40 protein-coding genes, 15 tRNA genes and 3 rRNA genes (2 of these 58 cut by a window edge) are annotated in these 57671 nt (G+C 45.9%); 40 read left to right on the forward strand and 18 right to left on the reverse strand.

What is annotated here, in order from left to right:
* Positions 1-1396 carry the 3' portion of an alpha-mannosidase gene (locus MHB56_RS18500; RefSeq protein WP_076130107.1) on the forward strand. It extends 1352 nt beyond the left edge of the window, so the window shows 1396 of its 2748 coding nt (coding positions 1353-2748); its start codon lies beyond the left edge, outside the window; the stop codon is at positions 1394-1396.
* Positions 1397-1440: 44 nt separating this feature from the next.
* On the opposite strand, the gene MHB56_RS18505 is transcribed toward MHB56_RS18500, so the two are convergent.
* On the reverse strand, positions 1441-1728 hold the full coding sequence (locus MHB56_RS18505) for a hypothetical protein (RefSeq protein ID WP_076130108.1): 288 nt from the start codon (positions 1726-1728) through the stop codon (positions 1441-1443).
* Between the two features lie 473 nt (positions 1729-2201).
* On the opposite strand from MHB56_RS18505, the gene MHB56_RS18510 reads away from it, so the two are divergent.
* The 19 genes from MHB56_RS18510 (at position 2202) to MHB56_RS18600 (ending at position 9231) form a co-directional block, all read left to right on the forward strand.
* Positions 2202-3759: ribosomal RNA gene (locus MHB56_RS18510) — 16S ribosomal RNA — on the forward strand.
* Positions 3760-4022: 263 nt separating this feature from the next.
* A 23S ribosomal RNA gene (locus MHB56_RS18515) occupies positions 4023-6949 on the forward strand.
* Between the two features lie 145 nt (positions 6950-7094).
* Positions 7095-7211 (forward strand): 5S ribosomal RNA (rrf, locus tag MHB56_RS18520).
* Together the 16S, 23S and 5S rRNA genes with 15 tRNA genes alongside form the textbook arrangement of a ribosomal RNA operon.
* A gap of 57 nt (positions 7212-7268) precedes the next feature.
* A tRNA-Ile gene (locus tag MHB56_RS18525) sits at positions 7269-7345 on the forward strand.
* A gap of 3 nt (positions 7346-7348) precedes the next feature.
* A tRNA-Asn gene (locus MHB56_RS18530) sits at positions 7349-7424 on the forward strand.
* 5 nt (positions 7425-7429) lie between these two features.
* Positions 7430-7522, forward strand: a tRNA-Ser gene (locus MHB56_RS18535).
* A gap of 15 nt (positions 7523-7537) precedes the next feature.
* Positions 7538-7609 (forward strand) — tRNA-Glu (locus tag MHB56_RS18540).
* 6 nt (positions 7610-7615) lie between these two features.
* A tRNA-Val gene (locus tag MHB56_RS18545) sits at positions 7616-7691 on the forward strand.
* Positions 7692-7705: 14 nt separating this feature from the next.
* Positions 7706-7782, forward strand: a tRNA-Met gene (locus tag MHB56_RS18550).
* Positions 7783-7853: 71 nt separating this feature from the next.
* Positions 7854-7930, forward strand: a tRNA-Met gene (locus tag MHB56_RS18555).
* 25 nt (positions 7931-7955) lie between these two features.
* Positions 7956-8033, forward strand: a tRNA-Asp gene (locus tag MHB56_RS18560).
* Between the two features lie 16 nt (positions 8034-8049).
* A tRNA-Gln gene (locus MHB56_RS18565) sits at positions 8050-8124 on the forward strand.
* A 7-nt stretch (positions 8125-8131) separates the two neighbouring features.
* Positions 8132-8207: transfer RNA gene (locus MHB56_RS18570), tRNA-Lys, on the forward strand.
* Between the two features lie 15 nt (positions 8208-8222).
* Positions 8223-8307 (forward strand) — tRNA-Leu (locus MHB56_RS18575).
* Between the two features lie 7 nt (positions 8308-8314).
* Positions 8315-8389 (forward strand) — tRNA-Gly (locus MHB56_RS18580).
* 10 nt (positions 8390-8399) lie between these two features.
* A tRNA-Arg gene (locus MHB56_RS18585) sits at positions 8400-8476 on the forward strand.
* A 32-nt stretch (positions 8477-8508) separates the two neighbouring features.
* Positions 8509-8582: transfer RNA gene (locus MHB56_RS18590), tRNA-Pro, on the forward strand.
* A 12-nt stretch (positions 8583-8594) separates the two neighbouring features.
* A tRNA-Gly gene (locus tag MHB56_RS18595) sits at positions 8595-8665 on the forward strand.
* Positions 8666-8766: 101 nt separating this feature from the next.
* A complete protein-coding gene (locus tag MHB56_RS18600; protein WP_076130677.1) occupies positions 8767-9231 on the forward strand; it encodes a YdeI/OmpD-associated family protein in 465 nt (154 codons plus the stop codon).
* Between the two features lie 69 nt (positions 9232-9300).
* On the opposite strand, the gene MHB56_RS18605 is transcribed toward MHB56_RS18600, so the two are convergent.
* Positions 9301-9756, reverse strand: coding sequence for a GreA/GreB family elongation factor (locus MHB56_RS18605; protein ID WP_076130676.1), 456 nt, complete (start codon positions 9754-9756; stop codon positions 9301-9303).
* 396 nt (positions 9757-10152) lie between these two features.
* Here MHB56_RS18605 and MHB56_RS18610 point away from each other — a divergent pair, with 396 nt between their 5' ends.
* A complete protein-coding gene (locus tag MHB56_RS18610; RefSeq protein ID WP_036686883.1) occupies positions 10153-10347 on the forward strand; it encodes a sporulation protein Cse60 in 195 nt (64 codons plus the stop codon).
* A gap of 151 nt (positions 10348-10498) precedes the next feature.
* Here MHB56_RS18610 and katA read toward each other — a convergent pair whose 3' ends face one another.
* Both katA and glgP read right to left on the reverse strand, forming a co-directional pair.
* Positions 10499-11956: a catalase KatA gene (gene katA, locus MHB56_RS18615; RefSeq protein WP_076187446.1), complete on the reverse strand. Its 1458-nt coding sequence runs from the start codon at positions 11954-11956 to the stop codon at positions 10499-10501.
* A 262-nt stretch (positions 11957-12218) separates the two neighbouring features.
* A complete protein-coding gene (gene glgP / locus MHB56_RS18620) occupies positions 12219-13835 on the reverse strand; it encodes an alpha-glucan family phosphorylase (protein ID WP_076130674.1) in 1617 nt (538 codons plus the stop codon).
* A 256-nt stretch (positions 13836-14091) separates the two neighbouring features.
* Here glgP and rbsK point away from each other — a divergent pair, with 256 nt between their 5' ends.
* Positions 14092-15021: a ribokinase gene (gene rbsK / locus MHB56_RS18625; protein ID WP_218640434.1), complete on the forward strand. Its 930-nt coding sequence runs from the start codon at positions 14092-14094 to the stop codon at positions 15019-15021.
* 61 nt (positions 15022-15082) lie between these two features.
* Positions 15083-15847, forward strand: coding sequence for a type I 3-dehydroquinate dehydratase (gene aroD, locus MHB56_RS18630; protein WP_076130672.1), 765 nt, complete (start codon positions 15083-15085; stop codon positions 15845-15847).
* 84 nt (positions 15848-15931) lie between these two features.
* On the opposite strand, the gene MHB56_RS18635 is transcribed toward aroD, so the two are convergent.
* The 4 genes from MHB56_RS18635 to bglX form a co-directional block, all read right to left on the reverse strand.
* Complete coding sequence (locus MHB56_RS18635) at positions 15932-16684, reverse strand: MerR family transcriptional regulator (RefSeq protein ID WP_076187440.1); 753 nt, start codon at positions 16682-16684, stop codon at positions 15932-15934.
* 173 nt (positions 16685-16857) lie between these two features.
* On the reverse strand, positions 16858-17610 hold the full coding sequence (locus MHB56_RS18640; RefSeq protein ID WP_036686897.1) for a 3'-5' exonuclease: 753 nt from the start codon (positions 17608-17610) through the stop codon (positions 16858-16860).
* Between the two features lie 186 nt (positions 17611-17796).
* Positions 17797-18765, reverse strand: coding sequence for a metallophosphoesterase family protein (locus MHB56_RS18645; protein WP_341143855.1), 969 nt, complete (start codon positions 18763-18765; stop codon positions 17797-17799).
* A 116-nt stretch (positions 18766-18881) separates the two neighbouring features.
* Positions 18882-21041, reverse strand: a complete 2160-nt coding sequence (gene bglX, locus MHB56_RS18650) for a beta-glucosidase BglX (RefSeq protein WP_341143856.1) — start codon at positions 21039-21041, stop codon at positions 18882-18884.
* 643 nt (positions 21042-21684) lie between these two features.
* On the opposite strand from bglX, the gene MHB56_RS18655 reads away from it, so the two are divergent.
* The 5 genes from MHB56_RS18655 (at position 21685) to MHB56_RS18675 (ending at position 27227) form a co-directional block, all read left to right on the forward strand.
* Complete coding sequence (locus MHB56_RS18655; RefSeq protein WP_305953532.1) at positions 21685-22629, forward strand: ABC transporter permease; 945 nt, start codon at positions 21685-21687, stop codon at positions 22627-22629.
* Positions 22630-22657: 28 nt separating this feature from the next.
* Complete coding sequence (locus MHB56_RS18660) at positions 22658-23554, forward strand: carbohydrate ABC transporter permease (protein WP_341143857.1); 897 nt, start codon at positions 22658-22660, stop codon at positions 23552-23554.
* 80 nt (positions 23555-23634) lie between these two features.
* Complete coding sequence (locus tag MHB56_RS18665) at positions 23635-25212, forward strand: DUF3502 domain-containing protein (protein ID WP_076105428.1); 1578 nt, start codon at positions 23635-23637, stop codon at positions 25210-25212.
* A 68-nt stretch (positions 25213-25280) separates the two neighbouring features.
* Entirely contained in the window at positions 25281-26303 is a 1023-nt protein-coding gene (locus MHB56_RS18670) for a LacI family DNA-binding transcriptional regulator (protein ID WP_036686912.1), read from the forward strand.
* Between the two features lie 36 nt (positions 26304-26339).
* Positions 26340-27227 carry a sugar phosphate isomerase/epimerase family protein gene (locus MHB56_RS18675; RefSeq protein WP_076194375.1) on the forward strand — a complete coding sequence of 296 codons (888 nt, stop codon included), beginning with the start codon at positions 26340-26342 and terminating at the stop codon, positions 27225-27227.
* An 87-nt stretch (positions 27228-27314) separates the two neighbouring features.
* Here MHB56_RS18675 and MHB56_RS18680 read toward each other — a convergent pair whose 3' ends face one another.
* The 6 genes from MHB56_RS18680 to MHB56_RS18705 form a co-directional block, all read right to left on the reverse strand.
* Positions 27315-28094: a spermidine synthase gene (locus MHB56_RS18680; RefSeq protein WP_081383411.1), complete on the reverse strand. Its 780-nt coding sequence runs from the start codon at positions 28092-28094 to the stop codon at positions 27315-27317.
* Positions 28066-29565: a response regulator transcription factor gene (locus tag MHB56_RS18685; RefSeq protein WP_341143858.1), complete on the reverse strand. Its 1500-nt coding sequence runs from the start codon at positions 29563-29565 to the stop codon at positions 28066-28068. Before MHB56_RS18685 ends, MHB56_RS18680 begins: the two co-directional genes overlap by 29 nt.
* 17 nt (positions 29566-29582) lie before the next feature.
* On the reverse strand, positions 29583-31415 hold the full coding sequence (locus MHB56_RS18690; RefSeq protein WP_341143859.1) for a cache domain-containing sensor histidine kinase: 1833 nt from the start codon (positions 31413-31415) through the stop codon (positions 29583-29585).
* 35 nt (positions 31416-31450) lie between these two features.
* Positions 31451-32284: a carbohydrate ABC transporter permease gene (locus MHB56_RS18695; protein ID WP_076130664.1), complete on the reverse strand. Its 834-nt coding sequence runs from the start codon at positions 32282-32284 to the stop codon at positions 31451-31453.
* Positions 32285-32286: 2 nt separating this feature from the next.
* A complete protein-coding gene (locus MHB56_RS18700) occupies positions 32287-33180 on the reverse strand; it encodes a carbohydrate ABC transporter permease (RefSeq protein WP_076105422.1) in 894 nt (297 codons plus the stop codon).
* Positions 33181-33287: 107 nt separating this feature from the next.
* Positions 33288-34634 (reverse strand): ABC transporter substrate-binding protein, encoded by a 1347-nt coding sequence (locus tag MHB56_RS18705; RefSeq protein ID WP_076130663.1) that lies wholly within the window; start codon positions 34632-34634, stop codon positions 33288-33290.
* A gap of 312 nt (positions 34635-34946) precedes the next feature.
* Here MHB56_RS18705 and MHB56_RS18710 point away from each other — a divergent pair, with 312 nt between their 5' ends.
* The 5 genes from MHB56_RS18710 (at position 34947) to thrC (ending at position 44683) form a co-directional block, all read left to right on the forward strand.
* Positions 34947-37499 carry a beta-mannosidase gene (locus MHB56_RS18710; RefSeq protein ID WP_341143860.1) on the forward strand — a complete coding sequence of 851 codons (2553 nt, stop codon included), beginning with the start codon at positions 34947-34949 and terminating at the stop codon, positions 37497-37499.
* Between the two features lie 25 nt (positions 37500-37524).
* Positions 37525-39678 carry an alpha-galactosidase gene (locus MHB56_RS18715; protein ID WP_341143861.1) on the forward strand — a complete coding sequence of 718 codons (2154 nt, stop codon included), beginning with the start codon at positions 37525-37527 and terminating at the stop codon, positions 39676-39678.
* Positions 39679-40003: 325 nt separating this feature from the next.
* Complete coding sequence (locus MHB56_RS18720; protein WP_076194460.1) at positions 40004-40969, forward strand: alpha/beta fold hydrolase; 966 nt, start codon at positions 40004-40006, stop codon at positions 40967-40969.
* Between the two features lie 1570 nt (positions 40970-42539).
* Positions 42540-43043 carry a CYTH domain-containing protein gene (locus tag MHB56_RS18725; RefSeq protein ID WP_076302808.1) on the forward strand — a complete coding sequence of 168 codons (504 nt, stop codon included), beginning with the start codon at positions 42540-42542 and terminating at the stop codon, positions 43041-43043.
* A 248-nt stretch (positions 43044-43291) separates the two neighbouring features.
* The gene (thrC, locus tag MHB56_RS18730; protein ID WP_076276806.1) at positions 43292-44683 is read left to right on the forward strand and encodes a threonine synthase; all 1392 of its coding nucleotides are present in this window, start codon (positions 43292-43294) and stop codon (positions 44681-44683) included.
* A gap of 87 nt (positions 44684-44770) precedes the next feature.
* Here thrC and MHB56_RS18735 read toward each other — a convergent pair whose 3' ends face one another.
* A complete protein-coding gene (locus MHB56_RS18735) occupies positions 44771-46045 on the reverse strand; it encodes a PucR family transcriptional regulator (RefSeq protein WP_341143862.1) in 1275 nt (424 codons plus the stop codon).
* Between the two features lie 121 nt (positions 46046-46166).
* Between MHB56_RS18735 and MHB56_RS18740 the strand changes: the two genes are divergently transcribed.
* From MHB56_RS18740 to MHB56_RS18765, 6 genes are all read left to right on the forward strand, one after another.
* Positions 46167-48107, forward strand: a complete 1941-nt coding sequence (locus tag MHB56_RS18740) for an NAD(P)/FAD-dependent oxidoreductase (RefSeq protein ID WP_341143863.1) — start codon at positions 46167-46169, stop codon at positions 48105-48107.
* A 29-nt stretch (positions 48108-48136) separates the two neighbouring features.
* Positions 48137-48949, forward strand: a complete 813-nt coding sequence (locus MHB56_RS18745; protein WP_341143864.1) for an acetoacetate decarboxylase family protein — start codon at positions 48137-48139, stop codon at positions 48947-48949.
* A gap of 77 nt (positions 48950-49026) precedes the next feature.
* Positions 49027-49800 carry an SDR family NAD(P)-dependent oxidoreductase gene (locus tag MHB56_RS18750; protein ID WP_036680744.1) on the forward strand — a complete coding sequence of 258 codons (774 nt, stop codon included), beginning with the start codon at positions 49027-49029 and terminating at the stop codon, positions 49798-49800.
* A gap of 262 nt (positions 49801-50062) precedes the next feature.
* The gene (locus tag MHB56_RS18755) at positions 50063-51049 is read left to right on the forward strand and encodes a Gfo/Idh/MocA family protein (protein WP_038568824.1); all 987 of its coding nucleotides are present in this window, start codon (positions 50063-50065) and stop codon (positions 51047-51049) included.
* Positions 51050-51071: 22 nt separating this feature from the next.
* Entirely contained in the window at positions 51072-51947 is an 876-nt protein-coding gene (locus MHB56_RS18760; protein ID WP_036680750.1) for a radical SAM/SPASM domain-containing protein, read from the forward strand.
* Positions 51948-52076: 129 nt separating this feature from the next.
* Positions 52077-54146, forward strand: coding sequence for a class I SAM-dependent methyltransferase (locus tag MHB56_RS18765; RefSeq protein ID WP_341143865.1), 2070 nt, complete (start codon positions 52077-52079; stop codon positions 54144-54146).
* A 98-nt stretch (positions 54147-54244) separates the two neighbouring features.
* On the opposite strand, the gene MHB56_RS18770 is transcribed toward MHB56_RS18765, so the two are convergent.
* The 3 genes from MHB56_RS18770 to MHB56_RS18780 form a co-directional block, all read right to left on the reverse strand.
* A complete protein-coding gene (locus tag MHB56_RS18770) occupies positions 54245-55060 on the reverse strand; it encodes a hypothetical protein (RefSeq protein WP_341143866.1) in 816 nt (271 codons plus the stop codon).
* Between the two features lie 174 nt (positions 55061-55234).
* On the reverse strand, positions 55235-56122 hold the full coding sequence (locus tag MHB56_RS18775; protein WP_076129612.1) for a helix-turn-helix transcriptional regulator: 888 nt from the start codon (positions 56120-56122) through the stop codon (positions 55235-55237).
* A gap of 73 nt (positions 56123-56195) precedes the next feature.
* Positions 56196-57086, reverse strand: a complete 891-nt coding sequence (locus MHB56_RS18780) for an AraC family transcriptional regulator (RefSeq protein WP_339171540.1) — start codon at positions 57084-57086, stop codon at positions 56196-56198.
* A gap of 128 nt (positions 57087-57214) precedes the next feature.
* Between MHB56_RS18780 and yicI the strand changes: the two genes are divergently transcribed.
* A protein-coding gene (gene yicI, locus MHB56_RS18785; RefSeq protein ID WP_076129610.1) for an alpha-xylosidase crosses the window boundary here: on the forward strand, positions 57215-57671 show its start. It continues 1865 nt past the right edge of the window; the window shows 457 of its 2322 coding nt (coding positions 1-457); the start codon lies at positions 57215-57217; its stop codon lies beyond the right edge, outside the window.

Below are 57671 nucleotides of genomic sequence, written 5' to 3' on the forward strand. Positions count from 1 at the left end.
GGCTGTTGATTTGTCCGGCAGGATTCTCGTCGATCACACAGGGGAGGAATTAGCGTCTACAGTGGAAGATCTGGGTTTAAACTTTGGTTATGATCTGCCTGATGACCAATTCCGTCAGCCGTATATGTGCCGCAAAGTGAGACTTACTTTTGAAGCACGCAATGTGCCTGCACTTGGGCTTTGTACTTACGCTTGGGTACAATCAACTACGGAATCCGCTCAGGGAAGCTCTTTAATAGAAGGAGAGCGCAGCTTGGAGAATGCATCTCTCAAGGTAGTTGTTGCTGAGGATGGTTCATTTACGTTATTGGATAAGCATAGCGGTACCACTTATCGTGAGTTGGGGATTTACGAGAATACCGGAGACGTAGGCAATGAATACATGTACAAGCAGCCAGAAGGTGAACAAGCGCTGACGACCAAAGGCCAGCCTGCAGTTATTAAGGTGATTGAAGACTCTCCCTTCCGTGCGGCCATTGAGATCCGAATAGATTGGGAGATTCCGGCTTCGGCGGATGACACCTTGGAGGCGGAACAGCGTGCACTTGTGTATTATCCTGAGCGTAAAGCGCAGCGGAGTGTAAATACGGTGGTTTTGAAGCTTCGTACCGTCGTATCGCTGGAGCGGGAAGGCAAAGGTGTGCATATTGAATCCACAATTAATAACCAAGCCAAGGATCACCGGATACGAATGCTGTTCCCGACCGATCTGTCTACCGATGTGCATCGTGTGGATTCTATGTTTGAAGTGGCTACACGGGACAATAATCCGGCACCAGAATGGGCAAATCCGAGCAACACTCAACATCAGCAATCCTTTGTCGATGTCAGCAATGGCAATGTAGGACTTACGGTAGCCAACCAGGGATTGAACGAATATGAGGTTCTGCGGGATGGACGCAATACTATTGCCGTCACCTTGCTACGCAGCGTAGGGGAATTGGGGGATTGGGGCTGGTTCCCAACTCCGGAAGCTCAGTGCCTGGGCGAATACACAGCACAACTGGAGCTGATTCCTCATTCTGGTGAGGGAAGTGAACAACGGGCATTTACAGAGGCCTATCAATTCCAGACTCCTTGGACGGTATGTCAGACCGGCCTGCATAGCGGGAAGTTGAACTCTGGATATACCCCATTGGTTTGGGAGGGAGACAACATGGCCTTCTCATCCATGAAAATGAACGGAGCTTCCGGCGACTTGTTTTTGCGTTGGTACAATATGTCCGCTCAGCAGACAGAGTTGCAACTGAAAGTGAACAGTCCTCAAGAGTATTTATTTAAAAGCAATATCTTAGAGCAGCCTAACCCTGCTTTACAAGGAGCAACGTCTTCGGTTCACCACTTAGAGGTCGGACCATCTGAGATTGTAACTGTAGGTGCGAAATTAAGCTTCTAAGTAAAAAGATGTCCCGGGGCTTCCCTGCCGGGGCATCTTTTGATTTACTTTCTTCTATAAGACTTGTGCCAATCTTGAATGGCCTCTTGGCGGGAGGGGAATCTCATCTGGATCCAATTGTTTGTTTCCCATTCATGAATCGCCTGCTGTTTAGTTTGGTAAAAGCTGTAGTCGCAAATGTTCCAGCTGTTATACAGTTTCTGATACCATTTCCCTTTAGGGATGTCGCCAGGGTAACGGCGGACGGCTTTATTGGCTTGTTTTTTATCCCATGATGAACCATCTTTCTGTTGGTCGCTGCACACGGGTTGCTTTTTCACACTTCTGCTCATTGATTCTCCAACCTCCTTTTAGAGGGAAGCTAGAGATCATGCAAGGTCTTTATATGAATCACCTCTTTGCCAAAAAATAATGGAATTGATACCTATGTATGAAGGGGCTCTGATGTTAAATAGATAGACGCGGAAAAGGGGAATACGGTTGCGATACAATTGCGGAGAAGTATGTGTTTAGTTTTTTTAAAATAAAGCTTGCAATGAATCTCTATACATGATATATTCTAAGTCCGGCCAAGAAGTACACATGCCGAGCTCGAAAAAGAAGTTGAAAAAAGAGCTTGACATTAAATAGCTGAACATGATATAGTATAAGAGTTGCTGCTGAGACATTAAACGGCGCCAACGAGAACTTGATCTTTGAAAACTGAACAACGAGTGAGTAGGAAATCACGTAAGTGAAATCCAAAATTAGAGAATTAATTTTCTCGTCAGATGTTTCAAAATGAGCATATCGCTCTTTTCAATACTAATTGGAGAGTTTGATCCTGGCTCAGGACGAACGCTGGCGGCGTGCCTAATACATGCAAGTCGAGCGGAGTTATTTTGAAAGCTTGCTTTCAAAATAACTTAGCGGCGGACGGGTGAGTAACACGTAGGCAACCTGCCCTTCAGACTGGGATAACTACCGGAAACGGTAGCTAATACCGGATAATTTCTTTTTTCTCCTGAGAGAAGAATGAAAGACGGAGCAATCTGTCACTGAGGGATGGGCCTGCGGCGCATTAGCTAGTTGGTGGGGTAACGGCCCACCAAGGCGACGATGCGTAGCCGACCTGAGAGGGTGAACGGCCACACTGGGACTGAGACACGGCCCAGACTCCTACGGGAGGCAGCAGTAGGGAATCTTCCGCAATGGGCGAAAGCCTGACGGAGCAACGCCGCGTGAGTGATGAAGGTTTTCGGATCGTAAAGCTCTGTTGCCAGGGAAGAACGTCCGGTAGAGTAACTGCTACCGGAGTGACGGTACCTGAGAAGAAAGCCCCGGCTAACTACGTGCCAGCAGCCGCGGTAATACGTAGGGGGCAAGCGTTGTCCGGAATTATTGGGCGTAAAGCGCGCGCAGGCGGCTATTTAAGTCTGGTGTTTAAACCTTGGGCTCAACCTGAGGTCGCACTGGAAACTGGGTGGCTTGAGTACAGAAGAGGAAAGTGGAATTCCACGTGTAGCGGTGAAATGCGTAGATATGTGGAGGAACACCAGTGGCGAAGGCGACTTTCTGGGCTGTAACTGACGCTGAGGCGCGAAAGCGTGGGGAGCAAACAGGATTAGATACCCTGGTAGTCCACGCCGTAAACGATGAGTGCTAGGTGTTAGGGGTTTCGATACCCTTGGTGCCGAAGTTAACACAGTAAGCACTCCGCCTGGGGAGTACGGTCGCAAGACTGAAACTCAAAGGAATTGACGGGGACCCGCACAAGCAGTGGAGTATGTGGTTTAATTCGAAGCAACGCGAAGAACCTTACCAGGTCTTGACATCCCTCTGAATCTGCTAGAGATAGCAGCGGCCTTCGGGACAGAGGAGACAGGTGGTGCATGGTTGTCGTCAGCTCGTGTCGTGAGATGTTGGGTTAAGTCCCGCAACGAGCGCAACCCTTAACTTTAGTTGCCAGCAGGTAATGCTGGGCACTCTAGAGTGACTGCCGGTGACAAACCGGAGGAAGGTGGGGATGACGTCAAATCATCATGCCCCTTATGACCTGGGCTACACACGTACTACAATGGCCGGTACAACGGGAAGCGAAGCCGCGAGGTGGAGCCAATCCCATCAAAGCCGGTCTCAGTTCGGATTGCAGGCTGCAACTCGCCTGCATGAAGTCGGAATTGCTAGTAATCGCGGATCAGCATGCCGCGGTGAATACGTTCCCGGGTCTTGTACACACCGCCCGTCACACCACGAGAGTTTACAACACCCGAAGTCGGTGGGGTAACCCGCAAGGGAGCCAGCCGCCGAAGGTGGGGTAGATGATTGGGGTGAAGTCGTAACAAGGTAGCCGTATCGGAAGGTGCGGCTGGATCACCTCCTTTCTATGGAGAATCGTTCTCTGCAATGAGAACATTCAAATCGGAAGTTTAACTTCCACAATCTCAGGTTTAGGCCTGTTACTCACTCGTTGCTCAGTTTTGAGAGTTTAAGCTCTCAAGTAAGACTTGATCCTTGAAAACTGGATACCGAAACGAATTTGCGTTTTAGAACATCTTTTAGCAACTTGTGCAAACAAGTAAATGTTATTAGTGAGATGATTCCAAAGAGAATGTCATCGTATGATATTTTCCTGCGGAAGAATCAAGGTTAAGCTAATAAGAGCACACGGAGGATGCCTAGGCGCCAGGAGCCGACGAAGGACGTGGCGAACAACGAAACTGCCTCGGGGAGCTGTAAGCAAGCTTTGATCCGGGGGTGTCCGAATGGGGAAACCCAGCTGTGGTAATTCGCAGTTACTCATTTCTGAATACATAGGAAATGTAGAGGCAGACCAGGGGAACTGAAACATCTAAGTACCCTGAGGAAGAGAAAACAATAGTGATTCCGTCAGTAGCGGCGAGCGAACGCGGAACAGCCTAAACCTAAGAGCTTGCTCTTAGGGGTTGTGGGACGTCTCACATGGAGTTACAAAGGAATATGGTAGGTGAAGAGGTCTGGAAAGGCCCGCGATAGAGGTAAAAGCCCTGTAACCTAAACTGTATTCTCTCCGAGACGGATCCCGAGTAGTGCGGGGCACGTGAAACCCCGTATGAATCCAGCAGGACCATCTGCTAAGGCTAAATACTACCTGGCGACCGATAGTGAAACAGTACCGTGAGGGAAAGGTGAAAAGCACCCCGGAAGGGGAGTGAAATAGAACCTGAAACCGTGTGCTTACAAAAAGTCAGAGCCCTATTAATGGGTGATGGCGTGCCTTTTGTAGAATGAACCGGCGAGTTACGTTTAACATGCAAGGTTAAGCCGAGAAGGTGGAGCCGCAGCGAAAGCGAGTCTGAATAGGGCGAATTAGTATGTGGACGTAGACCCGAAACCGTGTGATCTACCCCTGTCCAGGGTGAAGGTGCGGTAACACGCACTGGAGGCCCGAACCCACGTACGTTGAAAAGTGCGGGGATGAGGTGGGGGTAGCGGAGAAATTCCAATCGAACTCGGAGATAGCTGGTTCTCCCCGAAATAGCTTTAGGGCTAGCCTCGGTATAAGAGTAGTGGAGGTAGAGCACTGATTGGGTGCGGGGTCCGCAAGGATTACCAAGCTCAGTCAAACTCCGAATGCCATATACTTATTGCCGGGAGTCAGACAGTGAGTGCTAAGATCCATTGTCAAAAGGGAAACAGCCCAGACCATCAGCTAAGGTCCCCAAGTGTGTGTTAAGTGGGAAAGGATGTGGAGTTGCACAGACAACCAGGATGTTGGCTTAGAAGCAGCCACCATTGAAAGAGTGCGTAATAGCTCACTGGTCGAGTGACTCTGCGCCGAAAATGTAACGGGGCTAAACACACCACCGAAGCTATGGCTAGATACGTATGTATCTGGGGTAGGGGAGCGTTGTGTAGGGGTTGAAGGTGTACTGAAAAGAGCGCTGGACACTACACAAGTGAGAATGCCGGTATGAGTAACGAAAAGATCAGTGAGAATCTGATCCGCCGAAAGCCCAAGGTTTCCTGAGGAAGGCTCGTCCGCTCAGGGTAAGTCGGGACCTAAGGCGAGGCCGAAAGGCGTAGTCGAAGGACAACAGTTTGAAATTACTGTACCACCGTAATCCGCTATGAGCGATGGGGTGACGCAGGAGGGTAGTGACGCGGACTGATGGATGTCCGTCTAAGCAGTGAGGCTGATGTGTAGGCAAATCCGCACATCATTAAGGCTGGGCTGTGATGGGGAGCGAAAATTGTAGTAGCGAAGGTCATGATCTCACACTGCCAAGAAAAGCCTCTAGCCAGGAGAAGGTGCCCGTACCGCAAACCGACACAGGTAGGCGAGAAGAGAATTCTAAGGCGCGCGGAAGAACTCTCGTTAAGGAACTCGGCAAAATGACCCCGTAACTTCGGGAGAAGGGGTGCCCCGGTAGTGTGAATAGCACGAGGGGGCCGCAGTGAAAAGGCCCAAGCGACTGTTTAGCAAAAACACAGGTCTGTGCGAAGCCGCAAGGCGAAGTATACGGGCTGACGCCTGCCCGGTGCTGGAAGGTTAAGGGGAGTGGTTAGGGGTAACCCGAAGCTATGAACCGAAGCCCCAGTAAACGGCGGCCGTAACTATAACGGTCCTAAGGTAGCGAAATTCCTTGTCAGGTAAATTCTGACCCGCACGAATGGCGTAACGACTTGGGCGCTGTCTCAACGAGAGATCCGGTGAAATTTTAATACCTGTGAAGATGCAGGTTACCCGCGACAAGACGGAAAGACCCCATGGAGCTTTACTGCAGCTTGATATTGAATTTGGGTACGATCTGTACAGGATAGGTGGGAGCCGTAGAAATCGGAGCGCAAGCTTCGGTGGAGGCGCCGTTGGGATACCACCCTGATCGTATCTAGGTTCTAACCTAGTGCCCTTACCGGGTACGGGGACCGTGTCAGGCGGGCAGTTTGACTGGGGCGGTCGCCTCCTAAAGAGTAACGGAGGCGTTCCAAGGTTCCCTCAGAATGGTTGGAAATCATTCGCAGAGTGCAAAGGCATAAGGGAGCTTGACTGCGAGACCTACAAGTCGAGCAGGGACGAAAGTCGGACTTAGTGATCCGGTGGTACCGCATGGAAGGGCCATCGCTCAACGGATAAAAGCTACCCTGGGGATAACAGGCTTATCTCCCCCAAGAGTCCACATCGACGGGGAGGTTTGGCACCTCGATGTCGGCTCATCGCATCCTGGGGCTGAAGTAGGTCCCAAGGGTTGGGCTGTTCGCCCATTAAAGCGGTACGCGAGCTGGGTTCAGAACGTCGTGAGACAGTTCGGTCCCTATCTGTCGTGGGCGCAGGAAATTTGAGAGGAGCTGTCCTTAGTACGAGAGGACCGGGATGGACGTACCGCTGGTGCACCAGTTGTTCCGCCAGGAGCATGGCTGGGTAGCTACGTACGGACGGGATAAGCGCTGAAAGCATCTAAGCGTGAAGCCCCCCTCAAGATGAGATTTCCCAATTAGTAAGACCCCTTGAAGACGACGAGGTAGATAGGTTGGAGGTGGAAGTGCAGCAATGCATGGAGCTGACCAATACTAATCGGTCGAGGGCTTATCCTAAAAATACCCCAAAAAGTGAAGAAAAGGCTGCGAAGCTAATTCCGAATACTTTCCGGGGGCCCCGAAGAGATGACGGGCGACGCAAATTCAATTCGGATTCAGTTTTCAGGCGATTAAGCCTGAGCATTTACGCTGTAAATGCCCGTTTGGTGGCGATAGCGGAGGGGTTCCACACGTACCCATCCCGAACACGACCGTTAAGCCCTCCAGCGCCGATGGTACTTGGACCGAAGGGTCCTGGGAGAGTAGGACGCCGCCAAGCGGACAACCACATTACCCGTGGTATTTTTTTTGCCCTTAATATTAATATGTCTTAGAAGGGCCTTTAGCTCAGCTGGTTAGAGCGCACCCCTGATAAGGGTGAGGTCGGTGGTTCGAGTCCACTAAGGCCCACCATATTCCCTGATAGCTCAGTTGGTAGAGCACTCGACTGTTAATCGAGTTGTCACAGGTTCGAGTCCTGTTCGGGGAGCCATTTATGGAGAGGTGTCCGAGTTTGGCCGAAGGAGCACGATTGGAAATCGTGTAGGCGCCACAAGCGTCTCGAGGGTTCGAATCCCTCTCTCTCCGCCATAAAATTATTAGCATGGCCCGTTGGTCAAGGGGTTAAGACACCTCCCTTTCACGGAGGTAACATGGGTTCGAATCCCATACGGGTCATATCATGGAGGCTTAGCTCAGCTGGGAGAGCATCTGCCTTACAAGCAGAGGGTCGGGGGTTCGATCCCCTCAGCCTCCACCATTTTTTTTCACTGACGCGGGGTGGAGCAGCCCGGTAGCTCGTCGGGCTCATAACCCGAAGGTCGCAGGTTCAAGTCCTGCCCCCGCAACCAATTTACTCTTATACATTATGTTTAGGGATAAGCTGGTATGGTGAAAATGAATAGTATATACTAATTAATGACGCGGGGTGGAGCAGCCCGGTAGCTCGTCGGGCTCATAACCCGAAGGCCGCAGGTTCAAATCCTGCCCCCGCAACCAATTTACACTTATGCATTATGTCTATGGAACCGTGGTGTAGTTGGCCTAACATGCCTGCCTGTCACGCAGGAGATCGCGGGTTCGAATCCCGTCGGTTCCGCCATTTAGTTAATTATTATTGGGGATTAGCCAAGCGGTAAGGCAACGGACTTTGACTCCGTCATGCATAGGTTCAAATCCTATATCCCCAGCCATTTATGAGAGCCATTAGCTCAGTTGGTAGAGCACCTGACTTTTAATCAGGGTGTCGAAGGTTCGAGTCCTTCATGGCTCACCATTTTCTTTAAAGTGTGCGCGTGTGGCGGAATTGGCAGACGCACCAGACTTAGGATCTGGCGTTTCACGACGTGGGGGTTCGAGTCCCTTCACGCGCACCATGTTTTTGCGGACGTGGCTCAGCGGTAGAGCATCGCCTTGCCAAGGCGAGGGTCGCGGGTTCGATTCCCGTCGTCCGCTCCATATAGATTTTGCGCCCTTAGCTCAGCTGGATAGAGCGTTTGACTACGAATCAAAAGGCCGGGAGTTCGAATCTCTCAGGGCGCGCCATTTTTATTACTAAGCAGTTATAGTATTGTTAACGGGATGTAGCTCAGCTTGGTAGAGCACCTGGTTTGGGACCAGGGGGTCGCATGTTCAAATCGTGTCATCCCGATTTTATACCTTTGCGGGTGTAGTTCAATGGTAGAACTTCAGCCTTCCAAGCTGATAGCGTGGGTTCGATTCCCATCACCCGCTTATAAAGAGAAACACCTGCCGGTATTAGGCGGGTGTTTTTTTGTATAGTTAAGCACGTATGGATACAATAGGAACTAGAGATTTTATTTGAGGAGGGGCCAATGTTTGAATTTGAAGCAAGGTTAGTCAGACCAGATACGAATGGGAGTTGGACATATCTTACGGTTCCTTTTGACGCTGAACAAATATATGAAACTAAATCAAGGATACAAGTTAAAGGAAGCCTGAATGACATTCCCTATAAAGGAACACTCATGCCGCATGGTAATGGGAAACATTTTATGGTCGTGAAAAAAGAACTGCGAGACTTAGCCCATGCTCAACCTGGAGATATAGTACGGGTGACAATGGAACAAGATCATCAATTGCGAGAGATAGAAGCTCCAGAAGATTTTCTGGACGCACTAAGCAGCAATGAGCAGGCAGAGGTGTATTATAACAGCTTGGCTTATTCCTATCGGAAGGAATATGTGAGCTGGATCGAAGGGGCGAAAAGACCGGAAACCAGAGCAGCAAGGATCCAGAAGTCAGTTAATAAGCTGGAAGAAGGTTTGAGGCTTAAATAATAGAACAGCGTCCTCCTCCTTAATATCTGGAAAGGGACGCTGCTGTAGCGGGTATATAAGGGATCGTCCTTATATAAGAACGCCTACTTCACCATTATTCACGAACTTAATGCTTTCGATCTTCACCTCTAGTTGACCTGAAGGAATCGCTAGCTGACAAGTACTGCCGAGCTCAGCCAGCAGCAGCTGCATGCCTATAGGTGACAACATAGAAATCTTGTTATTGTTAGGTTCTGCTTGGTTAGGAAATACGATGGTATAGATATCTGTAGTATTATCGTCCAAGTAACGAAGCTGCAGCTGACTTCCGATAAAGACCTGTGAATTTAAATCTTCACCATTGAACTCAGTTAGTAATTGTTCCAGCTCGGAGCAATAACGGGATAACAGCGTTTCAGCGTTGCTTCTATCTTTGCTCCGTACCGGAAAGTACTGATTTAGAAATGCGATTTTTTCCTCATCAAAATAGATAAGCTGCTGAAGCAGCTGTGTCCGTGAGCCTTCATAGATAAGACTATGGTTCATAGTAGATTTCACCCCCTCTAAGTAGCACATTCCTTGTAAACCTGTTATGGTGTGTTGCCATCTTAAAATCCCTCCTATACAAATAGAGGTCCCCCAATGGAGACCTTCTGATCAGTATACCAGCTTCTATTTGTAAATCCAATCCATTTTAAAAGGGGAATTAAAACCTTCTAAATATTGTAATGAAAACCTTTGACTATTACATACTTGGGTGCTATGATAGGCTGATGCATAGGCATTTCGTAGAAAACTGCGAAATGCCTATACTGTATTTTGAAGATATTTTTACATTAATTGTTACCTGGGGAGTGATACGCCATGTACATTTCGTTGAGTTCACATATAGATTCCAGAACTATAAAATAACTACTTAATTTATTAAAGGAGGAGATCAGGATGATTCAAGTTAAAGAGTTTGTAGATGCTGACAATTCTTATGCAGAGAATAAAGCTAATGAGTTCCTGGCAGGACTACGGGAGGAACAGATTGTGAATATCTGTTACGGTTCGGTAGTTAAATCATCACGTGATGGGGCAGAGCACCAAAGAACCACTATACTGGTCGTGTATAAGACAAATGAAAGGCAATAACTGGAACACGTTTTTTTCATGTCTATCCATTGTCTCCACGCTGGGCGTTGTGATTGTCATCATTTATTATGTTTTCAGCTAATTAGCAAAAAGAGGACCTTTCCCATCTACGGGCAAAGGTCCTCTTTAGTTTATAAGTGCATTTACAATCTTACATTCCGTCTGGTACAGATAAACCCAAACCGGATGCGATACGCTGTCCCAAGTCTGGATCAGCTTTAAAGAAATGCTCAATCTGGAGACGTTTGATATCGTTACTTTCAACAGGAGTCATAGCGCCAACGATATTTTGAACTAGACGGGTACGTTCTTCTTCAGACATTAGACGGTACAAGTCACCTGGTTGTGTATAGTGATCGTCACTATTGTAGGAGACACTATCCGCATAACCAGAGACTTCGAACGGCGATGTTTTATGCTGCGGTGATTCTTTAGGTCCTCCTAAGCTGTTAGGCTCGTAATAGGCACCGGAACCGCCATTGTTGCCCAAGGCCATACCACCATCACGTTGATAGTTCTTCACTTCTACTTTTGGACGGTTGATAGGTAAACTGTTATGGTTGGGACCAACCCGGTGACGGTGTGCATCACCATAAGCGAACAGACGGCCTTGTAGCAATTTATCCGGCGAAGCTTCAATACCAGGAACGAAAGAGCCGGGGGAGAATGTAACTTGTTCTACTTCAGCGAAGTAGTTCTCCGGATTGCGATCCAATACCATACGGCCAACCTCGATTAACGGATAATCTTTTTGCGACCAGACCTTTGTTACATCAAATGGATCAAAACGGTAAGTCTTCGCATCCTCGATTGGCATAATTTGCACGTAGAGCTTCCAAGCAGGGAAATCTCCTTTATCAATAGCATTAAACAAGTCCTCTGTATGATAATCCGGGTTTTCCCCAGCGATTTTGGCAGCAAGGTCTGCATCTAGATTCTTAATGCCTTGTTCTGTTTTGAAATGGTATTTCACCCAGACTGCATTGCCCTCGGCATTTACCCACTTGAAGGTATGGCTACCGAACCCATGCATATGTCTCAGTGTAGCTGGAATTCCGCGATCCGACATCAAAATCGTTACCTGATGCAAAGATTCAGGCGATAAAGACCAGAAGTCCCATACAGCATTCGGGTTCTTCAGATGTGTCTGTGGATCACGTTTCTGTGTATGAATAAAGTCCGGGAATTTAATCGCATCACGAACGAAGAATACAGGCGTATTGTTACCTACGAGATCATAGTTTCCTTCTTCAGTATAGAACTTCACGGCAAATCCACGAGGGTCACGTACGGTATCAGCAGAACCTAATTCACCAGCTACAGTAGAAAAACGAATGAACAACGGTGTACGTTTGCCTACTTCAGACAAAAAGTTAGCTTTTGTGTATTGGGTTAGATCTTTTGTAACTTCAAAATACCCGTGAGCGCCAGCACCTTTAGCATGAACGACACGTTCAGGAACACGTTCTCTGTTAAAGTGGGCTAATTTCTCAAGCAAATGGACATCTTGCAGTAAAGTGGGACCGCGGTCACCGGCTGTCATTGAATTCTGATTGTCGCCTACTGGAGCACCCCAGCTGGTTGTAAGATTATTATTATTGGAGCTCATTAATAGAATCACCTCATGAGATTTGATTTTAGATTTAGTATAAGTTCTATATTAATGTTTTTTAGAGAAATTGCAACACTTTTTAAATAATTGACTCATTACAATATGTGGTAATCGTCAATACATCGTTGGCACATTCAGATATATATGATAGACAAAGTGATTAATTACTTAGCAGAATTAAAAAAGAAACAGCGCATCCCTACCATCACTGAAGGGGTGCGCTGTATTTTTTGATATAGAAGATATTCGGTTCTTGTACTTAGGCTTTAATGTACATTCTGTTGTAATATTCATCTAACATTCTTTTGGTGGCAAACTCCGTACGGGTGGTTTCGATACTCTTTTTCATCATTTGTACCCACTGTTCACGATTCTCGTAAAAGGTTGGGAGCACACGTTTCAATAAGGTGTCGTACAGTGCATCACTATCATGCTTATCCAGCACCTCAAAGTCTGTAGTTTCGAAGCCGTCTCCAATCTGCCAGCCATTCTCACCATCGATGCAGGCTTCCGGCCACCAGCCATCCAGAATAGAACAGTTCAATACACCGTTCATAGCTGCTTTCATCCCGGAGGTGCCGCTGGCTTCCAATGGTCTGCGTGGATTGTTGAGCCAAATATCAGCACCGCGCGTCAGCTGGGCGCCAATCGTCATATCGTAATTCTCGAGGAACACAACACTCTTTGGATACTTTTTCATCATCGCTACTAGGTTACTGACGATTTTTTTACCGTTATCATCGAGTGGGTGCGCTTTGCCGGAGAATACAATTTGTATCTTTCCAGACTCCAGATAAGGTTCGATAATTTCTGGCTGTGAGAAGATCAGGTCGCTTCGTTTATATGGAGCTGCTCTGCGTGAGAAGCCGATGAGTAAATTGTCAGCATTTAAGCTAATGCCGGAACGTTCTTTGATGAACTGGATCAGTTCGCCCTTGATCTCTTTATGCACTGCCCATAAGTCTCCATCCTGTTCGTAGGCTTGCGTCATTCTATCATCTACCCAGGTAGGAGTATGGATGGCATTAGTAATGCCTATAATTTCTGATCTTCCGGCTACTTCCTTCCACATTTTATTAGCCGTATCGGCGTGTAGCTGGGCTACTGCGTTGGAGATACGTGATAGCCTTAAACCTGCAACCGTCATATTAAATGGCTCGCCGCCGATCCGCTCCATCTGGTCACGGGTTAAGCCGTTGAACGCACTCATATACTCAAGTCGGTCGAGAGGATGGGTTTCGTTGCCTTCTTTGATTGGTGTGTGGGTAGTGAATACGACTTCTTCGCGAGTAGCTTTCCACGCTTCTTCGAAGGTATGGCCTCCGGACATTTTTTCACGGATTAGCTCGATAGCCGCTAGAGCCGCATGACCCTCATTGAAGTGATAGACATCAATAGGGATTTGCAGTGCACGCATAGCTTTGACTCCACCAATCCCAAGTACGATCTCTTGTGCGATCCGTTCTTCGCCGAACCAGCCGTACAATTGGCCTGTGATCCAGGCATCATTATTCTCGGGAATATCCGTATCCAGTAAATACAATGTGCTGTTGCCAAAATAATCAGTTTTCCATACTTTGCATACCACATCGGTTTTTCGGACTTTAACAGTTACCTTAACCCCTGTATCTTCAAGAAACTCATAAACATAATTGTGATAGGAGTCGTACGGATTGCCATTGGCATCAATCTTTTGGTCCGTGTAACCTTGTTTCCACTTCAGCCCAATAGGGATGATAGGGGCGTTGATATCTTTTGCACCCTTGATGTAGTCTCCGGCAAGAATGCCCAGACCTCCGGCATACATTTTGAAATCGGAATGCAGCCCGTACTCCATACTAAAATAAGCGACTGACGGTAATTTTTGTTCGTTCACTTGATAAGCCTCCTAATCACGGATTAGATTAAATTGCAGTGAAGCTGCGGGCATTATCTTAGGTGCAAACGTTTGCTCAAAATAGTGCAGGCAATCATTGTGGAAGCGATTGCACCACTATTCTAGCACACTCGATGAATAAAAGCATAACGTCAATTTGGTGAAAACAACCATTTTGAATCCAATTGAGCGGAATTGATTGATAAAGTGGACAGAAGCCCCTAAGATAAAGAGATTGAAGAAATAATTAATGGTGGTGTCTAAGTTGGATATAGTTGTGATTGGAAGCTTGAATATGGATATGGTGGTACGTACAAACCGGTCACCAAATGCAGGAGAAACCCTGATTGGACAAGCCTTTGCTCTATCTCCTGGCGGAAAAGGGGCAAATCAGGCCGTTGCCGCAGCACGTCTGGGTGCAGAGGTTAGTATGATCGGAAGAGTTGGAAAAGATACCTTTGGTAGCGAAATGCTGGAGATTATCAGGAATGAAGGCATTCATATAGAGCATATTTCTGTAAGTGAACATGAGGCAACAGGAGTCGCCTCAATCGTTATTGAAGAAGATGGAGAAAATCGGATTATCGTGGTACCTGGAGCGAATATTGAGCTTACGGTAGAGGATATTCAGGCATTGGAGGCTGTGATTAGCCAGGCTAAGATCATTGTGCTGCAGCTTGAAATGGATCTGGCGATGAGTGAGCAGGCGATTGCGATTGCCCATCGTAAGGGGATTCCGGTCATCCTTAATCCTGCACCAGCTAGAGTGCTAAAGGATGAGATGCTGGCTCAGGTATCTTACCTGACACCTAATGAGACGGAAGCCGGGATTTTGTCCGGAATGATTGTGGATAGCGCAGAGACTGCTGAGCAGGCAGCCCGTATTTTGCTGCAAAAAGGAGTACAGAACGTAATTGTAACCTTGGGTTCAAAAGGTGCCCTGATTGTGAATGCTGAAGGTGCCAAGGCTGTTCCAGGCTTCCCGGTAAAGGCGGTAGATACAGTTGCTGCCGGTGACTCATTTAATGGCGCATTAGCCCAGCAGCTGGTCTTAGGGAAGACCTTGGAGGAAGCCGTGAGCTTCGCTAATGCTGTAGGTGCATTGGCTGTAGGGAAAGAAGGGGCGATCCCTTCATTGCCGCAGTTGTCCGAGGTCGAGCAGTTTCTAAAACGTAAATCGCTGTAGAATAGACAGTACAGGATATTCAAGATCTATACTAGATGAGATAGGATAAGGAGCTTAAATAATGAGCAGAACAGTAACCGTTAAAAATGTGATCATCGGCGAAGGAATCCCTAAGATATGTGTTCCGCTAATTGGAGCGACCTTGTCTGAGCTGAAGCAGGAAGCGGAAGCGCTGAAAGTACTGCAACCTGATTTGGTGGAGTGGCGGACGGATTTTTTTGCTGAAGTGGAAGACGTTGCAGCTGTAAAGAACGCACTAAGCGAAATCTGTTCTGTGATTCCAGATCTGCCGCTGATTTTTACTTTTCGGAGTGCAAAAGAAGGTGGAGAGAAGCAAGTCAGCACGGAATATTACACAGCACTGAATAAAGCTGCTGCCGAGAGCGGTCTAGTAGATATAATAGATGTTGAACTATTTAATGATGAGCAGGATGTAAAGCTACTGGTCGAAGCTGCTCATGCTCATAACGTGTCTGTCATTATTTCAAATCATGATTTTCAGGGTACACCTCCTAAAGAGGAGATCATCTCACGGTTATGCAAGGCGCAGGAGCTTGGCGGGGATTTGCCCAAAATTGCCGTTATGCCCCAAGATGCAGGCGATGTGTTAACTTTGCTGGAAGCTACACATATCATGAAGGAAAAATATGCAGACCGTCCGATTATAACGATGTCTATGGCGGGAGCCGGGGTGATCAGCCGTTTGGCAGGTGAAGTTTTTGGTTCAGCGCTTACCTTCGGAGCTGCACATAAACCTTCTGCACCTGGCCAGGTAGCTGTCGCTGAGCTTCGGAATACATTGTCGCTGCTGCACCGCAGTCTGTGATTTCTGCTGATTGCTATTGCCTCAAAAAAAAGGCATCCGGAGTATCCGGATGCCTTTTTCTATTTTAAAATATTGTTCGTGCGCTTACGCATTTTTTCCCGTATATACATGTACGGCATCTCTTAGAAACGCAGCGAGTCCAGGGCGGCGTTTGTCATAGTATTCGGTAAAACGTTCATCATCAACATACAATTGTGCAACACCAGCATGAGCTTCTTTGGAATAGGAATTCCAGTAGAAGGAGAGCCACTCACGGTGTAGGTCTGCACTTTTTTGCGCTAATACACTGGCAGGGTCTCCATGCTCCATTGCTTGCAAGAGTGTTTCGAACATCTCTTCCTCAAGCTGTTGTATAGCGGCATATTGATCTTCTGTCATTCCTTTAAGCTTTTGGTTGGATTGATTAATGGTATCATCTCCGTATTTCTCCCTTATTTCTTGGCCATATTTCTTTTCGTTGTCATCTACCAGCTTTTGTTTAAAGCCTTCGAATTTTTCAGTATCACTCATGGTAATTCTCCCTTCTTTTTGAGCCAGCGTCTTTTCGACGTTAGCGATTAATAGATCTAATTGCTGTCTTTTTTCCAGTAGCTTGTCATGATGCTCCCGCAGCGCTTTGGCTCCGTCGAATGAGGGCTCTGTCATAATAGCCTTGATACGTTCCAGACTTAAGCCAAGCTCCCGATAAAATAAAATTTGCTGTAGTAGATCTACTTCGGTACGGCCATAGATTCGATACCCCGAAGAGTTGATTCTCGCCGGCTTAAGAATGCCAAACTCATCGTAGTAGCGCAGGGTCCGTGTGCTGATTCCAGCTAACTCTGCGAGCTTCTGCACTGTGTATTCCGTAGTATCACCTCCTACAAATCAAATGTACACCTTTACGTAACGTGAAGGTCAAATGGTTTTTTTAGCATATCCAAAACAGCGGCAGCTACCCTCTGAATGATCATGGGGAAGTCTGCCGCTGCTATGAATAAGTCTATAATGTTGAGCTTTGCTGCTTGAATTTATTTATGGCCCATCTGTGCTGTGAAATAATTGTGCAATTCCTCCAGCTTACGAGGGTCCGCAAGGGTTGCTTTGTCTGAGAAGTAGTGTTCAACGACAAGGTCCCAGGTAGGTACAATTTTTTGTGAGGTCATAGCCTTTATGGCTACCTTAACTGTTTTGCGTTCTTTGGCATTGGAGAAGGTATCTACGTAATGCTGTGAACGCTCAAAATCCAGATCCTTAAACACGGCGCGGAAGATCTCTGACGTCATCCGTGCATCATCCAGCGCCCGGTGTGCAGATCCAGTAGGCTCAAGCTCAAACAATGCCATCGCGCTTTCCACGCTGACATCATTGCTAAGACCACGCGCACGAAGAACTCCTTTGAGCAAATCGAAATACGTAGCGGACATCCAGTAGGATTCGTCCATCTTGTGCATGCGCACATCCTGAATGATTCGCTTCATGTCTTCGCCACCCCAGGTAAGCAGCAGAACTCCGTCTGTACTTAGATCAAGCCACTCTCTAAAAGCAGTGATGACTTTGGGGAAGCGGGCGGCAATGTCGATTTCCTCTTGAGGGATACCCGTTTTTTTCTTAATAAAGGAATTCAGGGTGGAGAAATATATAGGTTTGATCAAGGAAGAAAATTCATCCTTATACTGCAGTGAAGAGTCTAACCGGACGGCTCCAATCTCAATGACCTCCATAGGGTGCTCGCTGGCAAACTTACGGCCGTTGAATTCGATGTCCAGAATAATATAATCCACAGGTACTTGCCTCCGTTTCCATGACTGACGCTGTAGTGCTTAATACGTCGACTTCTCTATTTTAACAAAAAAAGTGATGTAATGGGGAATATGGAGACAAGCTAATATTTGCACAAAAAAATGAACCAGCGTAACATCTGCGCACTGGTTCATTTAATCACTATTAAAATTTAATCCTATAAAAGATTAATGTCCTGAATCGGCAGCAGGTTCAGGCATATGAATCGGCTGTTCATTTATAACGGATCCGTCATCAAGACGAAGCCAGGTATTGAAGTCTTGAGTGCCTTTGACCAGTTCGATGACGCGTGCTCCCCGCATAAAGCCTTCTTTTCCATAAGTATTGTAGCCGGTAGCACGGCCATAAGAAAGACGTATGCCATACAGGTTGCCGCTAAAATCGTTGATATGGTCATGTCCGCAGAAGGTGCCAAGCACATCACCCATTTCCAGCAAAGCTGAGAATAAGCCCGAGTTCACCTCAGGTGAGCATACACGCTCAAACTTATGCCCATGACAGACTTGTGTAGACCAGACATCCCGATATTCGGGAATTGGAATATGGAAGAAAGCCAAGGCAGGCAGCCTGTTCTCAGCAGTCTTCGGATTCAGCCGCGCAGATTCAGCCGTCAGCCAGTTGATCTGATTCCGCCCAATCCAATTGTAGCCCGGGATATCCTCATACTCGGAGTAGCCGCCAGAGTCCAGAAAATACAAAATAGCAGCCGAGTCGTCCTCCTGATCTTTAATTTCAAGAGTGTAATTGCCCGAGCCTTCCAGCTCTTCTGGACCGGCTTCGGTCAGGCAGTGGGGATGTTCCAGGGCAATTTGCATCAGTTCACTCTTTGAAATCAGAGTTTCTGTGTCATGGTTGCCAAATACAAAGGTCCAAGGGATGCCGGATCTCTCCACGGCAGCGACAGCCTCACGAAAAGCTTGTGCGGGGTGCTCGCATGCCTTGTTTCCCGGTGATACAGGACCCGTGTAAATAAGATCTCCCGTGAAAACCACAAGATCAGGTTGTTCCGCATCCAGAATGCGTTCCATCAGTGCCTCGGTAAGCTGATCCTCAGCTCTTCCATCCATCCAGTGCAGATCTGTAAATTGTACGATTTTAAAAGTGCCATCTTGCTGAAATGATAAACTGTGTCTCATTAGAATAATCTCCCTTACTATCGAATATTGAATAGCAAGCTGTGGAGGCGCCAACCCCTCATTGCGCCAAGAGGGCAATAAGGGCTGACGTCGTTAGAAGCATAGCTATACGCAGGTCAGCAGATCCAGATCCGCTGAGTGCAATGATCTCCAGAGTTTCTACCGATCATAATATCATATTCCCCAGGCTCGAAGACCAACTGATCGTCTTTTCCGTAGAACATTAACATTTCTCTGGTGATTTCGAAGGAAACCACCTGTTTCTCATGCGGTGCGAGTGTAATCTGCTGGAAGCCTTTCAGTTCCTTGACCGGGCGCACGACACTTGCGCTGACGTCGTGGATGTAGAGCTGAATGGTTTCCTTGCCGGCGATGTCCGAAGTATTCTCTACTTCAATGGAGGCAACCACCCGATCCGCAGCTTCAACATTGAAGCTGTTGTAAGCAAACTTGGAATAGCTCAGGCCATAACCAAAACAGAACAGCGGGTCATTCGGGCAGTCCAGATAACGGGTCACGTAACGCACATTAGGATACATAGGATCATAAGGACGTCCCGTTTGATAAGCATTGTAGTAGACAGGAATTTGCCCAACCGAGTAGGGGAAGCTCATCGATAAACGTCCGGAAGGATTATAATCTCCGAACAGCACATCGGCCAGCGAATTTCCTGACTCTGTACCCAGAAACCAAGCCTGCAGCAGAGCGTCGCTGGCATCAAGAACGGGTTTCAGCTCCAGTGGTCTGCCGCTGAATACAATGGTGACGACCTTTTTTCCGGTATCCTTCAGACGCCAGATCAGCTTCTCCTGATTGGCTGATAGGCGGAGATTGGATTTGCTTCCTCCTTCCCCGGTATCCTGCTGATTCTCACCGACAGCGGCGAGAATTACATCACAATCCTTCAGCGCCTGGTAGGCGTCTTCAATTTCATCCTCCACATCAAAAACACCCTCAAGCATGCTTCCCAGCTCACCAGTCATGGCCGTAAAAATATTTTCGGCAGATGTTTTTTGCGAAATGCCGGTGTAGAGTGATACAGCCGGATCTTTTTCTGTCCCGGCCCAACCGCCCAGCACATGAATGGAGGTGGCGAAAGGACCAGCCAGACCAATCTTCATGCCACGTTTAAGGGGCAAAGCATCATTGTCGTTTTTGAGCAGTACAACTGAGCTAGCTCCAAGCTCCCGTGCGGCCTGCAGATGCTCCGCGCTAGGTTTCGGAGCCTCATCCACCAGCGGATCTGCATCCTTAAATGGATTATCGAACAAGCCAAGCGCGTCCTTGAGCTCAAGCACCCGGATAACAGCTTCATCGATCAAGGCGATATCAAGCTTTCCTTCCTCGACCAGAGCAGCGCCGTGGTTTAGATAGTGAGTGGACATCATCTCAATATCCAGCCCAGCAGCCAGACTTTTCTCGGCTGCCTCACGGCCATCTATCGCGGCGCCATGGGGAATCAGCTCATTAACGGAATTGAAATCGGCGATGGTAACGCCGTTGAAGCCCCATTCTTCCCGTAAAATCCCGCGAAGAAGTTCGGAATTACCACTTGCCGGGATACGGTCAATGGTATTAAATGCGGCCATCACCATGGCCACACCAGCATCTACGGCAGCCTTATAGGCTGGCAAGTAGAACTCACGCAATACGCCGGAAGACATATCCACCGTGTTGTATTCCCGTCCGCCTTCGGGAGCACCGTAACCAGCGAAGTGCTTCACACAGGCAGCGATGCGTCCTTTTTCTTTTAGGTCCTTGCCCTGATAACCCCGCACCATACTTTCGGTGACACGGGCATTCAGATAGGGATCCTCACCAGATGTCTCCATGACACGTCCCCAGCGCGGGTCGCGTACGAGATCAGTCATGGGCGAGAAGGTGACGTGAATGCCGGCAGCCGCACTCTCCTTGGCGGCGATTTCAGCAAACCTTTCACAGGCTTCAAGGTCAAAGCTGCTGCCCATGGCCAGCGGAATCGGGAGGATGGTCCGGTAGCCGTGAATGACATCCGCCATGAAGAGCAGAGGAATCTTTTGTCGGCTGGTTTGCAAATGTCGGGTCTGTTGCTCGATTACATTCCGGGCTCCAATACCGTTCAGAACACTTCCGATGCTCTCCATTACCTGCGGCTTAATATTCAGTTCCTTAAATGGACCAGTTAAATCCACGGTATCGTCCAAACCCCAATAGTGAGGACCTAGCTGGGTTAATTGGGCCAGCTTTTCGTCCAGGGTCATATCGTTCACAAGATCTTGGATAAACGTTTTAGTCATGGTTAACTCCTTCCTCGTGAGCGCATTGAAAGTTAGTTTGTTAAATAGATGTGTAGTTCCCCGCCGGGCAGCGTAAGCATGATTTTATTAGCAAAACTTACGTTAGATAGGCGATAAGGATGGGAGTGAACCGTTTACTCTCCTGGCACACAGCTCCGAGATGCGGAATGGGCCTGAGCTATAATCAGGTTCATTTGTTGTGAAAATCATAGCATTTCTCTCTTCGGATACAGGGATGAGGCATAAATTAAATCAGAAGAGGATTGCATCATTAAGATGTTACATATGGAGACTGACATGTCTATGAAAGAAAAGTATAAAAACGTTTCCACAAACGATACACCTCGATATTAGTCTGAACACCAAAAAAAGTCAATCGCCTTTGGAAAAACAGCTAATTTATATTTTTTTACGTGAAATATGTAACTTTAGTACTTGTAATTCAAAAATAAAATGAATTGACAGCGCATACATTTTGGGAGTATGCTTCTCACACAGAGAGTTTTACAGAAACACTGGAAACGTTTCTACAACACTCGATACACTTTTTTATGAAGGTTGGGCAAACTGTTTTTATTCTGGCTGCTGGACAAGAAAGGAAGGTAATTTATGCATGTGACTGAATGCATCTTTCAAATTGGAGGTGGGCACTTTGGCGAGACTGAAGCTTGTGGGTGGAAACATTGTTCGGGAAGTCATTAAGAACAAAGTTCTTTTTCTAATGTTGCTGCCTGTAATCGTATATTTCGTTATCTTTCACTATGCTGTAATGCCTGGAGCTTACGTCGCATTTGTAGATTACAAGCTCAATAAGGGGATTTTTGGAAGTAACTTTATCGGCCTTAAGAACTTTGAGTTTCTGGTTCAAAATGGGGATCTATGGAATATTACCAAGAATACGCTGCTCTATAATATCGTCTTTCTGGCTTTAGGTAATATCATTCAAATAGTATTTGCCATTATGTTGTCTGAGATCTCAGGCAAGTGGTTCAAAAAAATATCACAATCCGTTATCCTGTTACCGAATTTCATCTCCATGGTTATCGTCGGTGTGTTTGCCTACAATATATTCAATTTCAATTCCGGGTTTATCAATACGATGTTAACTGGAATGGGGCTAGACCGTTACGAGTTCTATTCCGATCCGGGCATCTGGAAATATATTATTGTGGCTTTCAAGATCTGGGCGGGTACCGGATATGGAATGATTGTTTATCTGGCAACGATCACAGGGATTAATCATGATCTGTACGAGGCTGCTTATATGGATGGAGCGACTACCTGGCAGCGAATCCGTTATATGACCTTGCCGATTCTGAAGCCAACCTTTATTCTGCTTCTACTGTTCGGTATGGGTGGAATTCTCAAGGGATCCTTTGACCTTTTCTATAATCTGATCGGTACGAACTCTGTACTGTATCCGCAGACAGATATCATCGATACCTATGTCTTCCGTTCACTGGTGGGACAATTCAACTTCTCTATGGGTGCCGCAGTGGGCTTCTACCAATCCTTATTCGGTCTGATCCTGGTGCTTGTAGTTAACTTTATTGTACGCAAGGTAGAACCGGACAGCGCTTTGTTCTAAGACTAGACACGAAACAGGGGTGATAAATATGGAAAAGAGTACAATCAAACAGGATTCCGGAAGCGTTCTCATAAAAGCAGTCAGTTATATCTGTATCGCTATCTTTGCGCTATTCTGTTTATTTCCCTTCGCGTTGATGATCTCCTCATCGTTCATGAACGAGCAGGAAATTGTTCGTGAAGGTTACAAGCTGCTGCCGAAGGCATTTTCCTTTAAGGCTTACGAGATGCTATTCAACAACTCTACTCAGCTGGTGAATGCTTATCAGGTAACTATCTTCATCACCGTAGTGGGTACGGTACTCGGACTGTTTATGATGTCGATGGCCGGATTCGTGCTCAACCGTAAGGATTTCAAGTACCGCAACTTCTTTTCCTTCTTGATTTACTTTACAACACTATTCAGTGGCGGCTTGATTCCGACATACATCCTGATGGTTAAGCACCTGCATATGAAGGACAGCTTATTCGCCATGATTCTTCCGGGTGTAGTTGGTGCATGGTCCATCTTCCTGATGCGTAATTTCATGAAGGCGATTCCGGATTCCTTATATGAATCCGCTACCATTGACGGTGCTGGCGACTTTCGCATCTATTGGCGGATATTTATTCCGCTGGCGGTTCCATCCTTGGCTACTATTGGGCTTTTCTCAGCACTAGGCTTTTGGAATGAGTGGTATAACGGGATGTTGTATATTGACAGTCCGACGAAATATCCGCTCCAATACTTTTTGCAGCGAATGGTCAATCAGACGAACTTAGGAGCGCTAATCAACTCGGGAGCGGTCATCAATACTGCTGATCTTCCGACGCAATCCATCAAGATGGCTACAGCTGTGCTGGCCACTGGACCGATTATTCTCCTGTATCCATTTGTACAGCGTTATTTCGTAACAGGCCTCACCATCGGGGCTGTAAAGGGTTAATGGACGCAATCTTCTTTTCGAAGAGCGTTTATTATAAATGAAAGTTTCATAAATAGAAGAGAAAAGGGAGGCTTACCTAAATGAAAGGTAAAAAGATCGCGTCTTCTTTAATTGCTGTCCTCATGCTTACTGGAGCACTGACAGCCTGCACATCCAAGAACAACAATGAGCCGAGTAATGATCCGGCAGCCACGAAAGCTCCAGAGGCTTCAGCCAATGCAGGCGGAGTGGATACTTCCAAGGAAGCTAAGCTGGTGTACTACCTGTGGGGCAGCGAAGGAGTTAAAAATAAAGAAATCCTCGCTGAGATTAACAAGAAGCTCAAGGCTGATCTAAACGCTACGATTGAAGTGAAGTATATTGACTGGCCGGATATCGCTACTAAGTACCCGCTGCTATTTGCTTCAGGCGAAGAATTTGATATGTCGCATGCATCTCCCGGAGCTCCAGTGTCTTATTTCACATTGGCTAGTGAAGGCGCTCTAGTGGACCTTACAGATATGCTGGATAAAGTTGCTCCTAAGCTAAAAGCGGAAATCCCGGAAAGTGTGTGGGAGAATACAAAATACAAAGGCAAAATTTATGGTGTACCAAGTCTTTATAGCGAATACACACCTGCCGGTTATGCCTATCGTTCTGACTTGCTGAAGAAATATGGAATGGACAAAATCACTTCCATTGATGATATGGTTAAATACATGGATAATGTGGTTGCTAATGAGTCCTTCCCACCAATTAACGGCAAGGCAGAAGATGCAGCCAATATGTTCAGAATGCTCGTAGATACTACAGGGATGTGGCTTAACGCTCCTGGTATATCTTTGAATGAGCTGAATCTTGTGACCAAAAGTCCAGAGGACTACAAGACCGTCTTCCATCCAGCTTTCACTCAGGAATTTGAAGATTGGGCTGTGAAGATGCGTGAATGGGCGGATAAGGGTTACTGGAGTAAAGATGTGCTGTCTGCAACCCTAGGCAGCAAGGATAACTTCAGAGCAGCTAACTCCGCAGGTTATTTGACTCATGCTCAAGACTGGATCGGCCAATACGGTGCGGATTTGAAGGCGCAACCGGAATCAGATCCTTACTTCTTTACTTTTGCGGAAGCTAATAAGAAGATCAAACGTAAGATGGGCGTTGACAACTCGACTGTAATCAGCACGAACTCAGCTAATCCAGAGCGCGCTCTGATGGTGATCGAGAAGTTCATGACCGATGAAAGCTACTACAACCTCATCCAAAACGGTATTGAAGGCAAACAATATGTGATGGAAAATGGTGTTAAAAAGCAGCCTGCAGGCTTCAACGATAAAACGGACGGCGGAGGTTTCGCTGCTTGGTCACTTCGTAATGACAAATTCGTAGTTCCTACGGATACAGAAAACCCAATCCGTAACTCCTTATTCGCAGAATGGGATAAAGTGGCTATCGATGATCCTTACAATGGCTTCAGCTTTGATCCAACCAATGTTACAACTGAAATTGCTTCGATTTCCAACGTGAATTCACAGCTTGGTATTCAATTGATGCTTGGTAAAACAAGCAAAGATCCAAAAGCAGCTGTTGCAGAGTACCGCGATCAGCTGAAAAAAGCAGGAGTTGACAAGGTCATTGCCGAAGTAGAGAAGCAATTGGCTGCGTTTGTTCCTGTCAACTAAAGAAAGTTAAGGGGTGTAAGGGAGCTATAATTCGATATAGCTCCTTTACCCATAAATGGGGGAGTAAAGTGGATGTAAATATCAAGGATATCGCGCGGATTTCCGGTGTGGGCATCTCGACGGTCTCCAGGGTAATCAATAACAAGGGACCGGTGAGCAAGTCTACACGTGAGAAAGTGATGAGTGTGGTTAAGGAATACAATTATATTCCCAATTCCAACGCGCGGAATTTGAAAACTACACAATCTAAGAACATTGCACTTATGGTCAAGGGGATTACCAATCCTTTTTTCTCTAATATGATCAGAGAAATTGAACGGCAGGTCAATCTGCGGGGCTACCCGTTTCTTATCCAGCAAGTAGAGGATGGGACCGATGAAATCAATGCTGCAATTCAACTGGTGAAGGAGAAGAATCTGTGTGGGATTATCTTCATGGGTGGAACCTATGATCATTCTGAAGAGAAGTTCAAACAGCTGACGGTTCCGTTTGTGCTGACAACGATCACCTCAACGCAGGAGGTGAACCCGCTTATTTTTTCCAGCGTTATTATCAATGAAACGAAGGAAGCCTATAAGGCTACCAATTATTTGATCTCATTAGGTCATACGAATATCGGCTTTTTAGCCAAGTCTCCATTATTGGATGAAACCACGGGCAACCGGCGGTATTTAGGCTACAAAAAAGCACTCGAAGAGCAGGGTCTGCCCTATGATTCAGGGTTGGTTGAGGATTGTGAATACAGTCCCAGCTCGGGATTTAATGCTGCGCGGAGACTGCTCAACAAGAATAAGGGAATTACAGCTATATTTGCCGCTTCCGACACGATTGCCATCGGTGCTGCCAAAGCGGTGCTTACCGCGGGGTTATCTATCCCTGATGATATTTCGATCATTGGCTTTGACGGGATCGAGATGGCTGAATATTATCATCCTTCTCTTGATACAATCAGCCAGCCGGGTACGGAAATGGCCTTATCCAGTGTAGGTGTTCTGTTTGATCTCATTTCCGGACGTTCAAACCATCAGCATATTGTCTATGATGCGGTATTGCTCAAGCGTGGTTCCTGCAAGATGATTAAACCTCGTTAAGATCACACTATAAACCTTTATTGGAGTGGAACCGAAATGCAAGATACACTGAGAATAGGTACGATTGTACGTGGTGGAGAAGCCGTTAAGGTCATTCCACAAATTGTGGGGCATGGATTTGAATCATTTAATCTGAACTTTTGGCAGACCACCGGCGAAACCGATTTGATAGAAACGGCTGCACGACTGAGGGAGTTAGCTGCTGAACATGATTTTGTCATCTCTTCTGTGGGCATCTATGGCAATCCGCTCGCAGGCAGCGGCGACAATGCCGACACGTTGGCAAGCTGGGAGCGGCTGATTGATCATGCACATTTATTTGGCACAGATATTATAGGCGGCTTCACTGGCCGATTGCCAGGCTTGTCCATTGATGAGTCCATCCCGAAGTTTACAGAGGTGTTCGGAGAACTGGCGAAGAGAGCGGCAGATCGTGGCCTGCGGATTGCTTTTGAGAATTGCGCTATGGGCGGAAACTGGCAGAGCGGAGAGTGGAACATCGCTCACAATCCTTCGGCCTGGGAGAAGATGTTCAATGCCGTTCCGGCGGATAATCTGGGATTGGAATGGGAGCCTTGCCACCAGATGATCGCATTGATTGATCCGCTTCCGCAGCTGCGCAAATGGATGGATAAAGTATTCCATGTGCATGGCAAGGATGCGACCATCGCTTGGGACATCGTTAAGGAATACGGTATTCATGGCCCCAAACCTTATGTATGGGACCGAACCCCTGGCTTCGGGGATACCAATTGGGTAGATGTAATCACCATCCTGCGCCAAGCGGGTTATAAAGGTACGATTGATATCGAAGGCTGGCATGATCCAGTGTATCGTGATGAGCTGGAAATGACCGGCCAGGTGCATGCATTGAATTACTTGAAATATTGCCGTGGTGGCAGCTTTGTGCCTAATCCGGTTTAAATGGTGCCGTATGAAAACAACCCAAAAATGACCTCGAAATCCACAGTGAAGTGGAGGATGAGGTCATTTTTTATAGTTAGTCCTGATTTAATCCTGAATCAGATATCCTTGTCCCAGCTGTATTTCTTTGAAGCCAGCCAAATGGCGGGCTTGAAAGCGGATAGGGGTGCTGCCGCCAACCATAATGATATTTTGGATATCGGCAGCCCCTTCTGAAGGCAGGGAAAAGGCTCTGATATAGGCGTACTCTTCGGCTAGCGTCGTATAAATCGCGTTGATCAGCGGGTCATGTTCACCTTTTCCCATTAGATTCATGAGAATATATCCGCTTGTGTTCAACTTCGAACGGGTAATACTGAAAAATTCACGGGAGATCAAATGCCTTGGTGTACCAGCGGCAGTAAAGGCATCCAAAATGATGTAATCATATACCTGCGGGTCTTCGCCTTCAAGGATCTGACGTCCGTCACCGATCACTACGTTATCTTGACTATATCCAAAGCAGCGGCGGCTTAATTCGACTACTTGTTTGTCTAGCTCGGCTACTTTAAATCTTTTGTCCGGAAAATGTCCGGCAATTGTTCCAATTCCATGCCCAATAAGAAAAACATCCTCAAAAGAAGGGAGGTTGAACTCCATGAAGTGAATGATGGCCCGCGGATATTCAAAGAGAACTCGTTGCGGGTCATTAAGATCCATCGCACCTTGAGTGGCATGATTCGAGAACTGCATAACACGGAAGGAGCCTTTTTCACCATATAGTTCTGTTGTGTCGTAGACGGTTATTTCATGATTTTCGCTATTTCTTTGAAGCTCTGAATGCAAGTGATCGATCTCCTTATACAATACTAATTCGTTTATATTCATTGGGTGTAACCCCGACAACACGTTTAAAAAGCTTGTTGAAGTAGGCAGGATCGCCATATCCAACCTCTGCCCCAATCTCGTGAACCTTCAGGTCCGGAGCATTCTTGAGTAGATGTTTGGCTTTGCGCAGCCGAATTTCCGTGATGTAGTCCGTCAGTGTAAGTCCGGTCTCTTGCTTGAACAGCTTGCTTAAATAGCTTGGAGTCAAAAAAACCATATTTGCCAAAGTGTTCAGATCTGCATGCTGATTATAGTTAGCGGATATCCAGCGTTTTATGGTTTCTATGGCTGTGCCGGACATCTCCAGACGATGGGTTCTGATTTCGGTCAGAATGTTTGTGAAATGAGCGGTAAACATCTCCTCAATGTCGCAAAAGCTCATACTGGACGCGATTCTGTCGTCCAACCTGAGGTCGGGAGCACTTTTATTGCGGGCCTCGAATTCTTGCAGTTCCTTTTGTGCAGTTTCTTCAACCCAGCGACAGACCCGGAGAATTTGGTCAGGACCGGCTTGTTGTGCTTTCAGCACTGAGAACAGGTCATGAATCCATTCTAAGACGCCTGTCACATTCAGAATCTGCAGGTTATGGATCAGCGGTTCTCTAATTGTATTAAAGTGATCCAGGAGGTTCATCTCCGGCTGTTGAATATTCTGAATATTCGCGTAATGTACAGGCTCCGGATTATATATGCCCATGTTGCAGGCTTGTTTAGCATCTAGGTATGCCTGTCTAAGCTTGGATACCTCATTATAACAACCGCTGGTACCTACATGTAGGATCTTTCCGTGTGCAGATATCCGCATAATGTCACCGATATCTTTTAAATCGTCGTCTGACAGCGGCTCAGCAGAATATACAATCCAGACGTAGAGTCCTTTTTGAATCTCCAAGCTGTCGAAGCTCAACGCCTTCTCTTGCCGCAGACTGTCTGCGCAGGAGCAGACGGTTTCTCTGGCGCTCCCTTTGAGGACAAAGACCGAGAAATAAGGCTGGGGCAAGGTAAGGCTGGATAATAGGAGAGGGGAAGAGGGCTCTTCGATATGTAAGACTGTCAATAAAAGTCCGGAACGGTGGCGTTCTTCCTTGTCGCGCGCGAGCTGCCGTTCTTTGTCTAGCCGATAAAGCAGCTCGAACAGCTGCTCTTTATTAATTGGTTTTAATAAATAGTCTACAGCTGAGCTGCGGATGGCTTCTCGGGCATAATTAAATTCAACAAATCCACTCATTAGAATAGAGTAGATCTGCGGATGGGTGGCTTTTAACTGTTTAATCAGCTCCAAGCCATTGATTTGCGGCATACGAATATCTGTAATCACAACATCAAGTTGAAGTGTGCTTAACTTATCTAATAGATGTTTTCCGTCGGAGTAGGTGCCGATGACCAGAAATTCGGCGCTTTCTTTACTGATCATTCGGGCCAGTCCTTCGCGGATTAAGATCTCATCATCCACAATCGCAATACGCAGCAATCTGAGCAGCCCCTCTCCTAAATAAATTCATCTTCACTGAATTTAGCGTTAATATCCGCAATGCGCAGGGTAACACGAGTGCCGATTCCAAGCTCACTCTCAACAAGCAGACCAAACGAACTGCCGTAATGCAGGCGAATTCTTTCATTTACATTTCGTAGTCCAATCCCGAACCTTTCATTGTCCGTTCCAGTCTGCAGACTATTGTTTAAGGAACGAAGGGTGGCTTCATCCATACCGATCCCATCATCTTCTACACAGAATACGGCATCTCCATGCTCGCTCCATGCGGTGATGCTCAAGGTGCCCGGTCCTACCTTTTGATCCAAACCGTGAAAGACAGCATTTTCTACGATCGGTTGAAAGACAAGCTTAATAACAGAAAGATGAAGGAATTCGTCCGGCACGTCGATGTTAAGTCTGAACTTGTCTGGGAATCGGATTTCCAGCAGCTGATAATAATTTCTCACATGATCCAGCTCTTGTCTAATTGTAACAGCCTCTTCGTTTCGGACAATGCTGTAACGCATTTGAAGCCCAAGTAAATAGGTTAGCTTCGCCACACGTGGATCATCATTGCTCTCTGCAAGCATGCGGATGGATTCCAGCGTATTATAAATAAAATGGGGATTAATCTGGTTTTGAAGCGCCCGCATATCAGCCTTTTGCTTCCGTTTCTCCGTGATGGACACTTCTTGTAACAGATCTTTGATCCTTATGATCATCCGATTAAAATGACTGCCCAGCATCCCAATCTCATCATTATATTTGGAATGCTGCCAGACATCCAGATTACCATGCTGCACCCGTTTCATTAAGCGGACCAAGGATTTAAGGGGTTTGGTCAGGGCATGGGAAATTATAGTCGCAACAAAAAGTGCAAAAGCAATGATAATCAGTGTGGTCAAGATAAGCGTATTACGATTCTTTTGTACAGGGGACAGGATACGTGTTAAAGGAATCGTAACCATAGTGGTCCACCCGGTCTGTTTCGAGACGGTATACACTGCAAGATAAGACTGGCCATTCAAGTCTATTTGAAAATGATCCTGCTGCTGATTTACTTGCTGCAGCAACAGCTTTGTATTCAGAGTTTGTGTATCGGCAGCCAGATTTGGAACCGCGGAATCTTCACTGGCATAAATCAGATCTCCATTGTTATCTACAATGAACGTGTTTCCTTGCGTAACTGCATTTACGGGATCGATAATGCCCTTAAACAGATTGATGTCTACATCGAAAACGAGAATTCCTATATTCTGCAATGTGCTTACAGAGTTAATCGTACGCAGAACACTAAAGACCTCTTTATGGACATTCGAGTTGGTGCGGATCGTATGTCTGCCCTGAATGACAGGCGCTGCTCCGGCATCTTCACTCATGGTTCTCCATTTGGCTAATCGTTCCTCTGGATACAGTTCATTAATTCCAGCGTCTTTATCATAAAAGACAGAACCGTACTGATCCACCAAATACACGGCAATGATCTCTTCCTTAGTATGATTCAAATAGCTAAGGAACATCGCCATGCCCGTATTTTTTTCCCAGTCGGTATTTTGCTGTGTCAGGTAGACTTGCACATCGGTGTTATACAGCGGCAGGGCTGTATATCTTTTGAGGTCGGCAATATATCGGTCGATGGTATCTGAAGCATTCGATGTCATTTGACCCGCACCGTCAGTCGCATTCACAAGAACCGAGTTGAACATGGAGCGGGACGATAGATAACTTACATAAGTGATCGGCAGAGAGATCAGAAAGACAAAGATAACGATCAGCTTGCGCTCCATCGGTAGATTGGCAAGGAACAACCACATTTTGCGTAAAGTTAACCGGATGTATGATAGCATTTGCGTTGTTCCTTTCCTGTAATAAGCTACCTACCTTATTTGACCGCTCCACTGGTTACGCCTTCAAAGATGTAACGCTGCAGGAAGAAATATAGAATTACTGTTGGCAGCAGGATAAGCAGAATAGCCGCACAGATTAAATTCCATTCCCCCGAATTGACCCCTTGAAAACGCATTAGGATCGTCGTAACTACACCAAGGCTTTGTTTCGGCATGTAGAGGTAAGGGATGTACATGTCATTGTAAATGCTAATGGTTTTCAGAATAATCAAAGTAGCCGTAGCTGGCGTAAGTAAAGGGAAAATAATCGACCGATAGATTCTGAACAGAGAGGCACCTTCTACCATCGCACTTTCATCGAGATCCACGGGAATATTACGGATAAATTGCAGATATAAAATAATTTGAATTACATCCGCTCCAATATAAAGCACGATCGGGGCGCCAAGTGTATTGTAAAGCCCCATGCTTTTGATGATACCAAAAGTCGCCACTTGTGTCGTGATACTAGGAATAATGGTGGCTACTAGATATGCACCGAAGACAACGGGTTTCAATTTGAAAGAGAAGCGTCCCAATACAAATGCTACCATAGTGCCGAACAGAATGTTCAGAATTAAAGTAATAGCTATAATGATTAACACATTACCAAATCCGTTAAGTAGACCCCCACGCTGGAAAACGGCAGTGAAATTATCGAAATTCAAAAAGCTTTTTGGCAGTGCCATGGAGCTGCTGCTGTTAAATTCGTCAGTGGATTTAAAGGCATTGACGATGACCACATACGGAGGAAAGAGTACAACAAATACGCCGATAAGCAGCGAGAAGTATTTAATAACATCTGTGAAGCGAAATTTGGAGTATGTCATATCTATTTGTCCCCTCCCCGGCTTAGAACTAGTTGCTGTACTAACAGTACGATGACGACAAAGAAAAGCAAGATAATACTCATGGCAGAAGCGAGGCCGTAATTATTGTAAGCAAATGCAGTATCTACAACTTTTTGTACGTATGTTTCGCTGGCGCCTGCGGGGCCGCCCTTGGTCAACACGAAGGGGAGATCGAATACTTCCAGTGCCCCTGTGACGGTAAGAAATAAGTTAAGCTGGATGACTGGCTTCATATTCGGTAAAGTAATTCTCCAAAGTGTTTGAAAAGGTCCGGCACCATCGATCTTTGAGGCCTCATAGATATCGTTTGGAATGGCCTGCAAGGAGGCGATGTAGATTACCATGTTATAACCCATGAAACGCCAAAATCCTGTGGACGCCAGAGAATAGTTAACCAGTCCTTCTGTTCCAAGCCAACTGGTCTGTCCTAGTCCGGTAAGACCGATGCTATTCAGGAACATATTCAGAGAGCCATTGGTGGTGTCAAAGACATAACCAAACATAAAGGCGACGGCGACACCGTTCATAATGTAAGGGAGGAACAGTAAGATTCGAAATGCATTTTTTCCTTTCAACTTACTATTGAGCACAATCGCAAAATAAATAGCGACGATATTCTGGAGAATTCCCATCGCGAAATAAGCAAAGTTATGGGTAAATACCTTGAAAATATCGGGGTTGGAGAAGACTTCGCGGTAATTATCGAGACCGACCCAAGGCTTCTCAGGGCTATAGCCATCCCAGTTCGTAAAGCTGTAATAAATCAGCTTGAGTGCCGGATAATACGTGAATGTTGCGAGCAGCAACAAAGGAATCGTGAGGAAGGATACAATGATAATCGTCTTCTGTTTGTTATAGGAAAGTGTTCCGAACATCGCTAGCCCTTCTTTCATAAAAACGTGGTATGGAAAGGCAAAATGGATTATCCGTAAAAGCAATAATCCATTTTGCTCCGTAGTGTACTTCGAATCAAAAGCTCAAATTAATAACCGAGGTCCTTCTTGGCTTTAGCCCAAGCTTTATTCCACTTGTCTAATACGGTTTGTGGATCTTTGGCAAGTACAAATTCCTGTACAACAGCAGGGAGATCCAGCTGTGCCTTGTTGCCGATCTCTGTAACCTTTGCATCGTCAACAGTTCCTTCTACCAGTTCTACTCCGGTAGCTTGGAATTCTTTCAGCTGAGTCAGATTGGATTCCTTGCCTTTTAATGGAGAGATAAAGCCGGCGAAATCCTCATAACCTGAATCCTCAATCATCCATTTTACGAAGGCTTTAGCCGCCTCTAAATTTTTGCTGTTTTTGGCAACGGCATAGAAGAAGTCAGGGCTAAGGGTAGCAGATGGTTTACCCGAATTGTCATAAGGGAATGGGAAGAAGCCAACATTGTCTGAAGAAGCGCCTGCTCCGATAACTTGGTTAATAACCCAGTTGCCAAGATAGTACATAGCGAATTTGCCGGAAGCGATGTCCTTTTTCGATTGCTCCCAGTTGGTGGAGTTGATGTCTTTTTCCAGATAGCCTTTTTCATTGAGCTCTCTAAGTAGGCTGAAGGCTTTGCCATAACCGTTGTCCATAGTGAATGGTGTTTCAGAGTTCAGCTTAGCATTTGGAAAATCAGGATTGCCTTCAATTAAGCGTGGTGTGTCATAAGCCCAAGTACCAAGTGGCCATTTGTCTTTAAAGTTAGAGGACATTGGAATAACACCTTTTGCTTTCAGCTTCTCGCAGGCAGCCAGAAATTCATCCCAAGTCTTAGGCGTTTCGGTGATGCCGGCATCAGTGAATGCTGTTTTGTTATAAACAATACCGGAAGTAGAGTTCCCTGTAGTAATTCCGTAAAGCTTACCATCAAAGGATTTGAAGTCTTTAAAGGTGATCTGATCGTTCAAGCCGAGATCATCCAGTGAAGCAAAATATTTCGGCAGGTCGGAGTTAGGGATGGAAGGAATAAACATAACGTCTGGAAGCTCGCCGCTGGCCATTCTGACTTTAGCCTGTTGGTTATAGTCGGTTTGGGAAGCTTCGAATTCGACTTTAATGTTCGGGTATTTTTCATTAAAGCGCTTTAAATATTCGTCATATTCTTTGCCAATCATGTCTGTTCTGTTAGTTAGGAAGGTGATTTTGCCGCTGATATCAGCTCCTGCTGCAGGTTCGGCAGTTGCATTCGTGTCACCGCCGGTATTCTCTGCGTTAGTTGCTGCGGGCTTTTCAGTTGCGGCAGCACCGTTATTCGTGGTGTTGTCATTATTCGAACCACAGCCAGCAAGTGTTGAAGATAAGACCATAATCATAACAAAGGATAACGAAAATAACTTATTTCTCATAGCTTAATCCCCTTTTCGTTTTTATTGTTAGCGTTTACATGAACATTATAGCTTTATCTAAGCCGTTAATAAATGTATTGTATTATTATTTATTGTCTTTATTTGTTTTGTTTCTGCGTTTATAATTAGCATGTACCTAACAATCAGATAACAAAATACAAAGAATATCAAAAGGGTTCAATGAATTAATTGAAGTCTTATGCTATTTTTGAGAAGTCTATGCTTACAAAACTTTAGGCATCTGCTTCCGAAGCGAGTTTTGCGCGAAGTCATTCAGAGAAGTCTATGCTTACAAAACTTTTAGGAGGTATTATGAAACATTTGCATATGGATCTTGCGAAGTGGGAATTTAGAGGCTGTGGTGATGAGGAGTGGCTTCCGGCGACTGTGCCAGGTACAGTCCATACGGATTTACTAAAGAACGGGAAGATTTCAGACCCCTTTTATGGAACAAATGAACATGATCTACAGTGGATCGATAAGAAGGACTGGGAATATCAAACCTCGTTGCAGTTGGGGGAAGAGTGGCAGGAGCTTGCTTGTACGGAGCTAGTTTTTGAGGGACTGGATACTTATGCAGATGTGTACGTGAATAATGTACATGTGCTCGCTGCTGATAATATGTTTCTGGCATGGAAAGTGGATGTCAAAGATCAGTTAAAGACTGGAGAAAATAATATACGGGTGAAGTTCCGCTCTGTGGTTAAGGAAGATTTACCGAAATTAGCGAAGCTGGGTTACGCGCTGCCTGCCTCGAATGATCAATCCGAGCTTGGGGGATTAGATGAACAACGGATTAGTATTTTTGCGCGCAAAGCACCTTATCATTACGGCTGGGATTGGGGCCCGCGCTTCTTGACCAGTGGAATATGGCGTGCGGCAGCTCTGGTGGGACGTGACACCGTTCAAATTACAGACCTCTATATCCGTCAAAATGTGATTGCTAAGGAAGAAGCTCGCCTGACCGCAATTGTAGAAGTGGATGCTCCTGCTGCTTGGCGGGGAATGCTGCGAATAAGTGCCGATGGTTTGGAGTGGATGCAAGCGGTTACTTTAGAAGAAGGCATGCAGCAATTAGAGATGAATATTGTTATATCCGAGCCACAGCTCTGGTGGTGCAGAGGGCTCGGAGAGCCTCATTTATATACATTCCAGGCATCATTGATACAAGATGCGGAAGTAGAGGTTAGCAAAAGTGTAAAAACCGGACTCCGCAGTATTGAATTGATTCGGGAGCGTGATGCCAAAGGAGCTTCGTTTTCTTTTGCGCTGAATGGAGTTTCCGTCTTCGCCAAAGGTGCCAATCATATTCCAAATGACAGCTTCACCACAGAAGTAACCGAGGAGCGGTATCGGCATGAAATTGCCACGGCAGTAGAATCGAATATGAATATGCTGCGCGTTTGGGGCGGCGGTATATATGAAGAAGATATTTTTTATCAGCTCTGTGATGAATACGGACTGCTGGTCTGGCAGGACTTTATGTTCGCTTGCAGTATGTATCCCGGAGACGAGGCGTTCCTTGAAAATGTGAAAAAAGAAGCCGAATACAACGTCAAAAGATTGCGCAATCATCCCTGCATCGCCTTATGGTGTGGCAACAACGAGATTGATTCGGCCTGGTCACAGTTTGAGGAAAATATGGGCTGGGGCTGGAAAGAAAAACTCGGCGCTGAGCAAAGAACGACAATGTGGGCCGATTATATTAAAATCTTCCACCGTATTCTGCCGGAGGCTGTAGCCGCGTTCCATCCGGGAGTGGACTATTGGCCGTCTTCGCCGCTGCGGGAGCTGACTGGCGATATTAATCAGCATGCGACACGGATTGTGGGCGAAGGGGATGTGCATTACTGGGGCGTGTGGCACGGAATCGAGCCTTTTGAGAACTATAATACAAAGGTTGGCCGCTTCATGAGTGAATATGGCTTCCAGTCGTTCCCGGAACTAAAAACGGTAATGAGCTATGCAGAAGAGCAGGATTTGGAGCTTACCTCAGAGGTGATGCTGGCGCATCAGAAGAATGGTCGCGGTAATCTGCTGATCAAAGAATATATGGATATGTATCTGCCGCAGCCAAAGGACTTCAAAGCCTTTTTATATATGAGTCAAATCCTGCAGGCCGAAGCGATCCGAATCGCGATTGAAAGCCACAGAAGAAATAAACCTTATTGTATGGGCACTTTATACTGGCAGATGAATGATTGCTGGCCGGTGGCTTCTTGGGCGGGCATGGATTATAACGGGCGCTGGAAAGCCCTGCAATATACCGTGCGTTCAAGCTTCCAAGATGTTCTGTTGTCTATCGACGGTACAGACCGTGAGAAGGTAGACGTTCATGTCGTATCTGATTTAAGAACAGCAGTGAGCGCTGAGTTGGTGCTTACTTTGTATCAGTTTAACGGTTCGGTGCTGCGAGAGTGGGCACATCCCGTTGAGCTGGGAGCTGATTCTGCTGCTATCGTATTCTCGTCTCCTGTGGCAGAGTTGCTAGAAGGTCAAGGGGTGGGTGATGTATTGCTTGGAATTGGCTTGCAGGCGGATGGCCAGGTGATAGATCACAAGCTGCATTATTTTACTCCGGAAAAAGAAATTCCATTGCAGCGCTCAGTAATTACCGTGCTGGAAACTCCAGAGAGCAGTGGATTAAGCTTCACCGTGACCAGTGATGTATTGGCTAGAGGTGTATACCTGACTTCGGAAGAGGAAGGAATATTCTCTGACAATTATTTTGACCTTCTCCCAGGTCAGACCAAGACGATAGAGTTCTCACAACGCGGGAACGATGGAAGAGACTGGATTCCTGCCGCACCTAAAGGGCTAAAGGTTCAATCGATGGTTGATTTTGTGAGCGAAGATTTGCTGTAAATCCTAAGGAGAGAAGGACTGGCACATGGGGATTTTAGTTCAGGAAGATAAGGGATTATTCCATTTACAGAGCGCAGGGATGAGTTATATTCTTCAGCTTGTTAATGATTATCCGGCACATGTGTATTGGGGTAAGAAGCTGCGTAGTGGCAGCAATTTGGAAGGGCTGTTGAATCTGGGAGGAAATACGGGTCTCGACCGGCTCCCGCAGGAATATCCCCAATACGGCACGGGAGATTTCAGAACACCAGCTTATCAAGTTCGGCTCGAAGACGGCACTCGTATTACAGAGCTGAAATACAGCGGGTACCGGGTAGTTGAGGGTAAACCCTCACTGCCGGGTCTGCCATCTGTATATGTTGAGTCTGCGCAAGAAGCACAGACGTTGGAGCTTACACTTAAGGATGATTACGCCAAGCTGAGTGTTATTTTGCGCTATACGGTTTTTGAACATACCAACGTAATCACCCGCTCTGTGGAGTTCACCAATGCGGGGGAAACACAGCTGCGATTGCAGCGTGCACTGAGTGCTAGTGTCGATTTCTCGTCTGGCGATATGGATATGATCTATTTGGCAGGAGCTTGGTCAAGGGAAGGTAATCTGACCCGTAGACGTCTGGTGCAAGGGGGTACGACCATTGGGAGCCGCAGAGGGATGAGCAGCCACCAGTTAAATCCATTTGCAGCGCTGGTGAAACCTGAAACGGATGAAAATCATGGAGAGGCCTACGGCTTCAGTCTTGTATATAGTGGAGGCTTTGAAGCTGAGGCAGAGGTCGATTCCTTCGGGATGACCCGGTTTACGATGGGGCTGAATTCTTTTGATTTCTCCTGGCTGCTGGAGCCGGGCGAACAATTCCAGACCCCAGAGGTAGTGATGGTGTATTCTTCCGAGGGGATCGGGAAAATGTCGAGAACCTATCATCGCCTGTACCGGACCCGTTTATGCAGAGGGTTATATAGAGATAAGGAACGGCCCATTCTGGTCAACAATTGGGAAGCCACCTATTTCAACTTCGATGCGGATAAATTGGAGTCGATTGCGGCGGAAGGAGCGAAACTAGGGATAGAGCTATTCGTACTGGACGACGGTTGGTTTGGCAAAAGAGATGCAGATAACTCCTCTCTCGGAGACTGGGTAGAGGATCTGCGCAAGCTTCCAGGCGGATTGTCTGATGTAGCGCAGCGTGTGAACAATCTAGGCTTGCAGTTTGGCCTCTGGTTCGAGCCGGAGATGATCTCGCCAGACAGCGAGCTCTATCGTAAGCATCCCGACTGGTGTCTGCATGTGCCGGGACGCCGCCGTAGCGAAGCCCGCTGGCAATTGGTGCTGGACTATACTCGGGAGGATGTACGTCAGTACATTTATGAGTCACTGTCCCGGATTTTCTCGACCGTGCCCATTAGTTATGTGAAATGGGATATGAACCGTTGTTTAACGGAGATTGGCTCTGCAGAGTTACCTTCTGAACGCCAAGGGGAAACCGCTCATCGTTATGTGCTTGGTCTGTATGAGCTATTGGAGCGAATAACTTCAGAGTTTCCGCATATCCTGTTCGAGAGCTGCTGTAGTGGTGGTGGCCGCTTCGACCCAGGCATGCTGCATTACATGCCGCAGACCTGGACTAGTGACGATACCGATGCTGTGGAACGACTGAAGATTCAGTATGGAACAAGTCTGGTGTATCCGGTTAGTTCGATAGGCGCGCATGTGTCTGCCGTGCCGAATCATCAGGTAGGACGGATCACCCCGCTGTCTTTTCGTGGAGATGTAGCTATGTCCGGTAATTTCGGTTATGAGCTGGATCTTACGAAGTTTACAGACGAAGAGAAGGAACTTGTGAAGGAACAGGTTGCGAACTATAAACAAATCCGCAGTCTTGTGCAGCAAGGGAATCTGTACCGGCTGCAAAGCCCGTTTGAGGGCAATGAGACAGCATGGATGTTCGTGTCCGATGATCAGCGTGAGGCATTAGTTTATTACTTCCGGGTAATGGCTGTGCCGCACCCGCCCCGCCGTAGCCTGAAGCTGAATGGTTTAAATCCGGAGCTGGATTACATTCTGGAGGCAAGTGGTGAGGTTTACGGTGGTGATCGGCTAATGCAGGCTGGACTGGCTCTGCCGGATATCCAGCAGGATTTTGTTAGCGGATGTTATAAATTGAAGGTGCAGGAATAGAGTTTATTGCAAGTCACCAGCAAGCCATGAGCCTAGCTCGTGGTTTGCTTTTTTTGTTCAAAGATGAATTTGAATCAGCTGAAGCTGCGGATGGCAAGGCAGCCTTGATCGTATCCACCTCCACACATATATTCCTCCTGTTATGGCATCCTGTGCAGCTACCCTTGTGCATGACACTATAGCTTTTTTTGCATGTTCATATTCCGTTCATATTGAGGTCATAGAGAGTACATCTTCATTGGTTAATCTTAGCTTAGCAGTTAGTTATGGTAGTCCAAAACACAGCTGATGACAGGAGAAGATACGAGTGGAAATAAAAGAAAGAATGAAAATGAAGGCGGGCACGAGAACAAGTAAAATACTAAACATACTACTTAAAGTAGTAGGAGCAATAATCATCGCAATCGTGCTTTTTCTCGCTATTGTCTATACAGTTAATTTGATCAGCAATAAATCGGAACAAAATAAAATAGAACCCTATGGTCAGTTAGTACCCGTAGATGGGAAAAACATGAATGTTTATATTCAAGGAAAAGGTGAAGAAACAGTCGTGCTACTACCGGGTTATGGCACAGCAGCGCCAGCTCTTGATTTTAAAGCATTAATAGATGAACTGTCGCCGTTTTACAAAGTTGTCATGATTGAGCCTTTTGGGTATGGATTAAGTGATCTGACCAAAAAGGAGCGCAGCACAGAGAATATTGTAAGTGAAATTCATGAAGCTTTACAGGCTCTTAATATTGACCGTTATATTCTAATGGGCCACTCTATTTCAGGCATATATGGACTAGATTATGTTAACAAGTATGAAAATGAAGTGAGTGCATTTGTCGGGCTTGATAGTAGTGTTCCATCGATAAGCGAGAGGAAGATCGAAGCTTCGGAATTAAGAGCTATAAATCTGCTCAAAAAATCAGGTTTAATCAGATTGCAAATGAAATTTAGTGCTGACCCAATTGCTGAACTACCATTTGATGATAAAACAAAAGAACAAATGAGACTGATCAATCGCAAAAACATATTTAATCCCACCCAATTAAATGAAGCTGGAATGATGTATTCTAATTTTAAATCAGCTGAAAGCTTAACATTTCCTAAAAATCTTCCTCTTATTTTCTTTATACAAGCGAATCAACCAGCAACGGATAGATGGATACCAGAGCATGAAAAGCAAATCAAGGACTCTGTGCATGGAAAAATAGTGAAGTTTGAAGAGGGACATTATTTATATCGCACTAAAGCAAAAGAAATCGTAAAAGACTTTCAGGCATTTATGAAAGAAATAAAATAAGTGCTGCCGTCGAGCCGACCGGATTTCAGGATTTCCTCTGATTTTCGTTCGGTTTTTTATTAGTCCGTAAGATATGGGGGAGTGCCACCAGTAACGATGGTCTAATCTTTAGGTTTGGTCTGGGATAAGAATGAGAAGGCGTCGGCTACATTTAATGGAGAGTCCCTTGGTTGCTGCTAGGTTCCTAGGTACCCTGCTTGGATCGGACTCAGGAGTCCTTATTTGCTAGAAAAGAGGCAATTGAGGTTACTTTCGGACCCCAGCGACGTTATTGGCTAATTATCGCGACCATATGGGGTGTTTTGGAGTAAATAGCTGCACCTGAGTCCGACACCATCTCAAATATGCGTTTTTTTCGCAAATAGAGGCTATACGGTCTGTAAGTAAATCGGGAGTGGGGGAGTATGAGAAAGTATCACCAGTTAACGATGTTCCAATCATTAGGGTTTGGTCGGTGATAAGAATGAGAAGGGGCTGACTGCATATGATGGAGAGTTCCCTTGGTTGCTGCTAGGTTCCTAGGTACCCTGCTTCGGATCGGACTCAGGAGTCCTTATTTGCTAAAAAAGAGGCAATTGAGGCTACTTTCGGACCCCAGCGACGTTATTGGCTAATTATCGCGACCGTATGGGGTGTTTTGGAGTAAATAGCTGCACCTGAGTCCGATACCATCTCAAATATGCGTTTTTTTCGCAAATAGTGGCTATACGGTCCGTAAGTGAATGGGGAGTAGGGGTGGTATGAGAAAGTATGAGAAAGTATAAGGGGATTTGAGGAAGTATGAAGGAGTATGAGGAAGTATGAGGAAGTATGAGGAAGTATGAGGGAGTGCCACCAGTTAACGATGCTCCAATCATTATGGTCTGGTCTGGGATAAGAATGAGAAGGCGCCGACTACATATGATGGAGAGTTCCCTTGGTTGCTGCTAGGTTCCTAGGTACCCTGCTTCGGATCGGACTCAGGAGTCCTTATTTGCTAAAAAAGAGGCAATTGAGGCTACTTTCGGACCCCAGCGACGTTATTGGCTAATTATCGCGACCGTATGGGGTGTTTTGGAGTAAATAGCTGCACCTGAGTCCGATACCATCTCAAATATGCGTTTTTTTCGCAAATAGTGGCTATACGGTCCGTAAGTAAATGGGTGAGTACGACCAGTGGAGCGTGACCAACTAAGTGAATGGGTGAGTGCGACCAGTAGAGCGTGACCAACTAATCGAATGGGTGAGTACGACCAGTGGAGCGTGACCAACTAATCGAATGGGTGAGTACGACCAGTAGCGCGTGACCAACTAAGTGAATGGGTGAGTGCGACCAGTGGCGAGTGATCAACTCATCGAATGGTGATTCCAATGATCGCCGGCTGACTCACTAATTATCCGTAGTTTCCAGTAATCTATGGTGAGCCCTATCTTTCCACAACCTCCATAAATCCCACAATGAGCCCCACGGTAGCCTTTTTTAAGCAAGAGCATGTCCTATTTCCCTATAATCCACATTGACTTGGGTTTGTCACACCCCTATGATGATTATTAATATAAAAATATATGACACGAAGAGGAGCGAAACATCATGGCTTTGGAGATCGAACGCAAGTTTCTGCTGCCGGAATTTCCGGAGCAGCTGATTCAAAAGGGAGAGTTGAAGATTGTTACCCGTCATAATATCGATCAGACATATCTGGCGATAGATGGTGGTCAAGAGCTTCGTGTGCGTAAAATTACGGATCTGGACTCAGGTGAGGTAACCTACACGCATACGTTTAAGGATGGCAAAGGGATCAAACGCGAAGAGATCGAATATTTTATCTCAGAGGGTTTATATAATCAGATGATCGAAGCGGTAAATGCGGTAGCTTTGGTCAAAGAGCGAATTACAGCGGTGTGGAATGGCATAACGGTTGAGATCGACGTATATTCCCAGCTGAAATTGTCCGTATTGGAGGTTGAATTTGAATCTCTGGAGGAAGCGGAAAGCTTTAAAGAGCCGGAATGGTTCGGTAAGGATGTTAGTACAGAACGGCAGTACAGCAACAAAACGGTCTGGAGAGAGCTGCAAAATAAGACAAAGAATTAACGGACTTTAGCGCGTAAACGTGGTAGTATATAGGGAAAACAAGCAGAAATAGCTTTATCATCCCTAACTAGCTTAAGGATAATGTTTAGGGTGAAACTTATAGTTAATTATAAGAATTTATAAGTGGTGCAACTATAATAGCCTTATATTTCTGCGAGAAACAGTTGTCTTCTATATAGGACGACAACGTTGTTTCTTCTTATCATATATTCTTGTCATATATTAACGAGGGGTTCAGGAGGATGAGCATGAAGTTTATAAGCACAAGAGGTAATGTGGAACCTAAAGGTTTTATTGATACGGTGTTGATGGGACTTGCGGACGACGGTGGGCTGATGGTTCCATCCGAGATTCCAGTGGTTTCAGCAGCAACGTTGGAAGAGTGGAGAAGTCTCAGCTATCAGGAGTTGTTCCTGAAGATTGTTGCCTATTACACCAATGATGAGATTCCTTACGAGGATTTGCAGGAAATGGTCAACACCAGTTATGCTAATTTCCGCACACCTGAAGTAACACCTATACACCAAGTGGATGATTCTTTATATGTCCTTGAATTGTTCCATGGGCCTACTTTTGCTTTCAAGGATGTAGCGCTGCAGTTTATGGGTGAGCTGTATTCATATATTTCCAAAAAACAAAACAAAATCATCCACATCCTCGGTGCAACCTCTGGGGATACTGGAGCGGCGGCCATTCAAGGTGTACGCGGCAAAGAAGGCATCAAGATCTGTATTCTCCATCCACATGGCAAGGTAAGTAAAGTGCAGGAGCTGCAGATGACTACGGTGGACGACAGCAATGTACTGAATCTGTCTGTTCATGGTAACTTTGATGATTGCCAGAAGGTGATTAAGGATCTGTTCGCAGATCTGGACTTTAAAGGTCGGTATCATCTGCGTGCAATTAATTCCATTAACTTTGTGCGGATTCTGGCGCAGACTGTTTATTATTTCTATGCATATCTGCATGTCGATGGCAGCAACGAGAAAAAGATTAATATCAGCGTGCCTTCCGGTAACTTCGGTAATATTTTCTCGGGCTATTTGGCTAAGCAAATGGGGCTTCCTATTAACAAGCTAATCATTGCTACGAATGAAAATAATATTTTGGAGCGTTTCGTGAATACTGGCGAATACAAACCAGGTAATTTCACAAGCACTTACAGCCCTTCGATGGACATCCAAGTGGCAAGTAATTTCGAACGGTATCTGTATTATCTGGTAGGCGAGGATTCTGAGAAGTTATCCGCGTATATGTCCAAGCTGCAAACCGAAGGCAAGATTACGGTTGAAGGCGAGGCGCTTCAGCAGGTGCAGAAGGATTTTGCAGCGCTGGGTGTGAAGAATGATCAATGCTTGAATACGATCGCTAAGTATCAAAAAGAATACGGCTACCTGCTTGATCCACATACAGCATGTGGAATCGCGGCTTACGAAGCTTTTAATGGCCCGGATGAGATTGGCATTACCTTTGCGACTGCACATCCAGCTAAGTTCGATGAGGCAATTACTTTGATCGATATTAAGCAGGAATTCCCGGCACAGATTAAAGCATTGTTCGAGATGCCACAACATCAAACCGTAGTGGATCATGACAAGGATGAAATCGTGCGTCAGCTGCAAGCTTTTTACGGATTGTAATATCATATACAGTCCTACTTCACAGCACAGCCCCCGTTCTTGGGATAAGGACGGGGGCTGTTTGTGCGTTTATAGTAGCTTCTAACATTAACGTTGCGGCGTACGGGTCTGCTCCCTAGCTTTTTCACAAAAAGCAGCGACCTTGTAAGAGACATAGTACGCCAGCATTTTTTCAGAATCGGCAAAGTCGGTGTCCAGCAGTCTGCTGATAAGATCGAGCTTATATCTGAGTGTATTCCGGTGAATGTACAGCTCGTCTGAGGTAATCTGCATGTTCCGGTTATTTTTGAGATAAACGTAAAAGGTATGATACAGATTGGACTGGTGCAAAGTATCGTATTCTTGAAGCTTGAGCAGCTCTGGATGGTAGTAGTTATTATCCTCGTTAAACACAACATCAGCAGAGAGCATCTCATAGAGCTGGATATCTGAATAGTAAGTCAGCTGCTGCTGCGGGCTGAGAATGGAACCAATCCGAATAGCATTTCGGGAGTGAAGATAGTGTCTCCTACATTGCGTAAGATTAGTGAACATATTGCTGATGCCAAGCGAGATGCCGGTTTGGGCTAGAAATTCCTGCAGCTGCTTATTTACAAGCTCTTTGGAGAGATTTCCATCATGGATCATTACAATCTGCCCGTCATAATAGGTGGAAGGACTGCCCGGAAAAAGCTGTTGCAAACGTTCTCTTAAATAATCATCATAACGGCCTGAACCCTCATACCAGGTAAGATCGAACAGCAGCACAAGCAGCTGATTCCCGAACTTTAGTCCTGCACTCCGCATCCTGTCCTGAATAATCCGGTTGTCCTGAAGCTGTTCCTCTAGCAATGCGCAGATAAAATCTTCAACTTTTATATTTTTGGCGTTGCGATAGTAGCTATTTTTGCCCATCTCTTCGGCAAGTATGGTAGCGGTGATGGACAGCAGCTCGTTATCTCTGGCGCGAAAAGGATTTGTGCATCCTAGAAGCAATACATTGCCGATTTGTTTGCCGGCTACTTTTATTTTGGAGATCAGTTTGGAGTTTGATGTTTCCTCGCAGGTTACCTCATAAGATTCATCGCTTTGTTTCCCACGCTGGACACTGTTCATTTTGCTCACAGCCGCAATGAAGTCGTAAGAGCAATAACCTTTGCGGATATTATCACTCCATATGTAATCGTCGATATCGGAAAGGTCAGAGTGAGCTACAATTTTAAAGCTGCAATCAAATACAATGACGGGATTCTGCAGTAGCTCGGCAGCTGTCTGTACGATAGCTGAAAGGCCTGCACCTGAAATGTATGCAGTAAACAAAGATGCGGTATAATGCTCCATTTCGATTTTACCTGATACTTGCTCATTTAAGGAAACATCCATTCATATCGCCCCCTGGTTCAATAATAGTGCAATATGCACTATAAAGAAGTGATTTTTGGTGCTTGTAAATATATTCACAAAGTATTGGACGCCTTAAACTAAAGGTGGAGGTGCTAAGCAGATGAAATATGAAAAACTGTTTGCAGCAGGTAAAATTGGACGCCTTGAACTTAAGAATAGAATTGTATTGCCGGCTATGGGAACGTCACTGGCTGCGGCCAGTGGTGAAGCATCGGATGAAATGATTGCTTTTTATGAGGAACGTGCCGCAGGTGGCTGTGGTCTAATCATTACGGAAATTACGCGTGTGGATAATGAGACCGGAGTAGGTACACCGAACCAGCTGAATGCAAGTGACTTGCTGTTTGTGCCACGTCTGGAGAAACTGGCAAGAGCTGTGCATCGTCATGACAGCAAAATATTCCTTCAGCTCCAGCATCCGGGCCGGCAAAATCACGGGCGGCTTATTGGAGGCAAACAAATTGTTGCTCCTAGCGCAGTGATGTCTTCAGCGATTGGGGAAATGCCCCGGGAGCTGTCTACTGAAGAGGTAGAAGAGTTAGTTCGTAAATTTGTGTTCGGAGCTTATATAGCTAAAACAGCAGGTATTGATGGTGTGGAGATCCATGGTGCCCACGGCTATCTCGTAGGACAGTTTCTGAGCCCACTTACCAATCTGAGAACTGATAAATATGGCGGTTCACTGGAAGGTAGAATGTCATTCCTGAACGAAATTGTGCTTGGCATCAAAAAGACCTGTGGCGCAGGATTCCCTGTATCGGTGCGAATCGACGGCGATGAATTTGTCTCAGGCGGGATTACACTGGATGAGGCTATCCAGACTGCGAAACATCTGGAAAGCATCGGAGTGGATTGCATAAATGTAAGCTCCGGCACTTATGAATCATCCAATACGATCATTGAGCCGATATCCTACCCGCAAGGCTGGAAAAAACATCTCTCCGCAGCCATTAAGCAAGCGGTGCAAATTCCAGTGATTGCTTGTGATGTGATCCGTAAGCCTGAATTTGCTGAGAGTCTGCTACAGGAAGGAAATACGGATTTTGTAGCCCTTGGAAGAGCCCAACTGGCCGATCCGGAGTGGGGTAACAAAGCGGCAGCAGGCAAAGAAGCAGAGATCAGAACCTGTATCTCTTGCCTGTACTGTATTCAGGAAGTAATGGAGTGCAAGGTAATCAAGTGTGCTGTCAATGCCAGAGTGGGCCGTGAGCTTGAATTTGCAGAACCAACAAAAGATGGCGCTGGCAAAGTAGTAGCTGTGATCGGCGGGGGTCCAGCAGGTATGGAAGCAGCACGGATTCTGGCGCTCAGAGATTTTAAACCTGTATTGTTCGAAGCCAGAGATGTGCTAGGCGGCAGCGTGGAGCTGGGAAGCCGGCCACCATTGAAGGAGAAGCTGAACTGGTTTATTGATAATATGCAGCATCAGTTAGAGGATCTGAATGTTGATGTCCGTCTCTCTACGAAACCTACGCTAGAACAACTGAAGCAACTGAACCCTTATGCGATATTTGTTGCTGCTGGGGCACAGCCTATAGTGCCTGTTATTCCGGGAGTAAAGAAGGCAGCGGTCTGCACCGTTGTTGACGTACTTAGTGGGTCAGTTGTGATTAAGAACAAGCAGGCTGTGGTCATCGGCTCCGGCATGACAGGGCTGGAAACGGCTGAATATTTAGCCGATATGGGAAATCAGGTCACGGTGGTGGAAATGCAGCCGCGGGTTGGTCCAGATGCCTATCTGCCAAATCTGATCGACATTGTGACTAGACTGAAAAAGAACGGCGTGGAGCTCTTAGCATCAACCAAGCTGGTAGAAGTGCAGGATGGCGCGATTGTGCTTGAGAATACGTCCACGGGGGAAACTTCGCTGAAAAAGACGGATGCTGTTGTATTATCCATTGGTGTTACACCCGATCGCTCATTTGTTGATGAGTTGAAGCAGGTACTGCCTAATGTGAAGGTGATCGGCGATGCAGGCAAGCCAGGCAGAATCGGACAGGCCATTCAATCTGGATTCGAAACGGCTTTTGTGCTGAACTAAAGGGTTACTAATCTAAGGAGGGTTCATTCATGGTGAGTTTTGTGAAAAGTTTCGCAGATATGCAGAAATACGGAGGCAAGCCAACCACCTTTTATGATGCAGAGATGCTGACGGTGTATTGGGAGACCAAACCAGAGATTATCGAGCGTTTGTTGCCGAAGCCACTGAAGCCAACAAGCCGGCCGGTGGTAAATGCTTTTATCGCCAATTACCCAGCTACGAACTTTTGTCCACCTTATCGTGAAGCTGGATTGTTCGTTCTAGCGGACTATAACGGACAATTAGGCAACTACTGCCTGTCGATGCCTATTACAAGCGATATCGGGATGGCTATGGGCCGGGAAGTATGTGGGCTGCCTAAGAAAATGGCCGATGTGCGTATGAACACCTCAGAAGATGGCATTGATGGGGCAATCGGCCGGCATGGCATTGACTTTTTCAACGTAAAAGCCACTATGGATGGACACTTCAATGACAATGGAACCGAGAAGATTCTGGAGGAATATTACGGCAAAGATATCCCTTTGTATAACATCAAATATGCCAATGCAATTGACGGAAACGGCTTCGATCTGATGCCAACCTTGGTCACACAGCGTTTAGTAAGTGAGGTTAAAGTCTATAAAGCGGCTGAAGCCTCTATCACCTTCCAAGACTCCCCGCATGATCCTTGGAGTGAGCTTGAAGTTGTGAATATGCTGGGCGCGGTTTACACCGTCAGTACAAATGTGCTTGAAAAAGGTAAAATTCTGGAGCCTCTGAATCCAATGGAGTATCTTCCATACTGCTATCTCCGCTGGGACTGGTGGGAGAACAATTTGCAACCTGTTTCCTCAGTATAAGCCTACGTGTTTGAAGTGAGTTTGTACGAAATGAAACCGAAGAAGGATCGGCTAACCAAACATTAGGAGGAATTAGAATGACTAACCTTTTTGATTTGACGGGTAAGACAGCTATTATCGCAGGAGCATCCAGTGGGATCGGGGTACAATTCGCAGAGATGCTTGCTGAGCAAGGAGCAGACATTGCTATTTTGGCCAGAAGATATGACAAGCTTGTAGCAGTAGCCGAGGATATCCGGGCTAAATACCCTGAACGCAGAATAATTCCTATCGAGTGTGATGTAAGAAAAGAGGACCAGATTATTGTGGCTGTTCAAAAGGTTATGGAAGCCTTTGGAAAAATTGATATTCTGCTGAATAATGCTGGTGTGGTGGATGCGGTTCCGATTGAGGCGCTGGAAGAAGAAGCATGGGATCGGGTACTGGATACGGATTTAAAAGGTGTTTTCCTGATGTCGAAACATGTGATCCGGCATATGAAGGAACGGAATTACGGCAAAATCGTCAATACAGCCTCAATGCTAGGCCTTACAGCTTCAGCTTCGGTCCCTACGCATTCTTACAATGCTGCTAAAGGTGGAGTGATCCATCTGACAAGAGGGGTGGCGGCAACTTATGCTAAGCATGGTATCACTGTTAATGCGATTGGACCAAGCTTGTTCAAAACTGAAATGACTGAGAATACGTTATTTGCAGAAAAAGCGCTAAAAATGTACAACGCAGTGTGTCCGATGGGGCGCCCTGGTAATCCGGGAGAACTAAACGGCGCCGTGCTCTACTTTGCTTCAGATGCTTCCAGCTACACTACAGGTCAGACTTTGTTTGTAGATGGCGGCTGGACAATTATATAGAGCTCATCTGGGTCCGTTCTGGGTCCGTAAGCTCAGGGAATCATTGTAATTCCAAAAAAAGGGTATCTCAAAAGCCATGAAAGGGTGGCTGGGATACGCCTTTTTTTGCGTTGTACGATGAGCGGTGCTCCGCCAGTAACAAGAGAATTGCTGAATTTATCAGAAATTGTCGTTAATTTGCCTTAAAAAGTAGACATGACTACCTATGAGTGAGAAAATAGCATGTAGAGTTAGTAATAACTAAAAAGGACGGGATAACATCATGACAATTCGTTTCGGGGTCATTGGAACAAACTTTATTACAGACCGCTTCGTGCAAGCCGGCTTGGAGAATGAGGAGTTTATCCTGACAGCCGTGTACTCTCGCACAATGGAGAAAGGTCAGGCCTTTGCTGCTAAATATGCGGGAGCTACAATTTATACGAATTTGGAAGATATGGTGAAAAGCAAAGATGTAGATGCTATATATATTGCCAGCCCAAATTCTATGCATGCAGAACAAGCGATTATGTGCTTAAATCACGGCAAGCATGTGCTCTGCGAGAAACCGGCTGCATCCAACAGTACGGAGCTTAAAGCTATGATTGAAGCTGCGCGCACAAATGATGTGCTGCTGGTAGAGGCGATGAAATCGACCTTTATGCCGAACTTTGGAGTGATTCGTGATAATTTGTATAAACTCGGCCAAGTTCGCCGTTATTTTGCAAGTTACTGTAAGTACTCCTCCAGATATGATGCCTACCGGCAGGGGACTGTGTTAAATGCGTTTAATCCCGCTTTTTCCAATGGCTCGTTAATGGATCTTGGAGTGTACTGTTTGTATCCAATGGTAGTGCTCTTTGGCAAGCCTCAATCAGTACAGGCAGTGGGTGTCATGCTCTCGTCAGGTGTGGATGGTGAAGGAAGTCTCATTATGAAGTATGACGATATGGATGCGGTAGTTATGCACTCCAAGATTTCCGACTCCTATCTGCCAGCTGAGATTCATGGAGAGAACGGTACGATGGTGATCGACAAGATCAATGAGCCTTATCAGGTGAAAATTTACTATCGTGATGGTACAGTTGAGGAGCTTACGTTGCCTCAGGTGTTTGAACCTATGTATTATGAGGTTGAAGAATTCATCAACTTGATTAAGAATGGTGAACGGGAGAGCAGAATTAATACTCATGAGAACTCCATGGCCGCAGCAGAGATTATGGAGGAAGCCAGAGCACAGATCGGTCTCCGCTATGCCTCAGATTTATAATAAATAGAATGGGGAGCAGGACTTGAAGACTTTTAAAAAGGTTTATATTGAGATAACAAGCGTCTGCAACCTCGCCTGCAGCTTTTGTCCACAAACCGCCCGGACGAAAAATTTCATGAAGCTTGATACGTTTAATACGATATTGGATGAAATTAAACCACACAGCAATCATATTTATCTTCACGTCAAAGGGGAGCCGTTGCTGCATCCCAAGATCGGTGAACTGTTGGATGCTGCTCATGCCAAAGGGTTCAAGGTTAATATTACAACCAATGGCACGTTAATTCATAAAGCCGGACCTAAAATTCTTGGTAAACCCGCACTGCGTCAGATGAACTTTTCTCTGCACAGCTTTGATGGGCATGAAGGGTCAGAGAACCGTGAAGGCTATCTTTCAGAGATAATTTCTTTTGTACGGGAAGCCTCAGCGCAAGGGGTTATTATTTCTTTCCGCTTGTGGAATTTGACGGAGGATAATCTGACGAATCTGGAGAGAAATCGTAACCGTGAAACCCTTGCCCTGCTGGAGGAAGCCTTCAACTTGGATTTCAAGATCGAAGAAAAGGTTGTGCCTGGCAGTGGTGTCAAGATTGCCCCACGCGTCTACCTTAATCAGGATCATGAGTTCCGTTGGCCAGCGCTGAATGAGCCGGAAGATGACGGAAAAGGGTTCTGTCATGCCCTGCGGAGCCAAGCGGCAATCCTTGTGGATGGCACTGTTGTGCCATGCTGTCTGGATGGTGAAGGAGTAATTAACCTAGGCAACATCCATGAAACTCCGTTCTCAGAGATTGTAGAGGGGGAGCGGGCGAACAATTTATTCTATGGCTTCTCACGTAGAGAAGCGGTGGAGGAGCTGTGCCGCAAATGTGGGTATCGGCAGCGGTTCGGAACCTAATGATTGGAATGCAAACAGAACCGGGACATGGCTATTTCATGAGTCCTGGTTCTGTTTTTTAATTAACGGGATTGTATATATATAATAATAGGTCTTTATAGTCTCCACTTTGGAGCGAAGGAGGAGCATATGCTGAAATCACTGGAAGCCATCGCCTTATACCGTGAAGGTGTGCAAGATCATTTGGAGGATCACCTCTGGCTGAAGCTTATTGTCCAAGCGGAGGAGCAGATTGTAAATTTGGAACGTGTGGAATCTCTGGAGGAGCTGGATCGCAGGAATCCCGTACTGGACTATGTGGAACGTAGCTTGCAGATTCTGGACCAACTTCCCCGTTCTATTTGGATAAAAGAGCTGGTGGAAGAAACGTTAATTTGGTCAGAAACGGCTAAGGGAGGTACAGCAAAGGAGCGGCTGGTTTGGCAGAAGGAAGGGATCAATTGTTTTGTACATAATTTAGGTTCCGCACAGTTATATGAGAGATATTTAGGGAGGGCTGTCTCCGAGAAAGGTGCGATGATTCAGCGGCTTATTGAGACTCATGGACTTATAGGACAGCAAATTCGCGGAGAAGTGCCGCCGGAAGTCAATAAGCCACTCCATGATATAGTGGAAGATCAGCTGCTGACCGCGGTGGAACTGGAACGCCTGCTGACCGTGCTCAATCATTGCATCATCGGAGCTGTGTCTCCCGAGTTATGGCAGAATGTGCAGCATGAAGTGAAGCAGCTTATTGAGCTGATTTCTTCAGGCAATCTTGCTAGTCCTATGCCGATGAAGGAACGACTGCGCAGAATGCGGCTGGGTCCGATCTCTAGAGGAGAGGATTTCACTACGGAATGGGCTAAGCTGACGCAGGAAGGTTTCCATGCTGAACGCTTGGAGTCATTAAGTAAGATTACCTTCTGGTATGTGGAATCTGCACTACAGACCTTTTCGCTGGAGCAATTTCTGAAGGTGATGGTGCTTGCTGCCCAGAGGGCGCAGAATCAATCCTTAAGCCATATCAGCTTCGAGCATGTCATGAACAGCATTTACTACGATTACAAGGGTGTTAAGAAGACCAATGTTTATAAGAAGCGGATTATCGAAAAATATTTAGCGGAGCTTACATGGAAGGATATCGAGCAAGGGACTTTGCCTGCTGAGAACCCTCACCTACTCTTGCGGCAATATTCTAAGGAACATCTGCCAGACACGGTATTTTTTCAATTCCAATTCTCGGCAGCGGCAGAGAAGCTGATCGAATTCTGTATGGAAGCTGAAAAATCACCCTTGTATGAACGTGCTGTATTGCTGTTATTCGATCTATTCGAGCTGCGCAGGGATGCTTTTGACCGTTTTCATAATGAAGATACCTACTTAAGCCAAATGAATAATACAGCAGATTATAAAGCTGTAATTCTAGATCATGTCACTGGACAAAAAGTGCTGGATATCGGTCCGGGCGGCGGTGTGCTGCTGGATTTACTGGAAGAGCGTATGCCCGAGGTTACTCCTATCGGCATTGATATATCAAGCAATGTAGTGGAAGCCTTGCGACAACGCAAGCAGCGGGAAGGTCGCCACTGGGAGGTGCTGCAGGGAGATGCGTTGAACCTTAAAGATTTCGTGGAGGCCGGAACGGTGGACACGGTAATTTTCTCTTCGATTTTGCATGAGCTATATTCTTATGTGCCGCTAAATGGTAATAAGTTCAATCACGACACCGTCTCCGCAGCTCTGCGAAGTGCCTTTGCTGTATTGTCAGCTGGCGGGGTTATCATTATCCGCGATGGGATCATGACTGAACCTGCATCATTGCTGCGGAGAGTTCGCTTTCTGGAAGAGGATGGTCTGGTGTGGCTGGAGCGTTATGCGAAGGATTTTGCTGGACGTCAGATTCAGTTTCAGAGATTAGGGGAACAAGAAGTGCTCATGCCCGTTAATGATGCCATGGAATTTTTATATACTTATACCTGGGGCGAAGAGGCTTATATTCACGAAGTCCAAGAACAGTTTGGTTATTTCACCCCTACGGAGTTTGCCTCATTTATTGAACAGATTTTAGGAGAGCAGGCAAAGATTGAGGTCTTCCGGCATTACTTGCAAGAAGGTTATACCGAAGCTCTGCGTGATAGAGTAAGGTTCATGGATGAGAGCGGACAGGAAGTGGCGCTGCCGGACAGCACCTGTTTTATTGTGATTCGGAAGGAATAGCCGAAAAATACATCAGCTGCATCTAAAAAAAGCAATCGGCAGACCCTCTGCTGCGGAGGAGATCCGATTGCTTTTTTATATAGAGATTCTTGCCCTTGTTAGATTAGCACTTCTAGCTGCGACTTATCAGATTCTTCGGCTAAACGTTGAATTTCTTGATAGGTAGCTAATTGTTCTGTCCGCTCATTGGTGTTCTCTTCAGAAGGTTTAATTTCTGTTGATCCTGCTTTATCGATCTGATCTTTAATTTTATCTCCCGTGTCTTTCATGGCATCGCCTAACGTTTCGTTCATTTCCGATAGTTTAGTTTCGATTTTGGATAACTGCTCCCGTTTGGCTGTTGCGGAATGAGTAGAACGAGCCTCATCCAGCTCTATTTCCTTGGTCAGAACTTTTGCCTCGCCACGCATCTTAGTGTGGGTAGAAGAAACTACCTCCATTTGGCTAACATCTTGGCTTACAGAAACAATCGTATTCAATCTTTCGTTCTGTATCTCTTGCTCGGTTTTAGGTTCATCCTTTGGATTAGCTTTTTGAGCATCTTCTAAGTTCTTTTGTTGCTCTTCGAAGCTGTATTTTGCAATTTGTTGGTCAATCGTTTGGAGCTGCTTGTCGAACTCTTTAAGTTGATCTTGAATAGATTCGAGATTATGTGAACTTTTGGTAGTTCTTTCAATCAGACTGTTCTTACTGTCGATGATATTTTGTTTTTGTTTAAGCAGGGAGTTAACCATTCCGTCCATTTTGGATTGATTTTGAAAAGCAGCCTTTGCAGATTTACTTATTGATAATTTATCTCCATTACCATTACCACTAGTATTGCTGTTTGATTTCATAGTTTTATCATGAGTTTGGTGACTAACAGATACATTAAACCTCGTTCCCATAGATGCGGTCATATTCGTTATGTGCATGGTTCATTATCCTCCTACGACGATAAGATCTATCTATAATATATCGGCAAATCAGCAGCAATACTTAATAAGGAGAGCTGTTAGCCGCAGCGTTGTTTGATGGACGCTTAACAGCTTTTTTGTCCAAACTATCCCGGAAGAGGAAGATATTTTCGATTCCAGGCTTTGTAATGTCTATTTACCGGTGAATTTTTGTCGAAAGTTAGAGGGAGAAATGCCTTCTTTCTTGGAGAAGCAGGAAGAGTAGTAAGTAATATGATGGAAGCCAACCTCTTCAGCGATGCGGGCAATGGACCAGGAAGTTTGAATTAACAGCCGTTTGGATTGTTCTAGACGATAGGACAGGAGATAGGCCATAGGGGTCACACCGTATATTTTTAGCATGTTTTTGGCGAGATAGTTGGGATGATAGTTAAGTTCTTTTTGAAGTAAGGAGTTAGAGACATCACGAGTATAATTTTGCCGAATGAACAATTCAATCTTCTCGGCAAGATGAATGGCGGTTGCATCGGATGCCTCGGCCAGATCGCGGTCCAAGAATTGCAGGAACTGTTGAAAGGAGGCTTGGCGCTTCCAGTTGCGCATCGACTGGGGTTCTTGTTCCAGATGGAAAAAGAACTCTAATACCTCCATTGCCTTCTCTGATATTTCCGTATACTTCGGAATAAAGATCGAGCATACATCGCAGTGATTTAAATAAGCTTTTTGTTTATGGCTTTCGATGAGCTCGCTCTGATTTTCCAGACATTCGTTCATATCCTGACACTCGATCCAGCTGCCGAAGGTCTGGAAATGAATCCAGATGATTTCTGTTTCGATAGGACAAGGGGCAAAGCCATAGTGATGGGCATCTGGACGAAGGATGAGGAATTCTCCTTCCTTTAGCTCCCAGTGCACCTCGTTCTCGGCGATGGGCAACATCCCCTTTTTAACAATGATTAGATCAAATACGCCGATGCAATTACGACTGATATGATAGTCTCCAGCATTGTAGTGAGCACGACCACAGTCTATGAAATAAGGAATAGGCGGTGTGATAAAGCTAAGAATCGGTGAGTTCATCGCGAGCCTCCAAAAGGTTGTATTTCCTAAAAATCAGGTTGGAATCCATCGTTTTTTTATGATGTAGATGAAACTAGCCTGCACCTTTCCTGAACTCCGAGGGCGAGCATTTCATCGCTTTACGGAAAACCTTTATGAAATAGCTTACATTATCAAATCCGACCTCGAATGCGATGTCGGATATTTTTCTTTCACTTTGTTGCAGTAGATCGGCAGCCTGGCGAATCCGGTATGAGTTGATGTAATCGACCGGCGTTTTACGAGTCATCATTTTGAAGAAGCGGCAGAATTGCCCCTCGCTCATGGGAATAAGCTCTGATAGATCACGGGTACGGATCGGTTCCTGATAGTTATCTTGGATATAAAGGATCACCTTTTTAAGGCGGTTAATTTTGGTGGTATCAGCATCATCTGATTGGCTGCGGTTCTCAAATCGGCCCTCTGCGGTAATCTTGGAAAGCATGATTAGCAAAGTTCCTTTCATAAAGGTCTCAAATCCGGGCATTTTATTAGCGTATGCCTCCATCATTTGCTCCAGATGATGAAGCAGCTCCTGCTGCCAAGGGACATCGGGTGTAATATGTCTCGGAAAGCTCTGGCGTTTCTCTTGCAGTGGCAAAATCGCGTTTTGCTGGATCGTATCGTATTGGGCGCTAGCCAAAAGATCAGGCAGAAATACAAGCGCACAGAATTTGCAGGGGGTGTCTTCGTTCAGCACATAGGCGGCGTGTATATCGCCAGATTCGATAAATACCGCTTCGCCCGCGCGGAGTGGAAAATATTCTGTGTCTACTTGGAACAGAATTTCTCCTTCTAGCAGCATAAAGAACTCTGCTTCTTCATGCCAATGTGTATCGAGTACATGCGTTCCGGATGGAAGATCTATCCAATAAGCAGCGAGTGGAAACATACTATCTCCATGAACTCTGTTTTCTTTTAGCAAACTCTGAGTTGTACGGTCCATATAAAGGCCTCTTTTCTTAAAAAAACATCAAAATAGTGTTATAAATGAGCTATATAGTATTAGTTTTGTTCATTTTTTATCGGTATAATGCAACTATAAACACCAAATTGAAAGGTGGCAAGTACACAATGAAATTTACTGATGGTCTCTGGCTGGTTCGTGAAGGTATCACGATTAACGGCGCAGTTCAAAATTATGTTGTAGAAAAGACTCCCGAAGGATTAACAGCAATTACACAAACGACTCCAATCACAGGGCGCGCAGCAACGCTGAATTCAACCCTGCTTACTGTAAAATTCCATTCCCCGCTTCCAGGCGTGGTAGGCATTAAAATAATTCATCATGATGGTGTACAGGAACGTGGTCCGGTTTTCGAACTGACTAAAGGTACTGGCGATCATGTGAAGATTGAAGAAACGGATCTCGAAACCGTGCTGATCAGCGGCGGACTTCGTGTAGTGATTCGCAAAGGCGAACAATGGGCGGTGGATTTCTATCGCGGCGAAGAACGTATTACAGGCAGTGGCTTTAAATCCATGGCTTACATCACCGACCAAGACGGTAACACGTACATGCGTGATGAGC

The sequence above is a fragment of the Paenibacillus sp. FSL H8-0315 genome, from assembly GCF_038005365.1.
Lineage (GTDB): Bacteria > Bacillota > Bacilli > Paenibacillales > Paenibacillaceae > Paenibacillus_AQ > Paenibacillus_AQ odorifer.

Bases quoted from the DNA above. Each gene is read 5' to 3' on its own strand.
- MHB56_RS18505 (WP_076130108.1), bottom strand. From the start codon at position 1,728: ATGAGCAGAAGTGTGAAAAAGCAACCCGTGTGCAGCGACCAACAGAAA.
- MHB56_RS18600 (WP_076130677.1), top strand. From the start codon at position 8,767: ATGTTTGAATTTGAAGCAAGGTTAGTCAGACCAGATACGAATGGGAGT.
- MHB56_RS18605 (WP_076130676.1), bottom strand. From the start codon at position 9,756: ATGAACCATAGTCTTATCTATGAAGGCTCACGGACACAGCTGCTTCAG.
- MHB56_RS18610 (WP_036686883.1), top strand. From the start codon at position 10,153: ATGATTCAAGTTAAAGAGTTTGTAGATGCTGACAATTCTTATGCAGAG.
- katA (WP_076187446.1), bottom strand. From the start codon at position 11,956: ATGAGCTCCAATAATAATAATCTTACAACCAGCTGGGGTGCTCCAGTA.
- aroD (WP_076130672.1), top strand. From the start codon at position 15,083: ATGAGCAGAACAGTAACCGTTAAAAATGTGATCATCGGCGAAGGAATC.
- MHB56_RS18645 (WP_341143855.1), bottom strand. From the start codon at position 18,765: ATGAGACACAGTTTATCATTTCAGCAAGATGGCACTTTTAAAATCGTA.
- bglX (WP_341143856.1), bottom strand. From the start codon at position 21,041: ATGACTAAAACGTTTATCCAAGATCTTGTGAACGATATGACCCTGGAC.
- MHB56_RS18660 (WP_341143857.1), top strand. From the start codon at position 22,658: ATGGAAAAGAGTACAATCAAACAGGATTCCGGAAGCGTTCTCATAAAA.
- MHB56_RS18665 (WP_076105428.1), top strand. From the start codon at position 23,635: ATGAAAGGTAAAAAGATCGCGTCTTCTTTAATTGCTGTCCTCATGCTT.
- MHB56_RS18675 (WP_076194375.1), top strand. From the start codon at position 26,340: ATGCAAGATACACTGAGAATAGGTACGATTGTACGTGGTGGAGAAGCC.
- MHB56_RS18680 (WP_081383411.1), bottom strand. From the start codon at position 28,094: ATGAATATAAACGAATTAGTATTGTATAAGGAGATCGATCACTTGCAT.
- MHB56_RS18690 (WP_341143859.1), bottom strand. From the start codon at position 31,415: ATGCTATCATACATCCGGTTAACTTTACGCAAAATGTGGTTGTTCCTT.
- MHB56_RS18695 (WP_076130664.1), bottom strand. From the start codon at position 32,284: ATGACATACTCCAAATTTCGCTTCACAGATGTTATTAAATACTTCTCG.
- MHB56_RS18700 (WP_076105422.1), bottom strand. From the start codon at position 33,180: ATGTTCGGAACACTTTCCTATAACAAACAGAAGACGATTATCATTGTA.
- MHB56_RS18705 (WP_076130663.1), bottom strand. From the start codon at position 34,634: ATGAGAAATAAGTTATTTTCGTTATCCTTTGTTATGATTATGGTCTTA.
- MHB56_RS18710 (WP_341143860.1), top strand. From the start codon at position 34,947: ATGAAACATTTGCATATGGATCTTGCGAAGTGGGAATTTAGAGGCTGT.
- MHB56_RS18715 (WP_341143861.1), top strand. From the start codon at position 37,525: ATGGGGATTTTAGTTCAGGAAGATAAGGGATTATTCCATTTACAGAGC.
- MHB56_RS18720 (WP_076194460.1), top strand. From the start codon at position 40,004: ATGAAAATGAAGGCGGGCACGAGAACAAGTAAAATACTAAACATACTA.
- MHB56_RS18725 (WP_076302808.1), top strand. From the start codon at position 42,540: ATGGCTTTGGAGATCGAACGCAAGTTTCTGCTGCCGGAATTTCCGGAG.
- thrC (WP_076276806.1), top strand. From the start codon at position 43,292: ATGAAGTTTATAAGCACAAGAGGTAATGTGGAACCTAAAGGTTTTATT.
- MHB56_RS18735 (WP_341143862.1), bottom strand. From the start codon at position 46,045: ATGGATGTTTCCTTAAATGAGCAAGTATCAGGTAAAATCGAAATGGAG.
- MHB56_RS18740 (WP_341143863.1), top strand. From the start codon at position 46,167: ATGAAATATGAAAAACTGTTTGCAGCAGGTAAAATTGGACGCCTTGAA.
- MHB56_RS18745 (WP_341143864.1), top strand. From the start codon at position 48,137: ATGGTGAGTTTTGTGAAAAGTTTCGCAGATATGCAGAAATACGGAGGC.
- MHB56_RS18750 (WP_036680744.1), top strand. From the start codon at position 49,027: ATGACTAACCTTTTTGATTTGACGGGTAAGACAGCTATTATCGCAGGA.
- MHB56_RS18755 (WP_038568824.1), top strand. From the start codon at position 50,063: ATGACAATTCGTTTCGGGGTCATTGGAACAAACTTTATTACAGACCGC.
- MHB56_RS18765 (WP_341143865.1), top strand. From the start codon at position 52,077: ATGCTGAAATCACTGGAAGCCATCGCCTTATACCGTGAAGGTGTGCAA.
- MHB56_RS18770 (WP_341143866.1), bottom strand. From the start codon at position 55,060: ATGCACATAACGAATATGACCGCATCTATGGGAACGAGGTTTAATGTA.
- MHB56_RS18775 (WP_076129612.1), bottom strand. From the start codon at position 56,122: ATGAACTCACCGATTCTTAGCTTTATCACACCGCCTATTCCTTATTTC.
- MHB56_RS18780 (WP_339171540.1), bottom strand. From the start codon at position 57,086: ATGGACCGTACAACTCAGAGTTTGCTAAAAGAAAACAGAGTTCATGGA.